This is a genomic window from Mycobacterium sp. (genome assembly GCF_019247635.1).
Lineage (GTDB): Bacteria > Actinomycetota > Actinomycetes > Mycobacteriales > Mycobacteriaceae > Mycobacterium.
This window is the reverse complement of the sequence record NZ_JAFBAR010000090.1, coordinates 1-57,671: the sequence shown is the minus strand read 5'-3', so window position 1 is coordinate 57,671 and position 57,671 is coordinate 1. Positions and strand designations below refer to the sequence as shown.

The window sequence follows — 57,671 nt, the reverse complement described above, 5'->3', positions numbered from 1 at the left end:
CGGCACCGGGCACCCCGTCGGGTACGCGGTGGCGATCGTCGGCGTCTACGCCGTCGTCGGGATCGGTTCGGGGCCCACGGCGTCGTTTATCCCGGAACTGTTCGCCACCCGATACCGCTACACCGGCTCGGCGCTGGCGGTCAACCTCGGCGGCATCGCCGGCGGCGCCGTGCCGCCGATGATCGCCGGCACCCTGCTGGCGACCTACGGCGTCTGGGCGGTCAGCCTGATGCTGGCGAGCCTGGTGGCGGTCAGCCTGGTGTGCACGTACCTGCTGCCCGAGACCTACGGCACTGCGATCGGCGCTCGCTAGTTGGCGTGCAGTTCCTCGTTAAGCACGATGCCCCGGCCGTCGCGGGATGCCACCTCGACCGCCCCGGTCAGCGAATTGCGCCGGAACAGAAGGTTGTTGGCGCCGGAGAGTTCGCGCGCCTTGACCGACCTGCCGTCGGGCATGCTGACCTTTGTGCCCGCGGTGACATACAGGCCGGCCTCGACCACACAGTCGTCGCCCAGCGAGATGCCCAACCCGGCGTTGGCCCCCAGCAGACACCGCTTGCCGATCGAAACGATCTCCGTCCCACCGCCGGACAGCGTTCCCATGATCGATGCCCCACCACCGACGTCGGAGCCGTCGCCGACCACCACGCCGGCGGAGATGCGGCCTTCGACCATCGACGCGCCCAGGGTGCCGGCGTTGTAGTTGACGAAACCCTCGTGCATGACGGTGGTGCCCGGCGCGAGGTGGGCACCCAGCCGCACCCGGTCGGCGTCGGCGATGCGGACCCCGGTCGGCAGGACGTAGTCGACCATTCGCGGGAACTTGTCGACGCCATATACGGTCACCGGGCCATGCCGGCGCAGACGGGCGCGGACCGCCTCGAAACCTTCGATGGCGCAGGGCCCGCGATTAGTCCAGATCACATTGGTCAATACCCCGAACAAGCCGCCGGCGTTCAGTCCGTGCGGCGCCACCAAGCGATGCGAGAGCAAATGCAAGCGTAGGTAGGCGTCGTGCGCGTCGGCGGCGACATCGTCCAGCGAGCCGATGACCGTGCGTACCGCGATGGTCTCGGTGCCGCGGTCGTCGTCGCGTCCGATCAGAGCCGACAGTTCGGGGGGGACGTCGGACATCGCCAGTCGCGATGTGAGGGTTTTGCCCGAGTCGGTCAGTTCCGGTGCGGGAAACCACGTGTCGAGGATCGATCCGTCGGAGGCGATAGTCGCCAACCCAACGCCTGCCGCGCCTGCTCCAGTCACGGCGGTCAGGTTACTTGTGCCGCCGAACAGACACAAAAGCCCCCGACGCGCCGACCAGAATGGTGCTTTTGCGTCTGCTGGGCACAATGGAGCGGTGCTGGACTTGCGTGCGGATCCGATCGAGCTGACCGCCGCGCTGGTCGACATCCCCAGCGAGTCGCGTGCCGAGGGCCGCATCGCGAGCGAGGTGGAGACCGCGCTGCGCGCCCAGACGTCGGGATTCGAGATCGTTCGCAACGGCAACGCCGTGTTGGCGCGCACTCAGTTGCGCCGGCCGACGCGGGTGCTGCTGGCCGGGCATTTGGACACCGTGCCGGCGGCCGGCAACCTGCCCAGCCGCCGTGCGGGCGACGAGTTGTACGGCTGCGGCACCTCGGACATGAAGGCCGGCGACGCCGTCTTCCTGCACCTGGCGGCGACGGTCGCCGAACCGGCACACGACCTGACGCTGGTCTTCTATGACTGCGAGGAAATCGATTCGGCGGCAAACGGTTTGGGGCGCATCGAGCGCGAGCTCCCAGACTGGCTGGTGGCCGATGTCGCCATTCTGGGCGAGCCGACCGCCGGCTTCATCGAGGCCGGCTGTCAGGGCACGTTGCGGGTGCTGGTCAGCGCTTCTGGAACACGGGCGCATTCGGCGCGATCCTGGTTGGGCGACAACGCAATTCACAAGCTGGGTGCCGTGCTGGACCGGCTCGCCCGATATCAGGCTCGCCGCGTCGACATCGACGGGTGTGAGTACCGCGAGGGTTTGTCGGCGGTGCGCGTGGATGGTGGCGTCGCTGGCAACGTGATTCCCGACGCGGCCTCGGTGACGGTGAATTACCGCTTTGCGCCGGACCGGTCGCCGGATGCGGCGCTGCAACACGTGCACGAGGTGTTCGACGGGCTGGACGTGTCGATTGAGCAGGCCGATGCCGCGGCGGGAGCGCTGCCCGGGCTGTCGGCCCCCGTCGCCAAGGCTCTGGTTGAGGCCGCCGGCGGGCAGGTCCGCGCCAAATACGGCTGGACGGACGTATCGCGCTTTGCCGCCCGCGGGATCCCGGCGGTCAACTATGGACCGGGCGATCCGAATTTGGCGCACCGCAGCGACGAGCGGGTGGCCGTCAAGCGGATTACCGAAGCGGTGGAGACGTTGCGGCGGTACCTGAGTACCTAGGGCGAGCCACCCTGGTGACCGCCGCGGCCGCCTGCGCCGTCAGCCTCCGAGCGTGCGCAGTTGTACATGTTTTGCGGCGCGCCACCGTACGTACACGCACGCTCGCCGGTGGCTAGCCTCGCCGGGCTAGCCCTGCGCTCGCCGGTGGCTAGCCCGGCGTCACCGTGACGTCGACGGTGTCGGAGCTGCCATCGCCCACGACGATCAGCTGAGGCGTTCCGGGCGCCGACGCGACCTGCCCGCCCCGGACGGTCACCTGGTAGCCGTTCGGGTACTCGATCGGCGGCACCGAGACCACCGTCTGGGTGCCGGGGCCGAATCGGCCCTGGTGATCAGGCCGCTCGGTCGAATAGCAGAGCCGAAACGTGCCCGACCAGAACGACCAGTACCTGGGCGTGCCGCCGACCACCTGCGGATACGGCGCGGCCAGTACAGCCAGTTTGGCCGTGTTGACGTTCCCGCCGACCGGCGGCTGGCTGGGGTCGTAGACGAGGGCTTGCTCCGTGGGTGACGAGCTCGTCTTGTCGTTGCCGGTGTAGGCCCACTCCAGCCACCCCATGCGATGCCGGTCGGCATGGCGCATGACCTCGGCCAGGTTTTTGCCGTCGTTGGTGGCGCCGAACTCCGTCAACAGCGCGGGGACGCGGTTTAAATCCGAATACAGGCTCGCGTTGGTCAGTGTGACCCCGTCTTCCAGACGGCACGTGATGTTGATGTGCAGCTCGGCCTCGGCGGCGCAGTAGTCGTGGAACGAGAAACCGGCATTGGGGTCGGCCACGTGGCCCAGGTCCGTGTGGATGCCCTCGTCGAACAGGGTGTTCGGCTCGACGAACGCCAGCGGGGTCGGGTCGGCGGCGTGCAGCGCCGGCACGACGCGGTTGTAGAAGGCCGTCATCCTCGCATCGAGAAGTGGGCAGCCCAAAACCACATCGGCACACGGTTCCCAGACGATGCCGGGCCACGGCTCGTTCAACACGTCGTAGCCAAACACGTTGGGGTTGCCACGAAAGTAGGCGGCGACATGTGCCAGGGCGCCGGCGTAGTGGTCCTGCAGTCCGGCCCCGTCCGGCGCGGGTGCGTTCTGCCACAAGGCATGCCAGGCATACTCTTCGGCCGGGTTGACGAAATAGTTTGCAGGAAAGCCTAATTGGGGATTGGGCAGCCCGTTGTTCGCCACGGCCCAGGCCGGTGCGCCCTCGCCCTGGAACGCCTCGTTGTACAGGTCCTGATGAAAGTCGAGCAGGCTGAGGACACCGTGCGCGCCCAGCGTCTGGACGGTCTGTGCGATTCCGGCCAGGTAGTTGTCGTCGTAGCTGCCCGGTTGCGGCTCCACGGCCGCCCAGATGACGCCCACCCGCATCGCGTTGAAACCATTGGCGGCAAGGAAAGTCGCGTCGTCGTCGCCGAACCCGTCGGCAGAGGGCAGGTACGGCGGCACCTTGTACACCTGGTTGAGTCCGTGCAGCACGACCGCGCGACCGGCGGCGTCCGTCATCCATCGACCGGCGTGGCCCAGCGGCAGCGTCGGCCCGGCCGTGGGCGCCGCGCGGGCGGTGGACGGCGCGTCGGTGCTCAGCGCGGCAACCATCAGGACGGCCGCAACCAGGCGGACCAATCCCGAGGGTCGGACACGCATGCTGCCTCCAACGCGGGGAAAATCACTTTGGGTAACAGTGATGTGTGCGAGTCACTGCGCCAACACAATTGGGTCACGGTTTACCCACGGTGCCCGGATAGCTCGCTCGGCCAGAGGTTATCGCTGCGCTTGTGCGGCGGCGTCGGCGGCAGCGGGGGCCATCCCGACGGCCGCCAGCTCGTCGGACACAGCCTTTAGGCCTGCGTGATCACCGTCGACCAACGCCCGGGCGTGGGCGGCCATGATATGGCCTATAGCACAGTCGATTTCGGCGGCGAGCCGGGTCACCGGCTCCACCGCGCGCAGATCACCCAGGCGAACGGCGTCGTGCCAGGCGCACAGGGCCACCGCGGACTGGTTGGCACGCTCTGCCGTCCGGGCCGCTTCCCGTGCCGCCGTCACGGCCCCCGTCGCGTCCCGGGCCGTTGCTCTGGTCCAGGCGCGCGCCAGGCCGAGCTCGGGGGCGAACAGTGCCGACTTCGTCCCGTGCCGGGTCTCCGCGCGCCGCAACGCTTTTGCCGACTCGGCGATTTCTCCCCGCTGCGCCAGTGCGGTCGCCAACAGCGTCAACGACAGCGGGCCCCAGGAGTATCCGGTGCGTTCCAAGGCGGCCGCCGCCGGCTCCAACATCGATGCCGCGGAGTCGAATTGGCCCTTGACGATCAACACCTTCGCCAGCAGGACTTCGCCGATGGCCCGGCCGGGCTGCTGCAGCTCGGCGAAGTCGGTGAACCGTTGGGCCATGGCCCGCGCCTGATCGACCTCGCCGGCCATCAGCAGCGACGTGATCTGACCCAGGCCGACCGTGAACCGCAGCAGCCCCGGATGCTCGGCGGTCGAGGCCCGCTCGGCAAACCGCTCGACATCGTCGAAGCGGCCCATCCGCGCCGAGCACAACGCGGCCGCGCTGGCCGCCCAGGCCACGGCCATGTCACCGGCGGGCGGCCCGGAAAGCACCTCGGTGGCCAAGGTGATTGCGCGCTGCAGGTTTCCGGCATTCATCGCGAACGTGGCGGTCAGCGCATCCAGCGTGATCCGTGCCGTCGGTTCGGTGACCCGGTTGCGGGTGGTCTGCAGGAACGCCGTGGCCCGCTCGGGCTCGCCGAGCATCCAGAACTGGTTTGCCGCGCGCGGCACCGCCCACGACATCAACTCGGTCTCCGACAAGTCGGCGGGATCGACCGCGGCCAACACTGCGCCGGCCTCGCGGCCGCGGCCCTGCCAGGCCAGCGCGTACCCCAGGGCCAGCCGCGCCTCCAGTCCGCCCGATCGATCCACGGCCGTGCGCGCCAACCGCTCGGCGAGCAACATGTCGCCCAGGCGCAGCGCCTGCTGCGCGGCATCGACGACCTCGTCCACCGGTTGCGGGGCCGCGCTGTCCAGCGCCAGCGAGGCCAGCCGCAATCGGTCGCTGAGGTGGTCCAACGGATGTTGCGACAGCAACCCGACCAGATCGGTCCGTCGTTGCCGCAGGCCCTCGGCACCCACGGCGGCAAGCGCTCGCTGCGCGAACAGCGGGTGCGCGGTGTACACCACCGGATCGTCCGGGCGCCCGCCCCGCACCCGCGTTTCCGCGGCACCCCACTCGACGGCCTCGTCGACCGCGCCGTCGCCGGCGAGCGTGGCGAGATCGGCCACCGACAGCGGCTCCAAGACGGTCAGATACTCCAGCACCGACCGCGCGGCCGCCGGCAACTCCGCGATGAACTCGTCGACGTCTGGCCCCGTTGCCCCGCCGGGGGCTTCGATGTCGATCCGCTGCAGCAGGTCGTCGGCCCACAGCGCGGCGATGGCCTCGGGGGCGGTGTCGGGACGGGCGGTGACGATCATCCGGACCGTGCCCGCCAGCGCGATCTGGTACACCAGCGTGGCCGACAGCAGGTCGAGGTCGTGCGCCTCGTCGACGACGAGCAACAGCTCCTCGCCCCCCAGCGATGACCTGGCCGCCCGCAACAGTGCGGCCGGCTTGCCGAGGTCGGCGATTTCCACCAGGTGACCGAACGCCCCGAACGGCACCACGCGTTCGGTCGGGGTGCCGATGACCCAGCGGGTGAGCGCATTCGGGTGCCGCCTGGCGAAGTGCTCGGCGGCCAACCGGGCCAACGTCGATTTGCCGCCGCCGTCGGACCCGAGTACGACGGCACCGCTGCGGGCCGGCTCATCCAGTGCCAGATCCACCTGCTCCAACGCGGCCGCGTGGTGCGGCACGTTCCATCGAATCGGCACCGCCGGATTTTATGGCGCGATAGGTCCCACGGGTCAACGGGCGGGCCCCACCGGGGTGGTCTACGTTTCGGGTATGCGGGGTTCATCCGGTGACTGGGCGGTCTGCGTGTACTGCGCGTCCGGGCCCACACACCCCGAATTGCTCGAGTTGGCCGCCGAACTCGGCGAAACGATCGCCGGCCGGGGCTGGACCCTGGTGTGGGGGGGCGGCCGTGTTTCGGCCATGGGTGCGGTGGCCGCGGCGGCGCGGGCGCGCGGTGGCCGGACCATCGGTGTCATCCCGCAGATGTTGATGCGCGCCGAGGTCGCCGACACCCACGCCGATGAGCTGATCGTCACGGACACGATGCACGAACGGAAGCGGGTCCTGGAAGACCGCGCCGACGCGTTCCTGGTGTTGCCGGGAGGTGTGGGGACCCTGGACGAGTTGTTCGACGCGTGGACCTCTGGGTATCTGGGCATGCACGACAAGCCGATCGTGCTGCTGGATCCGTTGGGACACTACGACGGCCTGTGGGCCTGGTTGCGCGACTTGGTTGACGGCGGCTACATCTCGCGGTCAGCGATGGATCGGCTGGTGGTGGTCGATAAGGTGGGCGACGCGGTTGAGGCGTGCGCGCCGGCCTAAGTGTCATCCGGTGCGGGTCTCCCGGGTGTCATCCGGCTCGGATGTCATCCGGCCCAAGTGTCATGAGGAATCGAGGAATCACGTGCCTAGCCAGGTCAGCCTGATCGATATCGCGTCTCGGGTGCCGGGCGTGGTGGCCGACATGCCGGTGATCGTGCGGGGGACGCTGACCGGGTTGCTGGCTCAGCCGAATTCCAAGAAGTCGATCGGCTCGGTGTTTCAGGGCAAGGCGGCCCGCTACGGCGACCGGGTCTTCATCAGGTTCGGCGATCTGGAACTGACTTACGGCGAGGCCAACGCCAAGGCCAACCAGTACGCGGCGGTGCTGGCGGAACGGGGCGTGGGCCACGGCGACGTCGTTGCGATCATGCTGCGTAATTCGCCCCACACGGTGTTGGCCATGCTGGCCGCGGTCAAGTGCGGCGCCGTCGCCGGCATGCTCAACTACCACCAACGCGGCGAGGTGCTGGCGCACAGCCTGGGCCTGCTGGAAGCCAAGGTGCTGGTCGCGGAGACGGATCTGGTCAGTGCCGTCACCGAGTGCGGCGGCACGGGTGCCGAGACGCTGACCATCGAGGACCTGGAGCGATTCGCCGCCACAGCCCCGGCCGCCAACCCGGCCTCGGCTTCGGCGGTGCAGGCCAAGGACACCGCGTTCTACATCTTCACGTCGGGCACCACCGGGTTCCCGAAGGCCAGCGTCATGACCCACCTGCGCTGGCTGAAGGCGCTGGCCGCGTTCGGCGGGCTGGGGTTGCGGCTCAAGGGCTCCGACACCTTGTACAGCTGCCTGCCGCTGTATCACAACAACGCGCTGACGGTCGCGCTCTCGTCGGTGATCAATTCGGGGGCGACGCTAGCGCTGGGCAAGTCGTTTTCGGCCTCGCGGTTCTGGGACGAGGTGATCGCCAGCCGGGCCACGGCGTTCATCTACATCGGCGAGCTGTGCCGGTATCTGCTCAACCAGCCGCCCAAGCCGACCGACCGCGCCCACCAGGTGCGCATGATGGCCGGCAACGGGCTGCGGCCGGAGATCTGGACGGAGTTCACGTCCCGATTCGGCATTGCGCGGGTGTGTGAGTTCTACGCCGCCAGCGAGGGAAACACCGCCTTCATCAACATCTTCAACGTGCCTCGGACCACCGGCGTCTCCCCGCTGCCACTGGCCTACGTCGAGTACGACCCGGATACCGGTGCCCCGTTGCGCGACGAACACGGACGGGTCCGGCGGGTGCCCGCCGGTGCACCCGGCCTGCTGCTCAGTCCCGTCAACAGGCTGTCACCGTTCGACGGCTACACCGACAAGGCGTCGAGCGAAAAGAAGTTGGTGCGCAACGCTTTTCGTGAGGGTGACGTGTGGTTCAACACCGGTGACGTGCTGAGTCCGCAGGGCATGGGTCACGCCTCGTTCGTCGACCGGCTGGGTGACACCTTCCGCTGGAAGGGCGAGAACGTCGCCACCACGCAGGTCGAGGCCGCACTGACGTCCGACCACGCCGTCGAGGAGTGTACGGTCTACGGCGTCGAGGTGCCCAACACCGGTGGACGTGCCGGGATGGCCGCGGTCAAACTGCGCGACGGCGCCGAGTTCGACGGTAAGACGCTGGCGCGCGTGGTGTATGAGCAGCTGCCCGCCTATGCGCTGCCGCTGTTCGTGCGGGTGGTGGAGTCGCTGGAACACACCTCGACGTTCAAGAGCCGCAAGGTGGAGCTGCGCGAGCAGGCCTACGGTTCGGAGGTTGAGGACCCGCTGTACGTGCTGGCCGGCCGCGACGAGGGCTACGTGTCGTTCTATGGCGAATACCCGGACGAGGTGGCGGGCGGAAAACGTCCCAAGGACTGAGCCAGTCACACGGCACACAATGGCCGCAACTGCCACATGAGTCCCTGACGCGGTGGGGAGCACGATTTGCCCGGCTCTCAGCGACTGCGCAGATCCCGTTTCTTCGGCACCAGGCACTATGGAGGCGTGCAGGCAACGCTGTGCGGCCGACCGGTCGCAGCTGATCGCGCGCTGATCATGGCGATCATCAACCGCACCCCGGACTCGTTCTACGACATGGGTGCGACGTTCAGCGACGAGGCCGCCCGTGACGCCGTGCACCGTGCCCTCGCCGAGGGCGCCGATGTCATCGATGTGGGCGGCGTCAAAGCTGGCCCGGGCGACAATGTCGACGCCGAGACAGAGATCGCCCGGCTGGTGCCGTTCATCGAGTGGCTCCGGGGTGCCTACCCGGACCAGCTGATCAGCGTCGACACCTGGCGTTCGGAGGTTGCCAGGGTGGCCTGCGCGGCGGGCGCCGACCTGATCAACGACAGCTGGGGTGGCGTCGACCCGGCCATGCCCGAGGTGGCCGCGGAGTTCGGCGCCGGCCTGGTGTGTTCGCACACCGGCGGTGCGATGCCGCGGACGCGTCCCTTCCGGGTGAGCTACGGTACGACGACCCGCGGTGTGGTGGACGACGTGATCAGCCAGGTAACCGATGCCGCCGAGCGGGCGGTCGCGGCCGGTGTGGCCCGCGACAGAGTGCTGATCGATCCCACTCACGATTTCAACAAGAACACCTTCCACGGGCTGCTCCTGTTGCGCCACGTAGTCGATCTTGTTATGACCGGGTGGCCTGTGCTCATGGCTTTGAGCAACAAGGACTTCGTCGGGGAGACTCTGGGCGTGGAATTGACCGAACGGCTCGAGGGAACACTGGCGGCCACGGCGCTGGCCGCGGCCGCGGGTGCCCGCATGTTTCGGGTGCACCAGGTCGCCGCTACCCGACGAGTGCTGGACATGGTGGCCTCGATCCAGGGAACGCGCCCGCCAACGCGCACGGTAAGGGGCCTCGCATGACCGCATCTGAGGTGGTCGGAGAGCTTGCTCCGCGGTGGAACCGGCCCAGTTGGACGATCGACGAACTGGAAGCCGTCAAGGCCGGACGGACGATCTCGGTGGTGCTGCCGGCCCTCGACGAGGAACAAACCATCGAATCGGTGATCGACAGCATCTCGCCGCTGGTCGACGGCTTGGTTGACGAGCTCATCGTGCTGGACTCCGGCTCAACCGACGACACCGAGATCCGCGCCATCGCCGCCGGTGCACGCGTCGTCAGCCGCGAACAGGCGTTGCCCGGCGTGGCAACCCGCCCCGGCAAAGGCGAGGCGTTGTGGCGTTCGTTGGCGGCGACCCGCGGCGACATCGTGGTGTTCGTCGACTCCGACTTGATCAACCCGCATCCGATGTTCGTGCCGTGGCTGATCGGCCCGCTACTCACCTGCGACGACATCCACCTGGTCAAAGGTTTCTACCGACGGCCGCTGCAGGGCGACGGTGCGACCACCGGGGGCGGGCGCGTCACCGAGTTGGTGGCCCGGCCATTGTTGGCGGCGCTCCGGCCGGAGCTGGGCTGCGTGCTGCAACCGCTCGGCGGCGAGTACGCGGCCACCCGTTCGCTGCTGACGTCGCTGCCGTTCGCCCCGGGCTACGGCGTGGAGATCGGGCTGCTGGTCGACACTTTCGACCGTCTGGGCCTGGACGCGATAGCGCAGGTCAACCTGGGTGTGCGGGCCCACCGCAACCGGCCGTTGGACGAGCTCGGCGCGATGAGCCGTCAGGTCATCGCGACCCTGCTGTCCAGGTGCGGGATTCCCGACTCCGGGATCGGCCTGACCCAGTTCTTCGCCGACGGTGAGGGCTATATCCCGCACACCTCGCCGGTATCGCTGGTGGACCGGCCGCCGATGGGATCTCTGTAGGGCAAGATCGACGGCGTGGCGTTGGTGTTGCTGTACCTGGTGGTGCTGGTCCTGGTGGCGATTGTGTTGTTCGCCGCGGCAAGCGTGCTGTTCGGCCGCGGTGAGCAGCTGCCGCCGCTGCCGCGGGCGACGACAGCGACGGTGCTCCCGGCGTTCGGTGTCACCGGCGCCGATGTCGATGCCGTCAAGTTCACCCAGGTGCTGCGCGGCTACAAGACCAGCGAGGTGGACTGGGTGCTGGACCGGCTGGGCCGCGAGCTCGAGACGCTGCGGGGTCAGTTGGCGGCGATCCACGCCACCGAAACCGAGCGCGCTGCCGCGGAACCTGACGAGGTTGAGGATCGTCAGGACAAGGTATGAGCGACGATGGGCTGGTCCGGTGCGGTTGGGCAGAGATGCGCCCCGGGCCAAGCGCCGAGCTGTACCGCAACTACCACGACCAGGAATGGGGTCGCCTGTTGTGCGACGGCGTGGCGCTCTTCGAGCGGATGAGCCTGGAAGCCTTTCAGAGCGGCCTGTCGTGGCTGATCATCCTGCGCAAGCGGGACAATTTCCGGCGCGCTTTCGACGGGTTCGACGTCGATACGGTCGCCCGCTACGGCGACGCCGACGTGCAACGGTTGCTGGCCGATGAGGGCATCGTCCGCAACCGGGCCAAGATCGAGGCGACCATCGCTAATGCGCGCGCGGCCGCTGAGCTGGGTACTCCCGAGGACTTCTCGAAGCTGCTGTGGTCGTTCGCCCCGCCACCGCGGTCCCGGCCGGCGAATGGCTCGGAAATCCCCTCCACCAGCGTGGAATCTCAAGCGATGGCGCGTGAGCTGAAGCGGCGTGGTTTCCGGTTCGTGGGTCCCACCACCGCCTATGCGCTGATGCAGGCGACCGGGATGGTTGACGACCATATCCGGGACTGCTGGGTGCCTGCAGCCCGGTGACCCAGCTTCTCCAGCGGCCCGACGAGGTCCGGTAATCGGGTCAGGCGGGGTAATGGTGCGGGTCGTCGGTGGGCCGGCATTCGGGTGCGCGGGACGGTGATGCCCCTAGAAGTGGGTCTTTGTGCATTGGTTGACCGGGATAAGGAACAATGGGGGGGTGACTTGGCAGTTCAAAGTCGGGTATGACTGGAAATCCACTGGCGGGGCATGCTCGGCGCCGACCAGGTCCGCGAGGGCGGGCCAGCTCGAACCTGGAGGGAGCACTCGATGGCGGCGATGAAGCCCCGGACCGGAGACGGTCCGCTCGAAGCAACCAAAGAGGGGCGCGGCATCGTGATGCGGGTACCACTGGAGGGCGGCGGTCGACTGGTTGTCGAGCTGACGCCCGACGAAGCCGCCGCGCTGGGTGATGAACTGAAGGGTGTTACCAGCTAACACCGGCTGCTTTAAGCACACACCTTGCGATAGATGTCCAGTGTCTGCTCGGCGACGTGTGCCCATGAGAATGCCTCCACGCAGCGCTGGCGTCCTGCCTGACCGAAACGCCGCGCCTTATCGGGGTCGGCGACCAATTCATTGACCGCCTGGGCCAATCCCGCCTGGTATCCGGCCGCGTCGTGCGGGTCGTAGTGCACCAGCGTCCCGGTGACTCCGTCGACCACCACCTCAGGTATCCCGCCGACGTCGGACGCCACCACCGGGGTCCCGCAGGCCATTGCTTCCAGGTTCACGATGCCCAACGGCTCGTACACCGATGGGCACACGAAAACTGTTGCCGCCGAAAGTATCTCACGCAGCTCCCCGACGGGAAGCATATTCCTGATCCAGAACACCCCGCTGCGATAGTGGGCCAGTTCCGCCACCGCGGAACCTACCGCGTCGGCTATCTCCGGAGTGTCGGGCGCGCCGGCGCACAGCACCACCTGAACATCTGGGCTGAATCGGTGCGCGGCCGCGACCAGGTGCTCGACGCCCTTCTGCCGGGTGATCCGCCCGACGAACGCCACGACCGGCCGACCCGGATCGACCTGCAGATCGGCCAGGACGGACCCGGTGCGTGGCGGGCCGCCGGGGTACCACACGTCGGTGTCGATCCCGTTGCGGACGACATGCACCACGCTTGGATCCAGCCTGGGGTAGACGCGCAGGATGTCTTCGGCCATGCCGTCGCTCACCGCGATGACGGCGTCGGCGGCCAGCACCGCGGTGTGTTCCACCCACGTCGAGACGTGGTACCCGCCGCCGAGTTGTTCGGCCTTCCAGGGCCGCAGGGGTTCCAGCGAATGCGCCGTCAGGACATGCGGGATGTCGAGGAGCAACTTGGCCAGGTGTCCGGCCAGGCCCGTGTACCAGGTGTGCGAATGCGCAACGGTGGCCCCCGCCGCGGCATTGGCCATCACCAGGTCGGACGACAAGGTCGACAGCGCCATGTTGGCGCCGCGCAATCGCGGGTCGGGCTGGTGCGCGATGGCGCCCGCCCGGGGTTCGCCCATGCAATGCACGTCCACCGTGCACAACCGGCGCAGTTGCGCGACCAGTTCGGTGACGTGGACGCCGGCCCCCCCGTAGACCTCTGGTGGGTACTCCCGCGTCATCATCGCCACCCGCATACCCGCACCGTAGTTCGGCTCGTCCCGCGCCCGCACCTCGGGCGGGGGAGGAGCCGACCGGTGGGGGCGAGTCGGCGCCGGTGCCACCCGCATTTCGGGCCGCGAACAGGCCAAATACCTTGACGGACAGCCCGTCAGAAACCGCCGTTTGCCGAGGATCCCCTGGCAGCGGTCCGCGGGTGCCGTTAGGTTTGAGCCATGAGGGAAGCGCCACACGTGCTCGGCATCGTTTTGGCCGGCGGTGAGGGCAAGCGGCTCTACCCACTGACGGCGGACCGGGCCAAACCCGCGGTTCCGTTCGGCGGCGCTTACCGGCTGATCGATTTCGTGCTCTCCAACCTCGTCAACGCCCGGTATCTGCGGATCTGCGTTCTAACCCAATACAAGTCGCATTCACTCGACCGCCACATCTCGCAGAACTGGCGGCTGTCCGGCCTGGCCGGCGAATACATCACCCCGGTGCCCGCGCAGCAGCGCCTGGGCCCGCGCTGGTATACCGGCTCGGCGGACGCCATTTACCAGTCGCTGAACCTGATCTACGACGAAGACCCCGACTACATAGTCGTTTTCGGCGCCGACCACGTGTATCGGATGGATCCCGAACAGATGGTCCGCTTCCACGTTGACACCGGGGCGGGTGCGACCGTCGCCGGCATTCGGGTTCCGCGTTCCGAGGCGCACGCCTTCGGGTGCATCGATTCCGACGATTCGGGCCGCATCCGCAGCTTCCTGGAGAAGCCGATGGACCCCCCGGGGACTCCGAACGACCCCAACGTGACCTTTGCCTCGATGGGCAACTACATCTTCACCACCAAGGTCCTGATCGACGCGATACGCGCCGACGCCGACGATGATCACTCGGATCACGACATGGGTGGTGACATCATTCCGCGGCTGGTGGACGACGGCATAGCGGCGGTCTACGACTTCAGCGACAACGAGGTGCCCGGTGCCACCGACCGCGACCGCGCCTACTGGCGTGACGTGGGAACGCTGGACGCCTTTTACGACGCGCACATGGATCTGGTGTCCGTCCATCCCGTGTTCAACCTGTACAACAAGCGCTGGCCGATCCTGGGCGCCTCGGAGAACCTGGCGCCGGCCAAGTTCGTCAACGGGGGCTCCGCTCAGGAGTCGGTGGTGGGGGCGGGCAGCATCATCTCTGCGGCGTCCGTGCGCAATTCGGTGTTGTCGTCCAATGTCGTGGTTGACGACGGCGCGATCGTGGAGGGCAGTGTGATCATGCCGGGCGCGCGGGTCGGCCGCGGCGCGGTGGTGCGCCACGCGATCCTGGACAAGAACGTCGTTATCGGTCCCGGTGAGATGGTCGGAGTGGATCTGGAGAAGGATCGCGAACGCTTCGCGATCAGCGCCGGCGGCGTGGTCGCGGTGGGCAAGGGCATTTGGGTGTAGCGCCCCCCGCGAGCAGACGCAAAAGCACCCATTTCGGCACGAAATGGGTGCTTTTGCGTCTGCTCGGCGGAAACGGCGGAAACCGCCGGCGCCTCAGCAGCGCACGTCTCGGCTTCGAAAAGCCATGGCTCCCAACAGGATAAGCACCGCATCGAGCCCGGTCAGCCAGAGCAGCGGCAGCGCGGTGAAGTCGCCTGCGCCGACCCGTGGAACGTGTGCGAACGGCTCCAAATCCAGGACCCACTGCGGGGATCCCGACAGCGAACCGAGCAGGTACACGGCAACGAATCCGACCAGCACGGCCCACGCCGCCGGCGTGAATCGCGGTGCTACACCGAACAATCCGAGCGTCACCGCGGCCATCAGCCAGACCGCGGGCAGTTGTGCCGCCGCCGTGCCGAGCACGGTGCTGAGCTTGCCGCCGACGTCACCGGCGGCCACACCATAGGTCAGTCCCGCCGTCGCGCCGGACAGTAGCAGCGCCAGCCCGGACCCGGCCAGCGCCATCACCAAATGGCTTGCCAGCCAACGGGTCCGCGGGAGCGCCCCGGCGAGCAGTGTCTCGGCCCGCTGCCCCGCCTCCTCCTGGTGCAGCCGCAGCGTCAGTGAGGTGGCGAAGGCCGCCGCGATCATGCCCAGCATGCCGAAGCCAACGGCGATAAAGGCTTGCTCGAGCGCGCCGGTGCCGCCGAGCCGTGCGACGATGTCACGCGCGGTGCCGCTGCTACCCAGCTCGTCGGCGATCCCGTGCGTAACGCTGCCGATCAGTAGCCCGTACAGGCACAGACCCACCGTCCACAACAGCACCGAGCCACGGTCAAGTCGCCACGCCAGCCCGACGGCGTTTCCCAGCGATGGCGACGCGCCACCGGGTCCGGCGCGTTCGGCGATCAGTCCGGCGCCGACGTCGCGGCCGGCAAGCAACCGGTAGGCCACCGCGGTGAGCGCCGCGGCGGTCGTCAGGTGCAGCAGCAACACCCACCAGTGATCGCCCGCATAGGGCCTGGCCTGCAGCGACCACCCCAGCGGGGAGAGCCAGGACAACGCGCCCGAGCCGGCATCCCCGATCGCGCGCAGCGTGAACGCCGCCCCCAGCACGCTGAAGGCGATGCCACGGGCGGTTCGCGCGCTCGGCGACAGTTGCGCGGCCACGGCGGCGACGGCCGTGAAGACCAGGCCCGAGGCGGCCAGCGCCGCGCCGAAGACCACCGACCCGGCCGCCGGGACGCTGGTGGTCAACAATCCCGCCGCGCCGATCACGCCGGTGAGGATTGACGCCGAGAATGACAACAGCAGCGCGGCAGTCAGACTGGCGTAGCGGCCGACGGCGGTCGAGTCGATCAGTTCGGCACGCCCGGTCTCCTCGTCGGCACGGGTGTGCCGGATCAACGTGAGGATGACCGCCACCGCGATGAGCACATGGAACATCCCGGCCTTCCAGATGCCGACCGCCCCGAGGCTGTCGTTGTAGACCTGGCCGTACAGGGCGCGCTGGGCCGGGCTTGCCAGGATCGAGGCGGCGAACGTCGCGCGCTCGGCCTGGGTGGGGTAGACCTTTTCGATGCTGCCGATGTACACGCTGGCCAGCGGTATCGACAGCAGCAACACCCAGAGTGGCAACACGACCCGGTCGCGGCGCAAGTACAACCGCAGCAACCCCAGCGTGCCCGCGAAATGCGGATTGTGGTGCGGTGCCGGCTGTGGTGCGGGGCGGTGCAGCGTCACGGCGGTCATATCGCTGCCTTTTCGCTGTAGTGGCGCAGGAAGAGCTCTTCCAGGGACGGCGGCTGGCTCACCAGGCTGCGGACACCGGCATCGCCGAGCACCCGGATCAGTTCGCCCAGACTCTCGCTGTCGACCTGTGCGCGCAACGTGCGGCCGTCGACGCTGACGTCCTCGACTCCCTTGATTCGAGTGATATCGCCTGGATCGCCGATCATTTCGGCCTTGATGGAAGTGCGGCTGAGGTGACGCATCGATTCCAGCGAACCGCTTTCGACCGTCTTACCCGCTTGGATGATGGTCACCCGCTCGCACAGCGCCTCGGTCTCGGCCAGGATGTGGCTGGACAACAGGACAGTGGTACCGCGATCACGCGCATCACTGACGCATTGCTGAAACACGTTTTCCATCAACGGGTCCAGCCCGCTGCTCGGTTCGTCCAGCAAGAGCAGGCTGGCCCGCGACGAGAACGCCGAAATCAGAGATACCTTCTGCCTGTTGCCTTTTGAGTAGGCACGCACCTTCTTGTGCGGGTCCAGTTCGAAGCGCTCGATCAGCTCCGTCCGCCGCGCCTGGTCGATGCCGCCGCGCATCCGGGCCAGTAGATCGATGGTCTCGCCACCGGTCAGCGACGGCCAGAGCGTGACATCGCCTGGCACGTAGGCGATTTGGCGGTGCAACTGGACGGCGTCGGCCCACGGGTCACCGCCCAGCAGTCGCGCGGTGCCGCCGTCCGCCTTTACCACACCCAGCAGGATGCGGATGGTCGTGGACTTACCGGCGCCATTCGGACCGAGGAAACCGTGCACTTCTCCTTCGCGCACGGTCAAGTCCAGACCGTCGAGCGCACGCACCGAGCCGAAGTTCTTGGTGAGCCCGCGGACATCGATCGGCGTTTGGTCAGTCGGCATGGGAATCTCCTTGATCATCGTCGGCCAGAAACGCGTCATACATAGTGCGGTCGGCCATCAGGCCCTCGGTGTACATCTCGAGGGCGGGCAGCACCATGTCGCGGGCGTAGTCGCGCAGGACCACCCGCAGATCGGTTGGGGTTTCGTGCATTTGGATGTAAAGCAGCAAGCCGCCGCCGCCGGTGATGCCCAAATACCTGGCTCTGGCGTGCGGGTCGCGGCTGGGTTTGATGGTGCCGGCTTGGACCCCCTCCTGGAGGTATTCTTCGGCGTTGTCGATCATCTTCTGCCACAACATCTTTGCCAGCTCGCCGCCGGACTGCATGCTGCGTACCAGGTAGGTCACCAGCGGCGCGTAGGCCTCGATTTCAGCCAGCTGCCCAAGCCAGGTGGCCGGATCGTTGGACTGCATCGCCTCGGACTTGCTGCTGCGGATCTCGTCGGCCACGTAGTCGTCGCACGCCTGGCGCAGACCGTCCTTGGAACCGAAGTGGTGGATGACCAACGCGGCGCTGACGCCGGCGGCCTCGGCGATGGTCCGCAGCCCAACACCGAAACCGTGCTCACCGAACTGCTCGATGGCCGCCTCGCGGATTCGGGCGGTGGCGGTCAGGTCTGCTGAACGCATGTTCAGAATACTAAACGCCCGTTCAGCCGGAGTCAAGGCGTCGATGCCGACCGGGGCCGATGACTCGACGCCAACCCCCTGGCCCACCTTGGCCGCGCGATCGACGATTAGGTGTGTCGAACGCGGTTAATCTCAACCAGATGACCAGCCCGCAGATCCCCGAGGAACTCCGCAACCGCGATCCGGAGTTCATCCGCGCGGTCCTGCCCACCCTGTGGCTGGCGTCGACGGTGTGGTTCCGCGCCGAAGTGCACGGCTTTGAAAACGTTCCGGACGAGCCGGTGCTGTTCGTGGGCAACCACAGCGGCGGGGGTGCCACCCCGGACACGTTCCTCTTCCTGCTGGCCTATAACACCTTTTTCACTGTCGAAGGCCGCCCGCTGTACGCGTTGGCGCACGACACCGTCACAAACGCACCGGTCATCGGCGGGCTGACCCGAAAGCTCGGCGTGGTTCCGGCGGACAACTCCTTTGCCGAGCACATCTTCACCAGCGGCGGCTCCGCGCTCGTCTACCCGGGCGGCGACGTCGAGGCGCTACGGCCCTGGCGTGACCGGAACAAAATCATCTTTTCGGGCCGCAAGGGCTTCCTGAAGTTGGCGCACCGCTGCAACGTCAACATCGTCCCCGTGGTTGCCACCGGCGGGCACGACACCTTCTTCGTGCTCAACGACGGCCGTCGCACCGCGCAACGGTTGCGCTTGGACAAGCTGGCCCGGGTCAAGAGCCTGCCGCTGACGCTCAGCGTCCCATGGGGTCTGCTGCCCTTCCCGCTTCCGCATTTCCCGCTACCGGCGAAGATCCGCGTGCAGGTGCTCGAGCCGGTCGATCTGCGCGCCCGGTTCGGCGATGAACCGGATTGGGACCAGGCGTACGACTACGTCAACAGCGTCATGCAGGTCGGACTGTCAAAACTGGCCAGCAGGACCGTCGTCCCGATGGTGCGGTGAGATGACCCAGAAGGTTACCGTGGCGCGGACGATCCGCTGCCCCGTCGACGACACCGCCGCCTTCATCACCGACCCGCATCGGTTGTTTCCCAAGGTGACCACGTTCAGCCGATGCCGCTTCGTCGAGGCCTGTGCGGACGGCGAACTGTGGGATGTCTACCTGGACAGCGGCACTATCCACCTCGGCGGACGGGTGCTGATCACCTCTTCCGACGGCAGGCGCGTGACGTGGGAATCGGTGCGGGGAACCCGGCACTCCTTCGAGGCCCTCGTCGAGCCCGACGGCGAAGGCAGCAGTCTCACAATGACTTTGACGTTTTCGGCCAGCGGATTGGGCTTCGCCCGGCTCAGCGAGATCGTCGGGCGCGGCTTGGTCAGCCGCAACCTGCACGCCGCGGCCGAGGAGATCCGCCATTACCTCGAGTTTGAGAGAGAGCCGCGAACTAATCCCGGACGGCGGCGAGGAGGCCGTCGCCGAGCGGGACCAAAGCCGGGGTGAGCCGCTCGTCCTCGGCGATGAGCCGGGCCGCTTCGCGGACGGCGGTCACCTCGGTGTCGCGCGCCGACGGATCGCCGGCGCGTCCGCCCAGCGCCGCCCGATGCACCACGATGACACCGCCGGAACGCAGCAGCCGCACGCCTTCCACGACGTAATCCGGCTGGTCGATGGGGTCGGCGTCGATGAACACCAGGTCATAGGAATCATCGGCGAGCCGGGTCAGCACCTCCTGGGCGCGGCCGCTGATCAGCCGGGTCCGCGACTGTCCGATGCCCGCCTCGGTGAAGGCCTCCTTGGCCAGCCGCAGATATTCGGGCTCGATGTCGATCGTGGTCAAGACGCCGTCGTCGCTCATGCCGGACAGCAACCAGAGCCCACTGACCCCCACGCCGGTGCCCACCTCGGCGACGGCCTTACCACCGCTGAGCTTGGCCAGCAGACTCAGCAGCGCACCGACCGCCGGCGTCACCGCGCCGGCGCCGATGTCGGTGGCCCGCTCGCGGGCGCCAGCCAGGACCGCGTCCTCTGATATCGATCCCTCGGCGTGCGCGGAAAGGGACTCGGCTCGACTGGGCGCCGCCTGGCCGGAACTGTTGTCGGTGCCGTCGTCCATGTCCGCAGCGTATTTCATTTATGGGTGGCGCTCGGCAGGCGCGCCTGAGACCGGCCGTTGCGACACGCCCAAAGCCTGTAGAGCGACGAAGGTCACCGCGCGAGTCATATCCGCTGGAAAACGCAGGTAACGAAATGGTTTCTCAGGCAAACCTCAGTATGTTCCTATATCGCACATACGCGGGTACGCGACGGTAACCGTATGGAACGCGGAGGGCAGTGGGCGGGGAATACAAGTTGGCGACTTCGTGTTGCGGCTGACGAATTGCGCGAACTGCCCAAGCTTGACGGCAGGTCATATCCGGAGGAACCAATAATCACCACGTTGAGCCCGACCACCATGTCGCATCCCAAGGAGTGGAACGACGACGAGTGGGTGGAACCGTCCGAAACGTTGTCTGGCACGGCGGTGTTCGACGCGACCGGAGACAAGGCGGCCATGCCGTCCTGGGATGAGTTGGTGCGGCAGCACGCCGACCGGGTGTATCGGCTGGCCTATCGGTTGTCGGGCAACCAGCAGGACGCCGAGGACCTGACCCAGGAGACCTTCATCAGGGTGTTCCGGTCCGTCCAGAACTACCAGCCCGGAACTTTCGAGGGCTGGCTGCACCGCATCACCACCAACCTGTTCCTGGACATGGTCCGCCGGCGGGCGCGCATCCGGATGGAGGCACTCCCCGAGGATTACGACCGGGTGCCGGCCGACGAGCCCGACCCCGAGCAGATCTACCACGACTCGCGGCTGGGTCCCGACCTGCAGGCGGCCCTGGATTCGCTGCCGCCGGAATTCCGCGCGGCGGTGGTGCTCTGCGACATCGAGGGCCTGTCCTACGAGGAGATCGGCGCCACGCTGGGCGTGAAGCTGGGCACCGTGCGCAGCCGGATCCACCGGGGGCGTCAGGCGCTCCGCGATTACCTGGCCGCGCACCCCGAGGCAGGCATCCACGCCAAGTCGGCCTAGCGATCCGGCAGACTAACCGTCCCGATCTGGGTTACCGGGCAGGTGGGTTCGCCCCGCGCGCGCCGCGGCCTGGGTGCGGTTGTCGACGCCAAGCTTGGCCAGGACCGCCTCGACGTGGTGGCCGACGGTCTTGGGGCTGATGGACAGTTCGGTGGCGATGTCGGCGTCGCTGTGGCCGGCGGCGATCAGGGTGAGGACTTCGCGTTCGCGGCGGCTCAGTCCGTCGGGGTCGGCGTGGATGTCGGCGCGGCGGGTGCGCGGGGTGGGGCCGCGCATCCCGGTGAGACGTTGTTTGGCCCGGCGGGCCGCGGCGGTGGCGCCGAGGTCGCGGAACGTGGCCAGCGCCGACTCCACCGCGGCGGCGTCGCCGCCGAGTCGGGCGATGGCCGCCTCGTAGGGGCAGCCGCGGCGCAGCCATTCGGCCGCGGCGCCCGCCCAGTCGCCGCTCGCCTCCAGCTGGAACGGGTTGGTCGGGTCGTCGACGGCGAGGGGCTCTTCCGTGCCTCCGGGCAAGCGCGCCCAGCGCTGCAGCGAGCCAGTCAGCCAGGGATTCCTGTCGGTGCCGATGGTGGCCAGCGCGTCGCGTGCCTCGGTGCGGGCGGTGTGGTCGTCGCCGGCCAGCCAGGCGGCCTCGGCGCGCGCGGCCCAGACCGGGAAAAGCCGCGACTGATCCAACTCCGAGCTGCCCGAGACCTGATCAGCCAGCGCGGAGATCGGTGGCTCGCCGCGGCGCGCGCGGATCAGGGTCAGCGCGCGTCTGGGCGCGATCCGATGCAGCGCCGGCAGGCCGGGGCGGGTGAGCACGTCCTCGGCACACGCGCGGGCATTTTCCCAGTTGCCTCGATGCAGGCCGACCACGGCGGTGATGCCGACGACGAAGGCCTCGAACATGAACAGGTTATGGTCGCGGCAGTAGGCGAGGGTGTCCGCGATGAAGTGATCGGCCCGATCGAGGTCGTAGTGCAGCGCCGCGGCGGCGCATATGTCGGCCCCTAGTTTGCCGGCGTCTTCGCCGCGGCTGTCGGTGGCCATCGCCTGCCGCCACGCCGCTTCCAGCTCGTCCCACCCGCTGTTGGTGCGCAGCACGCGGGCCAACGCGGCTGCCCCGCGCGCCCGGATGACGACCGCGTCATCACCCAGCTGTGCGCCCACGGTGATCGCGCGGGCCGCGTAGTCGGGGACGGCCGGATCCCAACCGAGAACGCTGAAGTCGGCCATGTGCATCAGCGAGCGGGCCAGCTGCGGACATGGACCGGCGTCTTCTACCAGCCGCAGCGACGCCAGCCCCGCGTCGGCGGCCTCACTGACGCGGTTCAGCAAGATCAGCTCATGCGAGAGCCAGCGCAAGTCGTCGCTTTCCGTGAGTCGGTCGCCCAAAGCGCGGCGCAGCGTGATCGCCTCACGCCACGAGGACACGCCACCGAGGCCGCTGAGGTATCCGGCCAACGCGTGTTGTTCGAGCCAGACCACCTTCTGTTCGGTGGGGGCGGTGCCGGCGTGGCGCAGCACCAGCGCGTAGAGGTCGGCGGCTTGGCGGTGCGCCCCCAAGGCGGCCGCCCGCCGGGCCGCGGCGATCCCGTACCGCACCGCGGCCTGCCGCTCTCCGGCCAGGTCGGCGTGAAACGCCAACGCCGCCAACGTGTTCGGATCGACCGGCGATTCGGCCAGCGCCTCCAGCGCGCGGGTATGTAAGACCTTGCGCTGGTAGTCGTCGATGCGGTCCAGCGTCGCGCGCCGGGCCAGCTCGTGGCGGAACCCGATCGCCTCGCGGTCGGCGACCAGCACCCCGGCATCCAGGCATTCGGCCAGCCCCGCACCCGCCGCCGGACATACCTGTCCCACCAGCGCGGGGTCGGCGTGCGGTCCGCAGACCGCCGCCGCCTGCGCGGTCTGCCGCCCGACTGCCGACAGTCGAGCCAGCCGTCCCCATACCGCCTCGGAAACACTGCGGGGCAACGCGTTCCGGTCCAGGTCAGCCGCCCCGGCGGCCAGCACCTCGGTGACAAAAAACGGGTTTCCGCCGGTAAGCTCGTGCAACCGGTCGGCGTTGAGGCCGCTGCCGGCTGCCAGCGCCGCCACCGCGTCGCGGGTGAGCGGCGCCAACCCGATGCGGCACACCGCCGCACACGTCGCCACGTCGCCCAGCACCACCGAGAGTGGGTGCTGGGCGTCGAGCTCGTCGTCGCGATACGAGACCACCAGCAGCAGCGGCAGCGACGCGATGCGCCGTGCCAAAAAGCGCACCAGATCCAGGGTGGCCCCGTCGGCCCAATGGGCGTCTTCGATCACCCACACCCAGCGGTGCCCGTCACGCAGCACCGCCAACAGCCGCCGATACAGCGCCGCGGTGTCACCGGCGTCGATCGCCGCTCCCAGCGCGCGGGCCGCCTCGGGGCCGAACCCGGCCAGCGCGTCGAGCAGCGGGCCCAATGGCTGCGGCGCCGCCAGCGGGTCACACCCGCCGGCCAGCATCCGCACCGCCGGATCCAGGCCCCGGCAAAAACCGGTGATCACCGCGGTCTTGCCCACCCCGGCCTCCCCGCGCAGCAACACCACCTGGCCGGCACCGCGGCGCAGCGCGCGCGCGAGCGCACCCAGCTGGGCCAGCACGGCCTCGCGCTCGAGCAAACGCTGCGCCGGACGGCCGGTTTTCACGGCGCGGTCCCGCCGGCGCACGCCAGCCAGCGAGCGCCCCGACCAGGCCGCTGGGGAGAATCCTGGGCCGCAGCAACCACACATCCGGACATGATGCGGATTCACTGTAGCTGCGCCGCGGCGGCTGAGCACGCCCATCGGGCGCACCACCCGCCCCGTGCCACGGCGCACCCCGTGCAACAGTCCACGCAACTCGGCCAGCACCGCCTCGCGCTCCAGCCAAGCGCTCCGCTGGAGTCGGACCCAATGAAGTGGTCGTCATCTCGGATGCTTCAGAAAATAGGGAAAATTCCCCATCAACCCCGCCCGGCCGCCGGCGCACACTTCATAGCGAGCGCCCCGGGAGGCCACCCGAACAAAGCCGGGGCCACAGTAACCGCACATCCGGACATGATGCGGATTCACTGGAGCGCCGACGGCCCCCCGGGCGCGCCCAATACGGACCGTCGCCGCTGAGTCGCGAAAGGGGGCGGAGGCGATGCATCGAAAGGACCCGACCATGAACACGGGGCGCATTTTGAAGCGGATCGCTGTCGGGGCAGTGCTGTCGGCCGGCATCGCGGGGGCCGGTATGGGGCTGTCCGCGGGCACCGCCCAAGCCGTCGGCGGTCCGCTGCAGTGGTGTCCAGGACAACCGTTGCCAGGAGGCGGCGTGACATGGGATATGACGGTCTGCCACACCTACTACTACGTGATGACCGGGCAGGGGAATTCTGGTTCCCCGTATATCTGGGACGGGCCGAATCCCCCGGGATATCAACCGCCACCGAACATGCCGCCGTTATGGGTTCCGTGAGCCGCGCGATATTTTCAGAGGGAATCTTCGATGACGGACTGGGGTGACCCCGAGCGACGCATCGCCGAACTCGAACGTCGGCGGCCCGGCGGGAAGCCAGTCGACGGCGCTGACCCGGCGTTCACATTCGACGCCTCGCGAGGACACGGCCGTACTCATGCCCCGGACGAGACGGAGCGCGGTGACAACCGCGTGTGGATCTTCTTTGGACTGGTGTTTGTCCTACCCATCGCTGCCGTCGTCTGCCTATGTGTCACAACAGGATTGGTCACCCTGAATCCGTCGAGCGCGTTGTGGATGAGCGGGATCGTGTGCGGCGGCGGGTATCACCTTGCCAACGACAACAAGCACTACGACACGCCTTCGGGCGGCTCGGGGATCACGATGAGCTTCCGATGTGTCAGCGGGAACAACTCGTATCACGCCAACGATTTTGCGATCTTCGGGCTGCAGTTCTTGCTCGTCGGGCTAGTGTTGTGCGCCGCCGTGGCGGTCGGTGTCCTGATGTGGCGGCTGTTGCCCAAGCGCGCGACCGAGCGCCGCCGACGCCGCCCGGCGAGGGCGGCGCTGATCGCCGCTATCGTCACGATGCTGCCTGCCATCGGGATCATCGGCTACGTCCTATCCCGCGCGTCGCCGCCCACCACCGGGGTGCCATTATCCCCGTCGGCGACCACGACTGCGCTGGTCGCATCCCAGCCGGCGCCGCCAGTGGCGGCACCGGTCATGCCAACCACAACGCCCGCCGGTCCCGTTCAAATCACGTATTCAGTGACCGGTATCAAGGCGCCTGCCGACAGCATCATGGTCACGTACGTGGACGCGTCGGGCCGACTGCGTACCCAGCCCGACGCCGACATCCCGTGGACGCTGACCCTGGCCCCCACCTCGCCGAGCGCCGTCCGGTCGGTGCAAGCTTCCAGCTTGCTTGGGGATAGCCAGTTGAACTGCACGATCACCACAAGCGACGGCCGGGTGGTTAGTTCCAGTAATCGCAACGACCCGCGGGTGAGCTGCTGGGGCTGATCCCCCCGGGGGTCGTGCCGCACAGGGATGTTCTCAGCCAAGCGAGGCGCCGATCTGGCGTTGCCGGCTAGCGGCGGCCGCTTGGGTGCGGTTGTCGACCCCGAGTTTCGTCAGGATCGATTCCACGTGGTGACCAACGGTTTTCGGGCTGATGGAGAGCTTTGTGGCGATGTCGGCGTCGCTGTGGCCGGCCGCGATCAGGATGAGCACTTCGCGTTCGCGGCGGCTCAGCCCGTCGGGGTCGGCGTGGATGTCGGTGCGGCGGGTGCGGGGGGTACGCCCGCGCAGCGCGGTGAGGCGTTGCCGGGCACGGCGGCCCGCGGCCGTGGCACCGAGGCGGCGGAACGTGGCCAGCGCGGATTCCACCGCGGCAACGTCGCCGTCGAGCTGCGCGATGGCCGCGTCGTAGGGACAGCCGCGGCGCGTCCATTCGGCGGCGGCGCCTTGCCAGTCGCCGCTGACCTCCAACTCGAAGGGCGTGCTCAGCTTTCGATCGTCGGCGGCTTCACCGCCCGCCAACCGCAGCCAGCGACAAAGGGATCCGACCAGCCAGGGGTTGGCGTGCTCGGGAGCCGTCGCCAGACCCGCCTGCGCCTCCGCGCGGGCCGCATGGTCATCGCCGCCCAGCCAGGCCGCCTCGGCGCGTGCGGGCCACACCGGTCCCAGGCGGAAAAAGTCGTCGCGTTCGGCGGTGCCCAGGGCTTCATCCAGGAGCGCGGACGCCGGGCCCCGGCCGCGCCGGGCGTGGATCAATCCCAGGGTGGTCAACGGCAAAAGTCGATGCAGCGCAACCATCGCGGGTCGGGAGAGGACGTCCTCGGCGCAGGTTGCGGCGCGGGCCCAATCACCCCGGTGCAACGCGACAAACGTTGCCGCGGACACCGCGAGCGGCTCGAACGTTGCCAAATCGTGTTCGGCGCAAAACGCCGTCGTTTCAGCGATGTAGCGTTCGGCGCGATCAACCTCGTAGTGCAGCGCCGCCTGCCAGCACAAGCCCATACCTATCAGCCCCGCGAGTTCGGCAAGCTCCGCGCCGCCCATCGCCCGCCGCCACGCCGCTTCGAGCTCTTCCCACCCCGCGCCCGTGCGCAGCAGACTGAACAGGGCTGCATAGAAGTTGGCCTTGATCACGACGCCCCGCAAATCCAGTTGTTCGCCCAGGGTGATCGCGCGGGTCGCGTACTCAACGCAGGTCGGGTCGTCTTTCATCATGGAAAGCTCGGCCATGTGTGCCAGCGACGCGGCGAGCTGCGGGGTGGGCCCGCATTGCTCCAGCAGCCGCAGCGAGGCCTGACCTGCCTTCCTGGCTTCGGAAGCGCGGCTCAACACGTGCGACAGGCGGCGCAGATCGTCGCCCTCGCCCAGCTGATCCCCGAGCTGGTGGCGAAGCGCGATCGCGTCCCGATACGAGCGCACGCACGCCTGCACGCGACCGCCCAGGTAACTGGCCTGCGCATGCTGTTCGATCCAGACGACCTTCTGTTCGGCGGGGGCGGTGGCGGCGTGGCGCAGCACCAGCGCGTAGAGGTCGGCGGCCTGGCGGTGTGCACCCAGTCCGGCGGCGCGCTGCGCGGCGCCGGTCCCGTAGCGAACCGCGGCGTCATCGTCACCGGCTTGGTCAGCATGAAAGGCCAACGGCGCCAGCGTGTTCGGGTCGATCGGTGGTTGGGCAAGCGCGCACAGCGCGCGAGAATGCAACGTCTTGCGCTGGTAGTCATCGATGCGGTCCAGCGTGGCGCGCCGGGCCAGCTCGTGACGAAACCGAACCGCTTCCCCCTCGGCAAGCAGCATTCCCGCGTCCAGGCATTCGGACAGGCTCGCGCCGGCCGCCGGACACAGCCGACGCACCAGGGCCACGTCGGCCCGCGGTCCGCAGACCGCCACCGCCTGGGCGGTCTCCCGCGCGCCCGCGGACAGGCGGGCCAGCCGGCCCCACACCGCCTCGGAAACGCTGCGCGGCAACGCATTCCGATCCAGCGCAGCAGCGCCAGCGGCCAGCACTTCGGTGACGAAGAACGGGTTTCCACCGGTGAGCTCGTGTAGCTGGTCGGCGTTGAGCCCGCTGCCCGCGGCCAACACCGCCACTGCGGCACGGGTGAGCGGCTCCAACCCGATGCGGCTCACCGCCGTGCAGGTCGCCACGTCGCCGAGCGCGATCGCGAGCGGATGCGCCGCGTCCAGCTCGTCGTCGCGATAGGACACCGCCAGCAGCAGCGGAAGCGACGCGATGCGCCGGGCCAGGAAGCGCACGAGATCCAGGGTCGCCCCGTCGGCCCAGTGGGCGTCCTCGATCACCCACACCCAACGGTGCCCGTCGCGCAGCGTTGCCAGCAGCCTCCGGTACAGAGCGGTGGTGTCACCGGCATCGATCGCCTCACCCAGCGCCCCGGCCGCCGCGGGGCCCAACCCGGCCAGCGCGTCGAGCAGCGGACCCAGCGGCCGCGGCGCCGCCAGTGGGTCGCACCCGCCCCACAACACCGACACCGTGTGATCGAGCCCGGCGGTGAACCCGGTGATCGCAGCGGTCTTGCCGATCCCGGCCTCGCCCCGCAGCAACACCACCCGGCCGGCGCCGCGGCGCACCCCCCGCGCCAGCGCGGCCAGCTCGGCCAGCACGGCCTCGCGCTCGAGCAAGCGCTCCGCCGGACGCCCAACAGCGTTCACGGCGCCGTCCAAGATCGGCGCCGTGAAAAATGGGGAAAATTCCCCATCAACCGGACCGACCTGCCGGCGCACGCTACATAGCGAGCGGCCTGGGAGGCCGACCGGTACAACTGACGGGCCACGGCAACCGCACCTCCGGACATGATGCGGATTAACTGTAGCTCCGATGGCCCCCGGGCGCGCCCGACGCGTAGTGCCGAGCTGCCGTCCGTGGAGGTGCGAAATGTCGTTTGTCGTTGCAGCACCGGAGCTATTGGCGGCCGCGTCGCAGGAGCTGACCGGAATCGGGTCGACGCTGCGGCAGGCCAACGCGGCGGCGTCCGGGCGGACGACCCAGGTGGCGGCCGCCGCCGAAGATGAGGTGTCGGTTGCCGTTTCGGACCTGTTCGGGGGTTATGCGTGGGAATTTCAGGCGTTGAGTGCGCAGGCAATGGCGTTTCACGACGATTTCGTGCAGGCGTTAGCGGGGGCAGCAGGCGCATATGGGGTGACCGAGGCCGCGAATGCCAATCCCCTGCAGACCCTCCAGGACGACGTCTTGGCGGTGATCAACGCGCCCACCGAGACATTGTTCAACCGCGCCCTGATCGGTGACGGAGCCAACGGCGCGCCGGGAACCGGGCAGGCCGGCGGGCCGGGCGGGTTTCTGTGGGGTGATGGCGGCGACGGTGGGTCGGGGGCGCCCGGACAGGCCGGCGGCGCCGGTGGGCCGGCAGGCCTGTTCGGCACCGGCGGGACGGGAGGTGCCGGCGGGAACGCGATGGTAGCCGGGGGGACCGGTGGCACCGGCGGGCCGGGCGGTGCCGGTGGGCTGCTGGCCGGCTTCGGCGGCGGTGGCGGTGCTGGCGGCAGCGGCGGTTCGGGTGTCAGCGTCGGCACGGTCGGCGGTAACGGCGGGGCCGGCGGTGCCGGCGGGCCGGGCCTGGCACCGCTGGGGTGGGGCGGCGGTCAGGGCGGAGCCGGCGGTGTGGGCGGTACCGGCAGTGTCGGCGCGTCGGGCAACGCCTTCCTGGGTGGACCCGGGCATACCGGTAGTGGCGGCGGGGTGGGCGGCCCTGGCGGGGCGGGCGGGGCAAGTACGGGGATTTTGGGTCACGGCGGGGCCGGCGGGATCGGCGGCGCCGGCGGGATGGGCGGCAAGGGCGGCGACGGTGCCACCTCGATCATCGGCGGCGACGGCAGCGTCGGAGGCACCGGGGGTACGGGCGGTGACGCGGGCCCGGGTGGCCCGGGTGGTTCCGGCGGATTATTCGGGTCGCCGGGTGCCAACGCCCCGTTTGGGATCGGAGGTACCGGTGGGACCGGCGGGATGGGCAGCGATGGCACCGCCGGTTCGACTCAAGGCGCTCCCGGCCACACCGGCGGCGCGGGGGGCGCCGGCGGCCAGGGTGGAAATGCGGGTGCCGGTGGAACCAACGGGACCGGTGGAAACGGCGAGGCAGGCGGCAAAGGCGGCGACGGCTACAGCTACACCACCAGCTTTTTCAGCGGCCTGAACGGCGGCTTCGGCGGGCAGGGCGGCGCCGGCGGGGACGCCGGCGCGGCGGGAATCGGCAGCGGCAATGCCGGTCTCGGGGGAACGGGGGGCACCGGCGGCCAGGGCGGCGCGGGCGGCCGAGGTGACGTCGGCGCCTTCGGCGCCGGCACGAACCAGAGCGTCGGCGGTTTCGGCGGCGACGGCGGCACGGGCGGCCAGGGCGGGGCTGGTGGCGGCACGCCGCACGGCGGCACCAACGGCGACGGCGGCCAGGGCGGCGCCGGCGGCTTCGGCGGGTGGGGCGGTGGAAATTCCACGTCAGCGTCTTCGCTCAACGCCGTAGCCGGCGGCGGCGGGGGCGGCGGCGGAGCCGGGGGCACCGGCGGCAACAGCGGCACCGGGGTCGGCACCGGTGGCACCGGCGGTCGGGGCGGTGCCGGCGGTATCGGCGGGAACGGCGGGAACGGCACCACCACGGGCCTCGGAGCTGCCACCGGCGACGGAGGCTTCGGCGGCGGTGGCGGCGGCGGCGCGGGCGGTGCCGGTAATGCCGGCGGGAGTGGCGGCGCGGGCGGAGGCGGCGGCGCCGGCGGCTTCGCCTCGGCGTCGGCGGCTATCGGCGGCGGCGGTGGCGGCGGCGGTGGTGGCGGCGACACCACCACCATCAGCGGCGACGGCGGCGACGGCGGGGGCGCCCAGAGTCCGACCGCCACGCATGGGGGCGGCTTCGGCGGCAGTGCCAGCGCCGTCGGTGTGGGCGGCGGCGGCGGGGGTGGCGCGATCGCCGGCACCGTTTCCGCCGACGGCGACGGCGTTTCCGGCGGCGACGGGTTCTCCGGCGGGGCGGGCGGCGCGGGCGCCAGCGGCAATGTCGCTCATAACCGGGGCGGTTCCGGCGGCCCGGCCAATGGTGGCGGCGGCGGGGGCCTGGGCAACAACGGCACCCTCGGCAACGGCCTCACCGGCCAGAGTTCCTAGCGCGGTCATCCGGCGGCAACCGCCGCCGACACGTCTGCGTCTAATTCATTGGTTTGCGCCCGCAGACGGCCTATCGGGCGCCGCATCGCGCTACATTCGAAACATAAGCGTGCAATGAGAGGATCGGGTGATGGGCGACCGAGGCGAGGTGTTTCGTCGCGCGTTCTCCTGGCTGCCCGCACAGTTTGCCTCTCAGAGCGACGAGCCGGTCGGCGCGCCGCGCCGGTTTGGTTCCACCGAGCACCTGTCCATCGAGGCCATCGCGGCGTTCGTCGACGGCGAGTTGCGGATGAACGCCCATTTGCGCGCCGCCCACCACCTTTCGCTGTGCCCGCAATGCGCGGCGGAAGTCGAGGACCACAGCCGCGCCCGTGCCGCGCTGCGCGACTCCCACCCGATCCGGATCCCCAGCACGCTGTTGGGAATGCTTTCCGAGATTCCGCACTATCCACCGGAGGACAAGGAGCCTTACGCCGACCGCGACGGGCGTGACCAGCCTAAGCGCCGTTAGTTGGGGCCCAGGACCGCGTCGGCGCGTCGGCCTCATGCCGACCCGCCAGCGACCATGGATACTAGGGTGGACGCGGACAACCTGGACAAACCCGTCGGTCGCACGTCGCCCGGTGCCGGGCCAGCAGAACTGGAAGCAGAAGGGGACCCGTGACCTCCGACCAAGGCAATAACAGCGGCCAGGATCCGGGCTCCAGAGGTCCCCGGCTGGCGCCGCGCCCCATCTCCCGGCCACCGGTCGACGCCGCATCGCGTCAGGCGTTCGGGCGTCCCGCCGGGGTCCGGGGATCGTTCTTGGCCGAGCGCGTGCGCCCGCGAAGGTTCCGGGACGAGTCCGAGTTCCGGCCGCACGAGCAACCGGCCGACCCGGTACTGGAGGAGGCCTTCGGCCGTCCTGTCGGCGGCACCGAGTCGCTGCAGCGCCACCCGATCGATGCCAGCGCGCTGGCTGCGGAGAAAGAGGGGGTCCAGCCCGACGAGCCGGACGATCCCTGGCGCGACCCCGCGGCCGCGGCCGCCCTGGGCACCCCGGCCGTAGCGGCCCCGGTGCCGCACACCGCGCTGGGCCGCAGCGGCAAGCTCGGCGTGCGTGACGTGCTCTTCGGCGGCAAGGTGTCCTACTTCGCCCTGGTCGTACTGCTGCTGATCGCGCTGGCGATCGGCGCGCTCGGCGGCGTGATCGGCCGCAAGACCGCCGAAGTCGTCGAAGCGTTCACCACCTCAAAGGTGACGTTGTCGACCAACAACAACACCGAGGGGCCCGCGGGCCGGTTCGCGAAGGTGGCGGCGGCGACGGCCGACTCCGTGGTCACTATCGAGACCAAGAGTGACCAGGAGGGTATGCAGGGTTCCGGCGTCATCATCGACCCGCGCGGCTACATCGTCACCAACAACCACGTGATCTCCGAGGCGGCCAACAACCCCAGCCAGTTCAAGACGACGGTGGTGTTCAACGACGGCAAGGAAGTGCCCGCCAGCCTGGTGGGTCGCGACCCAAAGACCGACCTGGCCGTGCTCAAGGTCGACAACGTCGACAACCTGACCGTGGCCAAGCTGGGAGATTCGGACAAGATCCGGGTGGGCGACGAGGTCTTGGCGGCCGGCGCGCCGCTGGGCCTGCGCAGCACCGTGACGCACGGCATCGTCAGCGCGCTGCACCGGCCGGTCCCGCTGTCCGGAGAGGGTTCCGACACCGACACCGTCATCGACGCCATCCAGACCGACGCCTCGATCAACCACGGCAACTCCGGCGGCCCGCTGATCGACATGGATTCCCAGGTGATCGGCATCAACACGGCCGGAAAGTCGTTGTCGGACAGTGCAAGTGGGTTGGGCTTCGCGATACCGGTCAACGAGATGAAGCTGGTCGCGCAGATTTTGATCAGGGACGGAAAGATCACGCACCCGACCCTGGGCATCAGCACCCGGTCCGTGAGCAACGCGATCGCGGCCGGTGCCCAGGTGGCCAACGTGAAGGCGGGAAGTCCCGCGCAGAAGGGTGGAATCCTGGAAAACGACGTGATCGTCAAGGTCGGCAGCCGCAAGGTGGCCGACTCCGACGAGTTCGTCGTGGCCGTGCGGCAGCTGACCGTCGGTCAGGACGCCCCGATAGAAGTGGTCCGCGACGGTCGGCACGTCACGCTGACGGTGAGACCGGACGCAGATACCAGCTAGATGTTTACCAACCTGAGCTGGGAACACATCCTGGTCCTCGTGGTAGTCGGCCTGGTGATCCTTGGCCCGGAGCGGCTTCCCGGTGCCATTCGGTGGTCGTCGAACGCGCTGCGGCAAGCGCGCGACTACCTCAGCGGCGTGACCAGCCAGCTGCGCGAGGACATGGGACCCGAATTCGACGACCTGCGCGGGCAATTGAGCGAGCTACAGAAGCTACGCGGGATAACACCGCGGGCGGCGCTCACCAAACATCTGCTCGACGGCGACGACTCGTTCCTCACCGGGAACTTCGACAAGCCGGCCAACGGGGCGACCGCGACGCCTACGCCTGCGCCGCGGGCCGCTCAGGTTGAGCGGCCCGCCGAAGGCCCGGTGCCCTTCGACACCGACGCGACGTAGGGCCGACTCTGTCGAGAGCTGGGCCCAGCCCTCCTCGGGCGTCGTGGGTGATGACGAAGCCCTTCGGCGAGCGTGAACTGGGGGCGAAAATCTGGCCGGATTTTCGCCCCCAGTTCACGCTCGGCGCGCCCACGCCGCGGCCGATCAAATCGCGTGCCTGCTGCCGTCGCGCGCAATTCCGCGTCCCGCAATTCCGCGTCGCGCAATTCCGCGTCGCGCGAAATTCCGCGTCCCAACCCGCGACGCACCGTCAGCCGCGAGCGTGCGCAACTGTACGTATTTTGCGGCGTGTCGCTGTGCAGACGCGCACGCTCGCCAGAGGCTGGCTCAGCGCCGGGTCGGGTCCAGCCCCAGCGACACCCCGGCCAGCCCGCGCCGCCGTGACGCCAAACCGTCGGCAATGCTCAGCAGTTCCTTGCCCACCTCGGAATCGGGGGCACTCAGCACGATTGGCACGCCCGCATCGCCGGCGGCCACCAGCGCCGGGTCCAGCGAAATTCGCCCCAGCAGTGGTACTTCCGCGCCGACCGCGCGGGACAGCCGCTCGGCGACCTGCTGGCCGCCGCCCTCGCCGAAGACCTGCAGTCGCGAACCGTCCGGCAGTACCAGCCCGGACATGTTCTCCACCACGCCGACGACGCGCTGACGGGTTTGGATTGCGATGCTGCCGGCTCTTTCGGCGACCTCAGCGGCAGCCAGCTGTGGAGTGGTCACTACCAAGATCTCCGCGTTCGGGATCAGCTGAGCCACCGAGATGGCGACATCGCCGGTTCCTGGCGGCAGGTCGAGCAGCAACACGTCCAGATCGCCCCAATACACGTCGGCCAGGAACTGCTGCAACGCCCGGTGCAACATCGGCCCGCGCCACACCACCGGCGTGTTGTCCTGGGTGAACTGGGCGATCGAGATGACCTTCACGTCGTAGGCGATGGGCGGCAGGATCATGGACTCCACCTGCGTGGGCCGGTCGGTGGTGCCCATCATGCGCGGGATCGAGTGGCCGTGGATGTCGGCGTCGAGCACCCCGACAGACAGACCGCGTGCCGTCATCGCCGCGGCCAAATTGACTGTGACACTGGACTTTCCGACGCCACCCTTACCGGAGGCGACGGCATAGACCCGGGTCAGGGAGTTGGGCTGGGCGAACGGGATGACGGGTTCACGCGAATCCCCGCGCAGCTGCTTGCGCAACTCCGTCCGCTGCTCGTCACTCATCACGTCGAGGCTGACCTTGACCGACCCGGTGCCGGGAACGTCGGCGACGGCCTGGGTGACGCGCTCGCTGATTTCGGACTTTTTCGGGCAGCTGGCGGTGGTCAGGTATATCTCGACGTGGACGGCGCCATCGGGCCTGGCGTCGACGCTCTTGACCATTCCGAGTTCGGTGATGGGGCGTCGTAGCTCGGGATCGATCACCTTGGTCAGCGCCGCGCGGATGGCTGCGTTCAGATCTGCGGTATCGGACATCACCGCCGAGTGTAGGCGGCTGGGGGATGTCAGCCGGCTGGGGCGGCGGCGGGAGCGGCCGATGCCGGCGCGGCCGGCGTGACTTTGGGCGCGGCCGGTGCGGCCGGCGACGGAGCGGCCGGTGCGGCCGGCGCGAACGGAGCGGCCGGTGCGGCCGGCGCGAACGGGAGCGGTGGGGCGAACGGATCCGGTGACGGAGCCTGCGGGGCGATCACGATGCCGCCGACCGGAAGCTGGCCGGCCGCGGGGGGAGCCGCGTCGGGCGCGGTTTGCGAGGTAATGCAGATCAGCGTGCAACCCGGCATCCGCGTCGGCTGCGACGGGGTGGGTGCCGTCGGGGTCATCCAGGGGAACGGCTGCAGCGGACTGGCCGGCGGGATCGCGTTCAGGTCGATCATCGGAACGTGCGCCATCGGGTCGTCCCCAGGCAGGCCGTTGACGTTCATCGGCAGGTTGGGCCCAAGGCCCTCCGGGTGCTCCAGGAACGCGTCGCCGATCGGCGGCGGCGGCCCGGTGATCGGCGGGAGATCGACCGGGACCACGCCGGTGGCGTAGGCGGCGGCCCAGCCCAGCACGTTCTGCGCATAGGGCATCGAGTTGTTGTAGCGCAAGATCGCCGCCATGACCTGGCCTGGATCGCGGAGGTTGAGCCCGCCGCTGCACAGGTAGCGGGCCGCGGCCAGGGTGGAGTCGTAGATGTTCTGCGGGTCGGCCACGCCGTCGCCTTTACCGTCGGAGGCGTAGCGGGCCCAGGTGCCCGGCAGGAACTGCATGGGCCCCATCGCGCGGGCGTAGGTGGGCCGGTTGCCGACGCTGCTCTGCAGGATCACCTCGTTACCGGGCAGGGTGCCGTCCAGCGCGGGACCGTAAATCGGGACGACCGCTGTTCCGCGCGCGTCAACCGCTCCGCCGTTGGCGTGCCCTGACTCGATGCGCCCGATGCCGGCCAGCAGGTTCCAGCTGACGCCGCAGCCCGGAACGGCGGCAGCCATCTTCATTTCGGCATTGCGGTAGGCGGCCAGCGCAACCGTCGGAATGCCCAGCGCGCCAGGCGTATTCACGATCATGGGCGGGGGCGGGGCGGAGATTGTGGCGGCGGCTACGTGGAAGCTGGTGGGCGGCTGGGCGACCGCGACGACCACCGGACCGGACAGGTCGGGGTTGGTCGGGGAAACCGCGGCCACCGGGGTAACGGCGGCGTGGTGCAGCGGCAGCGACCTGCCGTGAAATGCGGGAGGCGCACCGCCGACCGCGCCGGCGAACACCAAAGGCGCGATCGCAGCGACGCCGAGCATCGGCGATCGCGCTACGTGAAGCGCCCGCCGTTGCGCTTTCGCGCCGGCCGGGTGGGCACCCCAGCGTCCCCCTATGCGCACCTCGGCCGTCCTCAATATGTGAGCCGTCGGGAAATTACGTTACTTCTGTGTTTCTTAGCTGCGTGAACTAGATCACCATACATAACTCTTGTGACGGGAGTGGCGCAATGGCGGAGTTGGTTCTTCAGCCGGATTTCTTGGCGCGGCGCTCGGCCCCGTCGTCGTTGCGTGCCGGGGCTTTGCCCGCGCCGGACGGGGCCGTCTTCGGCAGGCCGCTGAGGAGTTCGCGCAGGTCCTCGAGCTCGTGACGCAGGTATTCGCGCGTCACCACCTCGCCGACCGCCAGCCGCAGCGCGGCCAGTTCACGGGCCAGATACTCGGTGTCGGCCTTGGTCTGGGCGGCCCGTCGGCGATCCTCGTCAAGCGCCACCCGGTCCCGGTTTTCCTGACGGTTCTGGGCCAGCAGAATCAGCGGCGCCGCGTAGGCGGCCTGCGTGGAAAACGCCAGGTTGAGCAGGATGAACGGGTATGGGTCCCAGCGCAGCGTCACCGCCCAGATGTTCACCACGATCCAGATCACCACCGCCAGCGTCTGCAAGAGCAGATAGCGGCCGGTGCCGAAGAAGCGTGCGATCGATTCGGTGAAATTGCCCACCGTCTCGGGGTCGAACTGCGGCGAGAACCGGCGCGATGTCCGCGGGGTGTACAGCCGCCGCGGCGTCGTCGATTTGCTCACAGCGCTCCTCCGGGCATGACGGCTGGGACTTCCTGGACTTCCAGGGCCTGCTGGGCATCCACGCGCCAGTCGTGCGGAAGCAGGTGATCCAGCAGGTCGTCCACCGTGACCGCGCCCAACAGGTGGTTCTGATCGTCGAGCACCGGGCCGCACACCAGGTTGTAGGCGGCGAAGTAGCGGGTTACGGCGCCCAGCGGGGTCTCCGGGCTCAACGTCAGCAGATCGGTGTCGACGATCCCGCTGACCAGCCCGGCGGGCGGTTCGCGCAGCAGCCGCTGCAGGTGCACACAGCCCACGTAGCGGCCGGTGGGGGTGGCGGTCGGCGGGCGCGCCACGAACACCATCGACGACAGCGCAGTCGTGAGGTCGGGATCGCGGACCCGCGCCAGCGCCTCCGCGACGGTCGTGTCGGGGGTCAGCACCACCGGGTCGGAGGTCATCAAGCCGCCCGCGGTGTCGGGGGAGTGCGTCAACAGCCGTCGGACCGGGTCGGAGTCGTCGGGATCCATCCGGGTCAGCAGCATCTCGGCATCGGTCGGATTCAGCACACCCAGCAGATCGGCGGCGTCGTCGGGATCCATCTCTTCAAGCACGTCGGCGGCGCGCTCGGTGCCCAGTTGCGACAACACTTCGGCCTGATCGAGCTCCGGCAGCTCCTGCAGAACGTCGGCCAGCCGCTCGTCGCTGAGTGCCTTGAGAACCTCGTAGCGCCGCTTGGGCGGCAGTCCGCGAATCGCGTCCGCAACGTCGACCGCCCGTCGTCCCTCGAACTGGTCGAGCAGCTGCGCCACCCCCTGACCCGGCATCGACAACGCCGACGGCGTTAAGCCCTGCACGTTCTGCCAGTCCACGATGTGCACCGGCCCGCGTCGGCCCAGCCGCCGGTGGCCGCGGACGGCGATCCTGGTCACCATCCAGTCGCGCGTTCGCGTCGGCTCGATGGCCAGGTCCGTGACCACTACCTCGGCGCCGGCCAGCTCCGGCAGTTCCGGATCGCTGACCTTCACCGGTGTATCGAGCACCTGGCCTATCGCGAGCACTTCGCCCGGCCGCTTCTCGAAGTGCCGCAGGGACACGCTCCCGGTGTTCAGCGTGACCGCGTTGGGCTCGATCGACGCCACCCGCAGTATCGGGATGAAAATGCTGCGGCGAGTCGCCAGATCGACGACCAGCCCCAAGACGCGGGGCTGTTGGCGCACGATGCTGATGCTGATCACGACGTCGCGCACCCGGCCGACAGACTCCCCGAGCGGGCCCAGCACCAACATCCGCGCGAGGCGCGCCACGTACACCCTGTTGACCGATCCCATGGTTCTAGAGCCTAGGCAGCGGCGCGGTTGATGTGCGCGTTGGGCGTGGCGGCGTGGGGGTTTGATGGGCCGAGCGTGACGCTACGATCACCCGCGGCGGCGAGGGTGACAGCAGCGTCACCACAGGCCGAGCGGATGACTGTTAGGTCGAATTCGGGGTCGCTGCCAATACGGAGACGACGAACCAGATCAACCACAGTGCTGTGGAGAGAGAGCCGATCACGATGCCGGCGATGGCCAGGCCCCGGCCCTCCTGGCCGCTCCGCTTGATCTGGTTAAGCGCGACGATGCCCAGCACCAGGCCGATGACCGACCCGATGGTGCAGCACACACCCAACAGCGAGGAGACCAGGGAGCCGATGGCCAACCCGTTGGTCCCGGGCTGCGGTGGCCCATAGCCGCCATAGCCGCCATAGCCGCCGTAGCCTCCATAGCCTCCGTAGCCTCCGTAGCCGTAGCCGGGGTTACCGGGCGTCGGGTAGGAGGCGCCCGGATACCCGTGATTCGGAGGCGGGCCGTAGCCGCCCGGTGGGGCACCGTACTGCGGGTAGGGCGATGCGCCGAACCCCGGCCCGGGTTGGGGATAGCTGGTCGGAGGGTAGCTGAGCGGTGGGTACTCGGCTGCCGGCGAATCCCACGGGCTCTCCCAGGCCGGTTCGGGTGGGCGCGGGTTGCCGGCGTCGTCGCTACTGCTCTCGCCGAAGCCGGCGCCGGGACCTGTCATGCCGTTCAACCTAACCTACGGGTTTGCCTCGATACTGTGGTGAAGCGGCGGACATGAAAGAATGAGCACCGATGACTAGCCCCTTCCAGCCGGGACAGGTTCCCGGCGCAGCGCCCACCGGCACCGGCCGGCCTGGCGCGCCAGGACTGCCGACGCCACCCAAGGGTTGGCCGGTCGGGTCCTATCCCGCGTATGCCGAGGCCCAGCGGGCCGTCGACTTCCTGTCCGACCAGGATTTTCCGGTGCAGCAGGTCACCATCGTCGGCGTCGACCTGATGCAGGTGGAGCGGGTCACCGGCCGGCTGACGTGGCCCAAGGTGCTGGGCGGCGGCGTGCTCAGTGGCGCGTGGCTGGGCCTGTTCATCGGGCTGGTCCTCAGTGTCTTCAGCAAATCATGGGCCGTGTTGCCCACAGGTGTGGTCGCCGGGGTTTTCTTCGGGCTGATCACTTCGGCGGTTCCGTACGCGATGGCTCGCGGCACCAGGGATTTCAGCTCCACGATGCAATTGGTGGCCGGCCGCTACGACGTGCTCTGCGAACCGCAGAATGCCGAGAAGGCGCGGGATCTGTTGGCGCGCCTCGCGATCTGAGGTGAGCGTCCGGCGGCTGGTCGCGGCCGTCCTGGCTGCGTTGAGCGTCACTTCGGTGTCGGGCTGCGGGTCGGAAAGTTCGGGGCTGGTGCTCAGCTTCTACACGCCGGCCTCCGACAGCGCGACGTTTACCGCTATCGCCCAGCGCTGCAGCCAACAAGCCGGTGGCCGCTACGCCGTCGAGCAAATCAGCCTGCCCAGGGGGACGGATCAGCAGCGTTTGCAGCTGGCCCGGCGGCTGACCGCCAATGACCACACTCTAGATCTGATGGGCCTCGACGTGGTGTGGACCGCCGAGTTCGCCGAGGCGGGGTGGGTGCTGCCGCTCGCCGACGACCCGGCGGGACAGGCCGAGTCCGACGCGGCCGACGACACGCTGGCGGGCCCGCTGCAGACGGCCATCTGGAAGCACCGGCTCTATGCCGCGCCGGTCACCACCAACACCCAATTGCTTTGGTACCGAGTCGATTTGGTGGATCGGCCCCCGACGGAATGGAATGGCATGGTGGCCGAGGCCGCCCGGCTGTACGCCGCGGGTGAGCCCAGCTGGCTCGGCGTGCAGGCGAACCAGGGCGAAGGCCTGGTGGTGTGGTTCAACACCCTGCTGGTCAGCGCGGGCGGTCGGGTGCTCTCCGACGACGGGCGCCGCGTGACCCTGACCGACACGGCTGAGCACCGGGCGGCCACGGTCAGCGCGCTGCGGGTCTTGAAGTCGGTGGCCACCGCGCCCGGCGCCAACCCGTCGATCGCCCGGTCCGAGGCGGACAGCGCGCGCCTCGGACTCGAACAGGGCAGGGCCGCGCTGGAGGTCAATTGGCCGTACGTGTTGGCGTCCATGCTGGAGAACGCGGTCAAGGGCGGCGTGCCGTTCTTGCCGCTCAACCGCGATCCGGAGCTGGCCGGCAGCATCAACGACGTCGGGTCGTTCGTGCCCAGCGACGAACAGTTCCGCATCGCGTATGAGGCCAGTCAGAAGGTGTTCGGTTTCGCGCCCTATCCGGGGGTCGCCGCCGGCCAGCCGGCCAGGGTGACGATCGGCGGGTTGAACCTGGCCGTCGCCAGCACGACCCGCCATCGCGCCGAGGCGTTCGACGCCGTCCGCTGCCTGCGCGGCCTGGCCAGCCAGAAGTACGTCTCGATCCAAGGGGGTCTACCGCCGGTGCGGGCGTCGTTGTACTCCGACCCGCAGTTCCAGGCGAAGTACCCGATGTACGCGATCATTCGTCAGCAACTCACCGATGCCGCGGTGCGACCGGCGACGCCGGCGTATCAGGCTGTGTCGTTGCGGCTTTCGGCGGCGCTGAGCCCCATCACGCAGATCGACCCGGAGTCCATGGCCGACGAGTTGGCCAGGCAGGTGCAGAAAGCCGTGGACGGGAAGGGGTTGCTGCCGTGACCCGCACGGGCGACCGGCGGCTGCCCCGCACGGGCGACCGGCGGCTGGCGTTCGTCCTGGTCGCGCCCGCGGCGACATTGATGCTTGCGGTGACGGGCTACCCGATCGGCTACGCGATGTGGCTGAGCCTGCAGCGCAACAACCTGGCGACCCCCAACGACACCGCGTTCGTCGGCCTGGGCAACTACCAGACGATCCTGACCGACCGGTACTGGTGGACGGCGCTGGCAGTGACGCTGGCGATCACGGTGGTTTCGGTGACGTTCGAGTTCGTGCTGGGCCTGGCACTGGCCCTGGTGATGCATCGCACGCTGGTCGGCAGGGGCGTGGTGCGCACCGCGGTGCTCATCCCGTACGGCATCGTCACCGCGGTCGCCTCGTACAGCTGGTATTACGCCTGGACGCCGGGCACCGGGTATCTGGCTAACCTGCTGCCGCAGGGCTCACCTATCACCCAAGCGCCGCTGACCCACCAGATCCCGTCGCTGGGCATCGTCGTGCTCGCCGAGGTCTGGAAAACCACGCCGTTCATGTCTCTGCTGCTGCTGGCCGGGCTGGCGCTGGTTCCGCAGGACTTGCTCAGCGCAGCGCAGGTCGACGGCGCCGGCGCCTGGCGGCGGCTGACCAGGATCACCCTGCCGATCATCAAGCCCGCCATAGTGGTTGCGCTGCTGTTTCGGACCATGGACGCATTCCGGATCTTCGACAACATCTACGTGCTGACCGCGGGCGAAAACGACACCGGATCGGTGTCGATCCTGGGCTACGACAACCTGTTCAAGGGTTTCAACGTGGGTTTGGGTTCGGCGATCAGCGTGCTGATTTTCCTTTGCGTGGGAGCCATAGCGCTGGTTTTCATCAAGGTGTTTGGCGCCGCGGCGCCCGGAGGTGCCGTCGATGGCCGGTGATTCGGTGGGCTTGCGGCGCGGCGCGTTCTGGGTGGTCGTCGACTTCTTGGTCCTGACCTATGCACTGCTTCCGGTGTTGTGGATCCTGTCGCTGTCGCTCAAACCGACGTCAACGGTCAAGGACGGGAGGCTGATTCCGTCGTCGGTGACTCTGGACAACTACCGCGGCATCTTCCGTGGCGACGTGTTCAACTCGGCGTTGGTCAACTCCGTCGGAATCGGGTTGATTACCACCGTGATTGCCGTCGTCCTCGGCGCGATGGCGGCCTACGCGATCGCCCGGTTGGACTTCCCCGGTAAGCGACTGCTCATCGGTACCGCGCTGTTGATCACCATGTTCCCGGCCATCTCGCTGGTCACCCCGTTGTTCAACATCGAGCGCGTCGTCGGGCTTTTCGATACCTGGCCGGGACTGATCCTGCCGTACATCACATTCGCGCTCCCGCTTGCCATCTACACGCTGTCGGCGTTCTTCCGGGAGATCCCATGGGATCTGGAAAGGGCGGCGAAGATGGACGGCGCCACGCCGGCTCAGGCTTTCCGTAAAGTGATCGTCCCGCTGGCGGCTCCGGGGCTGGTGACCGCCGCGATCCTGGTGTTCATCTTCGCCTGGAACGACCTGCTGCTCGCGCTGTCACTGACCGCCACCAAGGTGGCGATCACCGCGCCGGTGGCGATCGTCAACTTCAGCGGTAGTTCGCAATTCGAGGAACCCACCGGATCGATCGCTGCGGGTGCGGTTGTGATCACGGTCCCGATCATCATCTTTGTCCTAATCTTCCAACGACGGATCGTCGCCGGATTGACCTCTGGCGCTGTGAAGGGATAGCCCGATGGCCGAGATAGTGCTGGAGCGCATCAGCAAGAACTACTCCGACGGGGCGATGGCGGTGCGCGACCTCAACATCACCATCGCCGACGGGGAGTTCGTGATCCTGGTCGGACCCTCCGGCTGCGGCAAGACCACGACGCTGAATATGATTGCCGGACTTGAGGACATCTCGTCGGGAGAGCTGCGCATCGGCGGCGAGCGGGTGAACGAGAAGGCACCCAAGGACCGCGACATCGCCATGGTGTTCCAGTCGTACGCGCTCTACCCGCATATGACTGTGCGGCAGAACATCGCGTTTCCGTTGACGCTGGCCAAGATGAAGAAGGACGAGATCGCAAAGAAGGTCACGGATACCGCGAAAGTCCTTGACCTGACCGAACTTCTGGACCGTAAACCGTCGCAGTTATCGGGCGGGCAGCGACAGCGGGTAGCGATGGGCAGGGCAATTGTGCGGCAGCCCAAGGCGTTCCTGATGGACGAGCCGCTGTCGAATCTGGACGCCAAGTTGCGGGTGCAGATGCGCGGCGAGATCGCCCGTCTGCAACGCAGATTGGGTACCACCACCGTGTACGTCACGCACGATCAGACCGAGGCGATGACGCTCGGGGACCGCGTCGTGGTCATGCACGGGGGGGTCGCGCAACAGATCGGCCCGCCGGATGAGTTGTACGAACGGCCCGCCAACCTGTTCGTCGCGGGCTTCATCGGTTCGCCGGCGATGAACTTCCTTCCGGCGACCCTGACGTCGATCGGCCTGGCCTTGCCGTTCGGCGAGGTGACCCTGGCGCCGCAGGTCCAGGCTGTCATCGCGCAGCATTATCCGGGGACGGGACCGGGACCGGGCGGGGTCATCGTCGGGGTGCGGCCCGAGCACGTTGCCGACGCCGCGCTGATCGACGGCTACCAGCGGATCAGGGCGCTGACCTTCGAGGTGAAGGTCGATCTGGTCGAAACCCTGGGCGCCGACAAGTATGTGTATTTCCGTATCGCGGGCCCCGAGGTGCATGCGGCCCAGCTCGACGAGCTGGCCGCCGAGGGCGAGGTGAATGAAAACCACTTTGTGGCAAGGGTTCCCGCCGAATCGAAGGCGGTCACGGGTGGGACGATCGAGTTGGCCTTCGACACCACAAAGGTCGCCGTTTTCGACGTGGAGTCGGGCGTCAACCTGACGCTGCCGGTTGCGGAGTGACACTAGACCGGGTGCGCGCGCACCTGCGTGATTACTTTGGCGTGCAGCCGGATTCGGCGAGCGTGACGTTTCTGGGGACCGAACCTATCGAGGTGTTGCGGTTCACCCTTGGGGATCAGGTGCACTACGTGTCGCTGGGGTGCTCGCGACATCCGATGGTCGACCCAGCACAGTTTGCGGTGGATCAGTTGCGTGGTCCGCGTGCCGAAGTGGTGCTGCGCCTGCGCAATCCGGGACCGATCACCGGCCTGACCCGCAGCCTGGCGATATTGGCCGCGACGCCCGCCGTGGAGGGTATAGTGCTGGCGGCCGACGCGCTGATCGACCTCGGTTCGCCGCTGTGGGAGGGCGTGTCGTTCACCGCAATGTTGTTGGGCCGCAGCGATATTCCCGATGTTGGGTTGCCGGCGCCCCGCGACCCCGTGCGCTTCCTGTCCGCCACGCCCGTCACCGCGACCGAGGCGGCCTGGGTGCGGCTCAAGGGTGCCGAGTCCATGCGTGAGGCGTGGCGGGAGGACGGCTTGGAGCGGTGATTGGGGTGCCAGCGTCGGTCGCTGCCGGTCGGTCGCTGCCAGCGTCGGTCGCTGCCGCTCGGTCGCTGCCGGTCGGTCGCTGCGGGCGGCGGCCCCAGCTGTCACGTCGGTACCCCGCCGGGGGGCAGTCGGCTATTTGCCCGGCTCTCAGCGACAACGACCGTTGCGCGTTCGTTGTCGCTGAGAGCCGGGCAAAAAGAGCGGTGCCCGCAGAACTGGGGCGGGTGCGGCACATGTGACTGCCACCCGATGACGAAGGTGAGCAGCGCCGGATGACGACGCGAATCGGGCGACGGCTCGAGCCCCTGGCGCTCTGCGCGTTAAAGCCAGCCCTGCCTGCGGAAGCTGACGTACAACAGGACACAGACGGCGAGCATGCCGCCGATCACCGCCGGGTAACCCCAGTGCTCGTCGAGCTCGGGCATGAATTTGAAGTTCATCCCGTAGATCCCGGCGACCAGGGTGGGCACCGCGACGATTCCGGCCCAGGCCGAGATCTTGCGCATGTCGCTGTTCTGCTGCATGCCCACCCGCGCCAACGCGGCCTGCACCAGCGAGTTGAGCATGTCGTCGTAGGAAGCGACCTGGTCGGCGGCCTCGGTGTGGTGATCGGCGACGTCACGCAGATAACGCCGCACCTCCTTGCAGATCAGGTCCTTGTTCTCGTTCTGCATGCGCCCGAACGCCGCCGACAGCGGGCTGACGCTCCGCCGCAATTCGACGACTTCGCGCTTGAGCAGGTAGATCGGTTCGACGTCGAGGGTGCGGCCCGGCGAAAAGGCCACCTCCTCGATGGCATCGATGTCGGACTCGATCAGCCTGGTTACGGCGAGGTAGTGGTCCACCACATAATCGGCGATGGCGTGCATCACGGCGTACGGGCCCAGGCGTAGCTGCTCGGGATTGGCGTCCATCCGTTTGCGCACGTCGGCCAACCCGCCGTGTTCACCGTGGCGGACCGTCACCACGAAGTCGTTGCCGACGAAGATCATGATCTCGCCGGTCTCGACGATCTCGCGGGCCAGCACCACAGAATCGTGCGGGACGTAGTTGACGGTCTTCAGCACGAGAAACAAGGTGTCGTCGTACCGCTCCAGCTTGGGTCGCTGCTGGGCCTGCACGGCGTCCTCCACCGCCAACGGGTGCAATCCGAAGACGTCCGCCACTTCCTGCATGTGGCGCTCGTCGGGCTCGTGCAATCCGACCCAGACGAACGCGTCCCGGCCGAGCCCTTCGATCTCGCGCACCTTGCCCAGGGCGTCGGCGTAGCCGTACTTGCCGGGCAGTCGCTCGCCTTCGACGTAGACGCCGCAATCGACCAATGGCTGGGCAGGGGCGGGGACGGGGTGCACATGCGGCTCGTAGACGCGGGCCCGCGCGACGGGTCGGAGCACTTCGGGCAACGCATCGAATCCCCGGGGCATGACTTCATCCTCCCATCAACCGTCGGGTGCGGCAGGGGCTGATCGGGCGGTGGTTCATGGTACGCGCGGGGGCTCAACGATGGGTGAAAAGTTGCGGACCGGCGAATTCGGCACGGCGCGGGTGCGCTAGTTTCGGACCCGAAACCAATCTCTCCATAAGGAGCCATCCGACGTGAGCGCAAGTCCTCTGAAGGTCGCCGTCACCGGTGCCGCCGGCCAGATCGGCTACAGCCTGTTGTTCCGCCTGGCCAGCGGTTCGCTGCTGGGCCCCGACCGTCCGATCGAGCTGCGTCTGCTCGAGATCGAGCCGGCCTTGAAGGCGCTCGAGGGTGTCGTGATGGAGCTCGACGACTGCGCGTTCCCGCTGCTGGCCGGCGTCGAAATCGGCGCCGACGCCAACACGATCTTCGACGGCGTGAACCTGGCGCTGCTGGTCGGGGCGCGCCCGCGCGGCCCGGGCATGGAGCGCGGCGACCTGCTGGAAGCCAACGGCGCGATCTTCACCGCGCAGGGCAAGGCGCTCAACGAGGTGGCCGCCGACGACATCCGCATCGGCGTGACCGGCAACCCGGCCAACACCAACGCCCTGATCGCGCTGAGCAACGCCCCCGACATTCCCAAGGAGCGGTTCTCGGCGCTGACCCGGCTGGATCACAACCGGGCGATCTCGCAGCTGGCCGCCAAGACCGGCGCCAAGGTCACCGACGTCAAGAAGATGACGATCTGGGGCAACCACTCGGCGACCCAGTACCCCGACATCTTCCACGCCGAGGTCGGCGGCCGCAACGCCGCCGAGGTGGTCGACGACCAGGCCTGGATCGAGAACGACTTCATCCCCACCGTCGCCAAGCGTGGCGCGGCGATCATCGACGCGCGCGGGGCCTCGTCGGCGGCGTCGGCCGCGTCGGCGACCGTCGACGCCGCCCGGGACTGGCTGTTGGGCTCTCCCGAAGGCAACTGGGTCTCGATGGCCGTCGTCTCCGACGGCTCGTACGGCGTTCCCGAGGGCCTGATCTCGTCGTTCCCGGTGACCACCAAGGACGGCGACTGGTCCATCGTGCAGGGGTTGGAGATCGACGACTTCTCCCGCGCCCGCATCGACAAGTCGACCGCCGAGCTGGCCGACGAGCGCAGCGCCGTCACGGAGCTCAAGCTGATCTGAATAACGCGTGTGTGGGGCGGTCAGTACCAACAACGCGCTCGCGTTCCCCGGGATTTTCCGCGGGGCGCTGGACGCGGGGGCGCGCCAGATCACCGAAAAGATGGTGGCGGCCCCCGTGGTCAGCGACGATCTCGCGCTCTACGGGGAAGCAGTGGCTTTCGCGGCAGACACCTTCGTGTGAGGAGGCTGGTCGCGCTGCTGGTGGCCGTGCTGGTTGCAGCCGCGGGCTGCGCCTCGGGCGACCGCATCCCGGAATTGGTGGTCGGGTCCTGGCCGGATTCGGAGTCGGTGTTGCTCGCCGACGTCTACGTGGCGGCGTTGCGGTCATATGGGTTCGGGGCGCGCGTCGAAACCGCGCCGGACCCGCTGGCGAAACTGGACTCCGGTGCGTTTACCGTCGTCCCCGCGTTCACCGGCACGGTGCTGCGGACGTTCCAGCCCGGCGTCGCGGTGCTGTCGGACAGCCAGGTCTACCGCGCGATGGTCGCGGCGCTGCCCGAGGGGATCGTCGCCGGCGACTACACCACCGCCGCCGAAGACAAGCCGGCGATGGCGGTGACCGGGGCCACCGCGGCCGCGTGGGGCGGTAGCGACCTGAGCGAACTGCCCGGTCACTGCGATGGGCTGGTGCTCGGGATGGTCGCCGGTGCCCGGGTGCCGGCGTCTGTGGGTTCCTGCCGGCTGCCTGCTGCGCGTGAATTCCCTTCTGGCGCAGCGATGATGACGGCGTTACGTTCCGGCGAGCTGAGCGCGGCGTGGACCACGACCGCCGCGTTCGACACACCCGGGGACCTGGTGGTGCTGGCCGACGGCAAACCCGCGCTGATCCAGGCCGAGAATGTGGTGCCGCTGTATCGGCGCAACGCGTTGTCGGATCGGCAACTGTTGGCGATCAACGAGGTGGCCGGGGTGCTGGACACCGCGGCCCTGGTCGACATGCGTCGTCAGGTGGCGGGCGGCGCCGACCCGCAGGCGGTCGCGGGCGCGTGGTTGGCGGAACACCCGCTGGGGCGGTGAGCTTGAGGCGTCGAGATTGCCGCCATGGTCGCGATACCGCCGGAATCACAGCCCTCACGGCAATCTCGGCGCCTTGTGGCTCATCATGCGGCCCGTGGTCAAGGCGACGAGCCGCTGGTACCCGGAACCCGTCAGCCGCACCATCAGGTCCAGGGCCTTGGCGTCGGTGCCGACGAGTACCCGCGCCCTGTCCTTGCGCACCGCGTCCAAGATGACGCGGGCGGCCCGTTGGGGGCTGGTGCTGGCCAGCCGCTTGTCGAACAGCTTCGCCAGTTCGTCGTGGTCGAGGCCCTCGGCCACCGTCTGGTTGCGAGCGATCGCCGTCTTGATGCCGCCGGGGTGCACCGTGGTCACCTTCACCGGGTGGCCCGCCAACTTCATCTCCTGCCGCAGCGCCTCGGTGAAACCGCGGACAGCGAACTTGGCCGCGTTGTAGGCCCCCTGCCCGGGTACCGCCAACAGCCCGAACACGCTGGAGATGTTGACGACGTGGCCGTCGCCGGAAGCGATGAGGTGCGGCAGGAACGCTTTGGTGCCGTTGACGACGCCCCAGAAGTCAACGTCCATTACCCGTTCGATGTCCTTGAACTGGCTGACCTCGATGTCACCGGTGAAGGCGATGCCGGCGTTGTTGTAGATCTGGTTCACCTTGCCGAAGTGCTCGGCGACCGCGTCGGCGTAGAGCAGGAAGGCCTCGCGCTCGGTCACGTCGAGGCGGTCGGCCTTGACCGGCACGCCGATGGCCGTGAGCTGCTCCTCGGTCTGCGCCAGCCCTTCGGTGTTGACATCGCTGATCGCCACGCTGGCGCCCGAGCGGCCCAGCTCGAGGGCCAGCGCCTGCCCGATCCCCGAACCCGCGCCGGTGACTACGGCCACCTTGCCTGCGAACCCCTCCATGAGTGTCCTTCCGTCGTATCGGCTCAGCGTCGAGGTTAGCCAGTACCCCGGGTACCGAATGCGGAGGGCCTCGCCGCTGTGCAAACTCAGGCGAACGCGGTGTCGATGATCTCCTGCTGCTCGACGGCGTGCACCTTCGACGAGCCCGACGACGGCGCCGACATCGCCCGACGCGAAATCCGCTTGATCCCACTGAGCCGCGGCAGCAGCTCGGGCAGCTCCAGGCCGAACCGCGGCCACGCGCCCTGGTTGGCCGGCTCCTCCTGCACCCAGAAGAACTCCTCGGCGTTCTCGTAGCGGTTCAGCGTCTCGTCGAGCCGACGCTTCGGCAGCGGGGCCAGCTGTTCGATACGCACGATCGCGACGTCGTCGCGGTTGTCCTTGGCCTTACGCGCGACCAGCTCGTAGTAGATCTTGCCGCTGGTCAGCAGGATCCGGTTGACCTTGCCGCGCTCGCCGATGCCGTCCTCGTACGTCGGCTCCTCGAGCACCGAGCGGAACTTGGTCTCGGTGAAGTCCTTGATGTCGCTCACCGCGGCCTTGTTGCGCAGCATCGACTTCGGCGTGAACACGATCAGCGGACGCATCACCCCGTCGAGTGCGTGGCGGCGCAACAGGTGGAAGTAGTTCGACGGCGTCGACGGTATCGCGATCGTCATCGAACCCTCGGCCCACAGCTGCAGGAAGCGCTCGATGCGCCCGGACGTGTGGTCGGGCCCCTGCCCCTCGTGGCCGTGCGGCAGCAGTAACACCACCGTGGACAGCTGGCCCCACTTGGCTTCGCCGGAGCTGATGAACTCGTCGATGATCGACTGCGCGCCGTTGACGAAGTCCCCGAACTGGGCCTCCCACAGCACGACGGCGTCGGGGTTGCCCACGGTGTAGCCATACTCGAAGCCGACGGCGGCGTATTCGGACAGCGGTGAGTCGTAGACCAGGAACTTGCCGCCGGTGGGCGTGCCGTCCTTGGTGGTCGCCAGCAGTTGTAGCGGGGTGAACTCCTCGCCGGTGTTGCGGTCGATGATCACCGAATGCCGCTGCGAGAACGTGCCGCGCCGGGTGTCCTGCCCCGACAGCCGCACCAGCTTGCCCTCGGCCACCAGCGAACCCAGCGCCAGCAACTCGCCGAAGGCCCAGTCGATCTTGCCCTCGTAGGCCATCTCCCGGCGCTTTTCCAACACCGGCTGCACCCTCTGGTGCGCGGTGAACCCGTCGGGCAGGGCCAGGAAAGCGTCGCCGATCCGGGCCAGCAGCGACTTGTCCACCGAGGTGTCCAGCCCGGCGGGGATCATCTGGTCGGACTCGACCGACAGGCTGGGCTGGACGCCGTGCTTTTCCAGGTCGCGGACCTCGTTGAACACCCGCTCCAGCTGGCCCTGGTAGTCGCGCAGCGCGTCCTCGGCCTCCTTCAGCGAGATGTCGCCGCGACCGATCAGGGCTTCGGTGTAGCTCTTGCGCGCCCCGCGCTTGGTGTCCACCACGTCGTACATGTAGGGGTTGGTCATCGACGGGTCGTCACCCTCGTTGTGCCCGCGCCGGCGGTAGCACAGCATGTCGATGACGACGTCCTTCTGGAATCGTTGCCGGAAGTCCACGGCCAGCTTGGCGACCCACACGCAGGCCTCAGGGTCGTCGCCGTTGACGTGAAAGATGGGCGCGCCGATCATCTTTGCGACATCGGTGCAGTACTCGCTGGACCTGGAGAACTCCGGCGCGGTGGTGAACCCGATCTGGTTGTTAGCGATGATGTGGATGGTGCCCCCGACGCGGTAACCGGGCAGGTTCGCCAGGTTCAGCGTCTCCGCGACCACTCCCTGGCCGGCGAAGGCGGCGTCGCCGTGCAGCATCATCGGCATCACCGAGAAGGAGTCCGCGCGGTCGGCCCCCTTGTCGAGCAGGTCCTGCTTGGCCCGCACGAGGCCCTCGAGCACTGGGTCGACGGCCTCCAGGTGCGACGGGTTGGCGGTCAGCGACACCTGAATGTCGTTGTCGCCGAACATCTGTAGGTAAACACCGGTGGCGCCGAGGTGGTATTTGACGTCGCCGGAGCCGTGCGCCTGCGACGGGTTCAGGTTGCCCTCGAACTCGCTGAAGATCTGCGAATACGGCTTGCCGACGATGTTGGCCAGCACATTGAGCCGGCCGCGGTGCGGCATCCCGATGACCACTTCATCCAGGCCGTGCTCGGCGCACTGGTCGATCGCGGCGTCCATCATGGGGATAACGCTCTCGGCGCCTTCCAGTGAAAAGCGCTTCTGCCCAACGTATTTGGTCTGCAAGAAGGTCTCGAACGCCTCGGCGGCGTTGAGCTTACTCAGGATGTACTTCTGTTGGGCCACAGTCGGTTTGACGTGCTTGGTCTCGACCCGCTCTTCCAGCCACGCCTTTTGCTCGGGGTCGAGGATGTGGGTGTACTCCACGCCGATGTGCCGGCAGTAGGCGTCGCGCAGCAGGCCCAGCACGTCGCGCAGCTTCTTGAACTCGCAACCGGCAAAGCCGTTGACTTTGAACACCCGGTCGAGGTCCCACAGCGTCAGATCGTGGGTCAGCACTTCGAGGTCGGGGTGGCTGCGGAAGCGGGACTTGTCCAACCGCAGCGGGTCCGTGTCGGCCATCAGATGACCGCGATTGCGGTAGGCCGCAATCAAATCCATCACCCGGGCGTTCTTGTCGGCAATGGAGTCCGGGTTGTCCGTGCTCCAGCGCACCGGCAGGTACGGGTTGCCCAGCTCGCGGAAGATCTCGTCCCAGAAGGCGTCCGAGAGCAGCATCTGGTGGATAGTGCGCAGGAAGTCACCCGATTCCGCACCCTGGATGATGCGGTGGTCGTAGGTCGAGGTCAGGGTGATCAGCTTGCCGATACCGAGTTCGGCGATGCGTTCCTCGCTGGCGCCCTGGAACTCGGCGGGGTATTCCATGGCGCCGACCCCGATGATGGCGCCCTGGCCCGCCATCAGCCGCGGCACCGAGTGCACGGTGCCGATGGTGCCGGGGTTTGTCAGCGAAATCGTCACGCCGCCAAAGTCTTCCGCCGTCAGCTTGCCGTCGCGGGCGCGGCGCACGATGTCCTCGTAGGCGGAGACGAATTCCGCGAAGCGCAACTCCTCGCAGCGCTTGATGCCGGCCACCACCAGCGAGCGCTTGCCGTCCTTGCCCTGCAGGTCGATGGCCAGGCCCAGATTGGTGTGCGCCGGCGTGACGGCGGTGGGCTTGCCGTCCACCTCGGCGTAGTGCCGGTTCATGTTCGGGAACTGCTTGACCGCCTGCACCAGCGCATAGCCCAGCAGGTGGGTGAACGAGATCTTGCCGCCGCGCGTGCGCTTGAGCTGATTGTTGATGACGATCCGGTTGTCGATCAACAGCTTGGCCGGAATGGCGCGGACGCTGGTCGCCGTCGGCACGTCCAGCGACGCGGACATGTTCTTGACGACGGCCGCGGCGGCTCCGCGCAGCACCTGCACCTCGTCGTCCTCGTGCGGTGGGGGAGTGGCGGCCTTGGGCGCCGGGGCGGGCGGGGCCGGCGCCGGGGCCGCCGGTGCCGTGGCCGCCGGCGGGGCCGGGGCGGGCGGGGAAGGTTCCGCGGGTACGCCGTTGCCCGCGGCGGTGACGGACTTGGGGGGCGTTACCGCGGGCCTGACCTGCGGCGCGGGCGAGACGGGTCGGCTGTCGGCGGCGGCTTCCTGATTCGCCTCGTCATCGGGGTTGTAGTCGACCAGGAACTCGTGCCAGCTCGGGTCCACCGAGGACGGGTCGTCGCGGAATTTGCGATACATCTCCTCGACCAGCCACTCGTTTTGCCCGAACGGTGAACTTGTGTTGCCCACGGCCGCTGTTCGCCTCAATTCTTTTGTCCTGCAAGGGTGTACAAGCGCTCTCAAATGACGCGTGCACGTTCCTGATTCCCGGTTACCTGGTAATTCACAGTTACGGCAGTCCCGGCGGGGCCCGCCCCAATAAAGGCTAACCCTTTGCTGTCAATTCGCCAGGGAGACGGCGGAAGCGCCGGCTAACCGGCGTCATCGGCCGCCGGCAACAGGTGCAGCGTCACCGGCCAGCGCGGTGGCGGCGGACCGAACGCCTGCCGCGCGTTGCGCACAATCTTCTTGGCGAAAATCCGGTTGCCGGCGCCCCCGACCGCCGCGCCGACGCCGACCGGCAGCATCTTGCCCATCAACAGCGCACCGCGTTTGACCGTGTAGCGCCTGACCGCGTACTTGAGCAACCGCGTGTTCAGCCGCGCCAGAGTCGGCATCGGCAGCGCGGCCATGCCCTCGGTGAGCCATCCGCCGTGGGTGCGGCCCGGACCGATCAGTTCGCCGATGGCCCGCCTGCTGTCGTCACCGACCAGCACGGCCAGCACCAAGGCGCGGCGCCGTTCCCGGTGGTCGGCCGGGATGCCGTACACCTCGGCCGTCGCCAACACGAATACGGCGGTGGCCTCGAGGAAGAAGACGGTCTCCCCGGCGCCCGCGGAAAGCGCCGTCAGGGTCCCGACGCCCGGGAACGTCGCTGCCGAACCCACCGCCGCACCGCTGGCCGTCAGCGCGGCCAGGTAGCGCTTTTCCAGCTTGGCGACGATTTCGGCGGGGCCGGCACCCGGGTGGGCGCGGCGCAGTCGGGCCACGTAGGCCTGCGCCGCCGGGCCCTGAACCCGTGAGCTGCGCTCGATGACCTGCGCCAATGCACGTGCGGACGCCTTGGGCCGACCACCGTCGGTGGTTGACAGCGGGTCCGGTACAGACCTGTTCCGTCGGGCGTTCATGTTGCCTCTCTTGCGCTACGCGTCTAACCAGGTTAAGCGTGCCAGTTCAACGAGTGCGGGCCCGCAGAAGTTTCTGCCCGCCCCCATTTGCCCGACCGGAATAATGCAGGCTTGGGTATCGATCGCGTCGGAACCCGAAGTGAGGTGTCCAGTCATGTCGTTTCACGCGGCGACGAGCCGGGGCCCCGGGGCCAGCCACTCCGGGAACCCATGGAGCGCGCTGTGGGCGATGTTGATCGGGTTCTTCATGATCATGCTGGACGCGACGATCGTCGCCATCGCCAACCCGACCATCATGGCCGAGTTGGGTGTCGGCTACGCCACCGTCATCTGGGTGACCAGCGCCTACCTGCTCGGGTATGCGGTCGTGCTGCTGGTGGCCGGGCGGCTGGGGGACCGGTACGGCCCGAAGAACCTCTACCTGATCGGTCTGGTCGTGTTCACGCTGGCGTCGGTGTGGTGCGGGCTGTCGGGCAGCGCCGCCATGCTGATCGCCGCGCGCGTCGTGCAGGGCGTCGGCGCCGGGGTGCTGACCCCGCAAACCTTGTCGACGATCACTCGGATCTTCCCCGCGCAGCGCCGCGGCGCGGCGATGAGCATGTGGGGTGCCACCGCCGGCGTTGCCAGCCTGGTCGGGCCGCTGGCCGGCGGCGTGCTGGTCGACGGGCTGGGCTGGGAGTGGATTTTCTTCGTCAACGTGCCCATAGGTGTCGCCGGGTTGGCGTTGGCGGTGTGGTTGGTGCCGGCGCTGCCCACCCAATCGCACCGCTTCGATCTGGTTGGGGTGGGGTTATCCGGACTGGGCATGTTCGCCATCGTCTTCGGACTGCAGCAGGGCCAGTCCGCTGGTTGGGCGCCCTGGATCTGGGCGGTGATCGTGGCCGGCCTGGGCCTGATGGCGGCGTTCGGCTACTGGCAGCTGATCAACGCCAGCGAGCCGCTGATCCCGCTGCGCATCTTCGCCGACCGGGACTTCAGTCTGTGCAACGTCGGGGTGGCCCTTACCGCCTTCGCGACGACGGCGATGATGCTGCCGCTGACGTTCTACACCCAAGGCGTGTGCGGATTGTCACCGACCCTCTCGGCATTGTTGATCGCGCCGATGGCTGTGACCAGCGGGGCGTTGGCACCGGTTGTCGGCATGATCGTCGACAGATACCCGCCACAGCCGGTGCTCGGCTTCGGTTTCTCGATGCTGGCGATCGGGGCTACCTGGCTTTCCATCGAGATGGCACCCGACACGCCGATCTGGCGGCTGGTGTTGCCGATGTGTGCGCTCGGCGTCGGGATGGCGTTCGTCTGGTCGCCGCTGGCCGCCACCGCGACCCGGCACCTGCCGTCGGAGTTGGCCGGCGCGAGCTCGGGTGTCTACAACGCGACGCGCCAGCTGGGGGCGGTGCTGGGCAGTGCGGGCATGGCCGCGTTCATGGCGTCGCGGATCTCCGCCGAGATGCCGCGCGGCGACGGGCACGTGCCGGCCGGCTCGTTGCAGCTGCCCACGTTCGTCCGCGAACCGTTCGCGGCCGCGCTGTCCCAGTCGATGCTGCTGCCCGCCTTCGTCGTCTTGTTCGGGATCATCGCCGCGCTGTTGCTGGCCGGTTTTGCCACGTCGGCGTTTGCCCGCGATAACGCCCGTCGAGCGGGTGGGGCGTCCGGGGCGTTCGGGGGGTCCGGGGCGTTCGGGGCGTCCGGAGCGCGCGGGGCGTCCGGGGCTTGCGACGCTTCCGACGACGAGTGGTTTGACGACGACGATTACGTGGAGTACGTCCTGGTGCGCGAACCCATCCCGGCGCCTCCGGTCCCGCGGCGCCCGGCCCCGCCGGGGCGCCCAGTCCCGTCGGGGCGTCCGGTCCCGCCGCGGCGCCCGGTCCCGTCGGGGCGCCCGGTCCCGCCGGTTCGCCGGGGCCAGCCGCCCCGGGGCCAGCCGGTGCGCCCGCCGTCCGGCGTGCGTGTCCGCCCGCAGCCGCGTGCTGATCCGATTGGGTTCGCGCACAACGGCTCGCACATAGATCCCGGGGAGCGATTGCGTAGGGTCGGCGATCCCGCACAGACCAGCGATCCCGACGATCCGGCGACCTCCGGTCGGCACTCGTCCGGAGCGTAAGGCTTCAAAGGGCCTGCGTCAGCGCGAGGAACGCGCCCAGATCCACCAGGCCATCCGGCGTGGCGGGCAGATACTCGGTGAGCAGCGGCGAACGCACGATCACCGCCGCGTACTGCGCCCTGCTGATCGCGACATTGAGCCGATTCCTGTTGAGCAGAAACGAGATTCCCCGGGGCACGTCGTCGATCGATGACGCCGTCATCGAGAGGAAGACCAGGGGTGCCTGCCCACCCTGGAACTTGTCGACCGTCCCAACCCCGACTCCCTGCAACCCGGCTTGCGCGAGTCGCTGCCGCACGAGCGCCACCTGGGCGTTGTAGGGCGCCAGCACCATCACGTCGGCGGCGGTCAAGGACCGGGTGCCGTGTTCGTCGGTCCACGGTGTGCCGAGCAGGCGCCCGATCTCGGCGGCGATGGCGTCGGCCTCGTCCGGGCTTTCGATCGAATTACCCTGGTGGGCAACCGAAAGCACGCGCACGCCCGGCGGGTATCCGTCGAGGCGACGCCCGGCGGTCGTTTGGGCGTGGGAATGCAGCCTGCCCTCGTAGGACAGCATCGAGACGGCCTCGCAGATCGCCGGGTGCATCCGGTAGGAGCGGTCCAGGAAGTAACCGCGCTCGTCGGGCAGCGTCCGCTGGCCGTCGACCAGCCATTCCAGCGCGGAGATGTCCACCGGTTCGGGATGAGTACCCTGGCTGACCTGCGGCAGTTGTTGCGGATCACCAAGCAACAGCAGGTTTTTCGCCGCCGGGGCTACCGCGATCGTGTTGGCCAGGCAGAACTGGCCGGCCTCATCGATAACCAGCAGATCCAGGCTGCCTGCCGGTACCCGGTTGCCGTTGGCGAAATCCCAGGCCGTGCCACCGATCACGCATCCCTCGGTGTCGGCAACGAACGCGGCGTAGTCACCTTCGCCGATCTCTTGCCAGGGCGCAGCGGTGTGATCATGCCGCTTCTTGGCGACCCGCTGCGCGTCCAGGCCGTTTTGGATGACGCAGGCCAGCACGTTCTCCACCGCGGCATGGGACTGCGCGACGACACCGACGCGCCAGGCATGCTCGGTGACCAATTCCCGAACTACCTGCGCGGCGGTGTAGGTTTTGCCCGTTCCCGGTGGTCCGTGCACCGCCAGGTAAGACGAGTCCAGGTCCAGCACGGCCGCGGTGATGCCGGCGACGACGTCGCTGCCCCGCGGGAGCGGTGCGCCGCTGCGGGTCCGCGGCGGCCGGCGCAACAGGATGTCCACCAGCGCGATGCGGGGTAATGCAGGCAACCCGGCCGCCACGGCTGTGGCCGTCGCTTCGATCGACTCGCGCAGGGCGGTCGTTGGCACCGGTGGTCCGGGCGTAAGCGCGAACGGTCGCTGACTAAAAATGTTGCCGTCCTTGCCTGTTCGCTCGAGGATGACCACTTCCCTCGGCAGGCTGGGGTCGTCGATATCGACGACCTTCGCGCGCCCGGCGCCCCGACGGTCGGGATCATCCGTCATGCAGGGCGGCGCCGGAGGTTCGTAAAGCGCGAACACCTCCCCAGCGAGGTCACCGCGCGCCAATTCGCCGGTGAGCCGCATCCGGCGTTGCGGCTTTCGTGCGCGAGGGGGCAGGTGCCAATCGACGGCAACCTGGGCGTCGGCGACCACGAAAACGTCTGTATTGTCCGCCCATTCGTCGACGGGGTAGTTGAGCCGGTCGAAGTGCGCCCACCAGAACGGCTTGTCCTCACGACGGTGGTAGCCGCGCGCCGCCGCGATCAGTGCCACGGCAGCCTGCTCAGGGCTGCGCTCGCCGGCCGCGGCGTCGCCGGTGCAGGCCGCCAGGGTCGCGGCCAGCCGGTCGTGGTCTTCGACCTTGCCGACGTCGGGAACCGGTTGGACGCCGATCGGGGTGACCCCGGCCTCAAAGGCGCGCATCACGAGCCAGTTGCGCAGTTCCCGGGTCGACCGGCAGTCATAACGGTTGTAGTCCTCGATCTCCTTCAGGACGTTGGCGGCGTCGTCGAGGCGTCCGGCGTCGCGCAGTTCGCAGTACCGTGCGTAGGAGGTGATGGAGTCTGCGGCGGTGGTCACATCGCCGGAGCGCAGTTCGGCGCCCATGTAGAGTGGCTCGAGCGCCTTCAGACTGAAGGACTCGGCACCCACGCGAATGCTCTTGCGCACCAACGGATACAGGTCCACCAGCACGCCGTTGCGGAGCAGGTCGTCGACGTCATCCTCGCCGACACCGTAGCGT

The 57,671-nt window shown here is 68.5% G+C and carries 48 protein-coding genes and 1 pseudogene (1 of these 49 running past the window's edge); 29 read left to right on the top strand and 20 right to left on the bottom strand.

Annotation, left to right across the window (positions count from 1 at the left end; genetic code table 11):
• Positions 1-313, top strand: the 3' portion of a protein-coding gene (locus JO236_RS14345) for an MFS transporter (RefSeq protein WP_293331677.1). The gene continues 953 nt to the left of window position 1, outside the view; only the last 313 of its 1,266 coding nucleotides appear in the window; the start codon falls outside the window, past its left edge; it ends in the stop codon at positions 311-313.
• On the opposite strand, the gene dapD is transcribed toward JO236_RS14345, so the two are convergent.
• Positions 310-1,260, bottom strand: a complete 951-nt coding sequence (gene dapD, locus JO236_RS14340) for a 2,3,4,5-tetrahydropyridine-2,6-dicarboxylate N-succinyltransferase (protein WP_416362242.1) — start codon at positions 1,258-1,260, stop codon at positions 310-312. The genes JO236_RS14345 and dapD overlap by 4 nt on opposite strands.
• Before the next feature lie 94 nt (positions 1,261-1,354).
• Between dapD and dapE the strand changes: the two genes are divergently transcribed.
• Entirely contained in the window at positions 1,355-2,419 is a 1,065-nt protein-coding gene (gene dapE, locus JO236_RS14335; protein WP_293331244.1) for a succinyl-diaminopimelate desuccinylase, read from the top strand.
• 148 nt (positions 2,420-2,567) lie between these two features.
• Here the strand turns inward: dapE and JO236_RS14330 are convergent, their stop codons facing one another.
• Together JO236_RS14330 and JO236_RS14325 are read right to left on the bottom strand one after the other, a co-directional pair.
• A complete protein-coding gene (locus JO236_RS14330; protein WP_293331241.1) occupies positions 2,568-4,055 on the bottom strand; it encodes a cellulase family glycosylhydrolase in 1,488 nt (495 codons plus the stop codon).
• 117 nt (positions 4,056-4,172) lie between these two features.
• Complete coding sequence (locus tag JO236_RS14325) at positions 4,173-6,281, bottom strand: AAA family ATPase (RefSeq protein ID WP_293331238.1); 2,109 nt, start codon at positions 6,279-6,281, stop codon at positions 4,173-4,175.
• Between the two features lie 73 nt (positions 6,282-6,354).
• Between JO236_RS14325 and JO236_RS14320 the strand changes: the two genes are divergently transcribed.
• The 7 genes from JO236_RS14320 (at position 6,355) to JO236_RS14290 (ending at position 12,026) form a co-directional block, all read left to right on the top strand.
• On the top strand, positions 6,355-6,909 hold the full coding sequence (locus JO236_RS14320; RefSeq protein ID WP_293331235.1) for a TIGR00730 family Rossman fold protein: 555 nt from the start codon (positions 6,355-6,357) through the stop codon (positions 6,907-6,909).
• Between the two features lie 82 nt (positions 6,910-6,991).
• The gene (fadD6, locus tag JO236_RS14315; RefSeq protein WP_293331232.1) at positions 6,992-8,752 is read left to right on the top strand and encodes a long-chain-acyl-CoA synthetase FadD6; all 1,761 of its coding nucleotides are present in this window, start codon (positions 6,992-6,994) and stop codon (positions 8,750-8,752) included.
• A 177-nt stretch (positions 8,753-8,929) separates the two neighbouring features.
• Positions 8,930-9,754, top strand: coding sequence for a dihydropteroate synthase (folP, locus tag JO236_RS14310; RefSeq protein WP_293331673.1), 825 nt, complete (start codon positions 8,930-8,932; stop codon positions 9,752-9,754).
• Positions 9,751-10,656, top strand: a complete 906-nt coding sequence (locus JO236_RS14305) for a glucosyl-3-phosphoglycerate synthase (protein WP_293331229.1) — start codon at positions 9,751-9,753, stop codon at positions 10,654-10,656. The genes folP and JO236_RS14305 overlap by 4 nt, the downstream gene beginning before the upstream one ends.
• Before the next feature lie 15 nt (positions 10,657-10,671).
• On the top strand, positions 10,672-11,016 hold the full coding sequence (locus tag JO236_RS14300; protein WP_293331226.1) for a DivIVA domain-containing protein: 345 nt from the start codon (positions 10,672-10,674) through the stop codon (positions 11,014-11,016).
• Complete coding sequence (locus JO236_RS14295) at positions 11,013-11,591, top strand: DNA-3-methyladenine glycosylase I (RefSeq protein WP_293331223.1); 579 nt, start codon at positions 11,013-11,015, stop codon at positions 11,589-11,591. Before JO236_RS14300 ends, JO236_RS14295 begins: the two co-directional genes overlap by 4 nt.
• A gap of 267 nt (positions 11,592-11,858) precedes the next feature.
• Complete coding sequence (locus tag JO236_RS14290) at positions 11,859-12,026, top strand: DUF3117 domain-containing protein (protein WP_003406247.1); 168 nt, start codon at positions 11,859-11,861, stop codon at positions 12,024-12,026.
• Positions 12,027-12,037: 11 nt separating this feature from the next.
• On the opposite strand, the gene glgA is transcribed toward JO236_RS14290, so the two are convergent.
• Positions 12,038-13,201: a glycogen synthase gene (glgA, locus tag JO236_RS14285; RefSeq protein ID WP_293331220.1), complete on the bottom strand. Its 1,164-nt coding sequence runs from the start codon at positions 13,199-13,201 to the stop codon at positions 12,038-12,040.
• A gap of 198 nt (positions 13,202-13,399) precedes the next feature.
• Between glgA and glgC the strand changes: the two genes are divergently transcribed.
• Entirely contained in the window at positions 13,400-14,614 is a 1,215-nt protein-coding gene (gene glgC / locus JO236_RS14280; RefSeq protein WP_293331217.1) for a glucose-1-phosphate adenylyltransferase, read from the top strand.
• 93 nt (positions 14,615-14,707) lie between these two features.
• On the opposite strand, the gene JO236_RS14275 is transcribed toward glgC, so the two are convergent.
• The 3 genes from JO236_RS14275 to JO236_RS14265 are packed head-to-tail and all read right to left on the bottom strand — an operon-like array spanning position 14,708 to position 17,875.
• The gene (locus JO236_RS14275) at positions 14,708-16,348 is read right to left on the bottom strand and encodes an ABC transporter permease (RefSeq protein WP_293331214.1); all 1,641 of its coding nucleotides are present in this window, start codon (positions 16,346-16,348) and stop codon (positions 14,708-14,710) included.
• Positions 16,345-17,247: an ABC transporter ATP-binding protein gene (locus tag JO236_RS14270; RefSeq protein WP_293331211.1), complete on the bottom strand. Its 903-nt coding sequence runs from the start codon at positions 17,245-17,247 to the stop codon at positions 16,345-16,347. Before JO236_RS14270 ends, JO236_RS14275 begins: the two co-directional genes overlap by 4 nt.
• Positions 17,237-17,875: a TetR/AcrR family transcriptional regulator gene (locus JO236_RS14265; RefSeq protein ID WP_293331208.1), complete on the bottom strand. Its 639-nt coding sequence runs from the start codon at positions 17,873-17,875 to the stop codon at positions 17,237-17,239. Before JO236_RS14265 ends, JO236_RS14270 begins: the two co-directional genes overlap by 11 nt.
• A gap of 140 nt (positions 17,876-18,015) precedes the next feature.
• Here JO236_RS14265 and JO236_RS14260 point away from each other — a divergent pair, with 140 nt between their 5' ends.
• Both JO236_RS14260 and JO236_RS14255 read left to right on the top strand, forming a co-directional pair.
• The gene (locus JO236_RS14260; RefSeq protein ID WP_293331205.1) at positions 18,016-18,825 is read left to right on the top strand and encodes a lysophospholipid acyltransferase family protein; all 810 of its coding nucleotides are present in this window, start codon (positions 18,016-18,018) and stop codon (positions 18,823-18,825) included.
• Between the two features lies 1 nt (position 18,826).
• Positions 18,827-19,324, top strand: a complete 498-nt coding sequence (locus tag JO236_RS14255) for an SRPBCC family protein (protein WP_293331202.1) — start codon at positions 18,827-18,829, stop codon at positions 19,322-19,324.
• Here the strand turns inward: JO236_RS14255 and JO236_RS14250 are convergent.
• A complete protein-coding gene (locus tag JO236_RS14250; RefSeq protein ID WP_293331199.1) occupies positions 19,269-19,937 on the bottom strand; it encodes an O-methyltransferase in 669 nt (222 codons plus the stop codon). The genes JO236_RS14255 and JO236_RS14250 overlap by 56 nt on opposite strands.
• 201 nt (positions 19,938-20,138) lie before the next feature.
• On the opposite strand from JO236_RS14250, the gene sigE reads away from it, so the two are divergent.
• Positions 20,139-20,897 (top strand): RNA polymerase sigma factor SigE, encoded by a 759-nt coding sequence (gene sigE / locus JO236_RS14245; RefSeq protein WP_293331196.1) that lies wholly within the window; start codon positions 20,139-20,141, stop codon positions 20,895-20,897.
• Between the two features lie 12 nt (positions 20,898-20,909).
• On the opposite strand, the gene JO236_RS14240 is transcribed toward sigE, so the two are convergent.
• A complete protein-coding gene (locus JO236_RS14240; protein ID WP_293331192.1) occupies positions 20,910-23,552 on the bottom strand; it encodes an ATP-binding protein in 2,643 nt (880 codons plus the stop codon).
• Between the two features lie 499 nt (positions 23,553-24,051).
• Between JO236_RS14240 and JO236_RS14235 the strand changes: the two genes are divergently transcribed.
• Both JO236_RS14235 and JO236_RS14230 read left to right on the top strand, forming a co-directional pair.
• The gene (locus tag JO236_RS14235) at positions 24,052-24,348 is read left to right on the top strand and encodes a hypothetical protein (protein WP_293331189.1); all 297 of its coding nucleotides are present in this window, start codon (positions 24,052-24,054) and stop codon (positions 24,346-24,348) included.
• Positions 24,349-24,378: 30 nt separating this feature from the next.
• A complete protein-coding gene (locus tag JO236_RS14230) occupies positions 24,379-25,374 on the top strand; it encodes an MmpS family transport accessory protein (protein WP_293331186.1) in 996 nt (331 codons plus the stop codon).
• A gap of 33 nt (positions 25,375-25,407) precedes the next feature.
• Here JO236_RS14230 and JO236_RS14225 read toward each other — a convergent pair whose 3' ends face one another.
• Positions 25,408-28,038 carry a helix-turn-helix transcriptional regulator gene (locus JO236_RS14225; protein WP_293331183.1) on the bottom strand — a complete coding sequence of 877 codons (2,631 nt, stop codon included), beginning with the start codon at positions 28,036-28,038 and terminating at the stop codon, positions 25,408-25,410.
• Positions 28,039-28,261: 223 nt separating this feature from the next.
• Here JO236_RS14225 and JO236_RS14220 point away from each other — a divergent pair, with 223 nt between their 5' ends.
• The 4 genes from JO236_RS14220 to tatB all read left to right on the top strand — a co-directional run bounded on the left by JO236_RS14220 (position 28,262) and on the right by tatB (position 33,076).
• Entirely contained in the window at positions 28,262-30,493 is a 2,232-nt protein-coding gene (locus tag JO236_RS14220) for a PE family protein (protein WP_293331180.1), read from the top strand.
• A gap of 130 nt (positions 30,494-30,623) precedes the next feature.
• Positions 30,624-31,004, top strand: a complete 381-nt coding sequence (gene rseA / locus JO236_RS14215) for an anti-sigma E factor RseA (protein ID WP_293331177.1) — start codon at positions 30,624-30,626, stop codon at positions 31,002-31,004.
• Between the two features lie 149 nt (positions 31,005-31,153).
• On the top strand, positions 31,154-32,677 hold the full coding sequence (locus JO236_RS14210) for a S1C family serine protease (RefSeq protein ID WP_293331174.1): 1,524 nt from the start codon (positions 31,154-31,156) through the stop codon (positions 32,675-32,677).
• Positions 32,678-33,076 carry a Sec-independent protein translocase protein TatB gene (tatB, locus tag JO236_RS14205; RefSeq protein WP_293331171.1) on the top strand — a complete coding sequence of 133 codons (399 nt, stop codon included), beginning with the start codon at positions 32,678-32,680 and terminating at the stop codon, positions 33,074-33,076.
• A 327-nt stretch (positions 33,077-33,403) separates the two neighbouring features.
• Here tatB and JO236_RS14200 read toward each other — a convergent pair whose 3' ends face one another.
• The 5 genes from JO236_RS14200 to JO236_RS14180 form a co-directional block, all read right to left on the bottom strand.
• Positions 33,404-34,543 carry an Mrp/NBP35 family ATP-binding protein gene (locus tag JO236_RS14200; RefSeq protein WP_293331168.1) on the bottom strand — a complete coding sequence of 380 codons (1,140 nt, stop codon included), beginning with the start codon at positions 34,541-34,543 and terminating at the stop codon, positions 33,404-33,406.
• 29 nt (positions 34,544-34,572) lie between these two features.
• Positions 34,573-35,919, bottom strand: a complete 1,347-nt coding sequence (locus tag JO236_RS14195) for a lytic murein transglycosylase (RefSeq protein WP_293331165.1) — start codon at positions 35,917-35,919, stop codon at positions 34,573-34,575.
• Between the two features lie 124 nt (positions 35,920-36,043).
• Positions 36,044-36,595, bottom strand: coding sequence for a DUF1003 domain-containing protein (locus JO236_RS14190; RefSeq protein WP_293331162.1), 552 nt, complete (start codon positions 36,593-36,595; stop codon positions 36,044-36,046).
• On the bottom strand, positions 36,592-37,905 hold the full coding sequence (locus JO236_RS14185) for a magnesium transporter MgtE N-terminal domain-containing protein (protein ID WP_293331158.1): 1,314 nt from the start codon (positions 37,903-37,905) through the stop codon (positions 36,592-36,594). The genes JO236_RS14190 and JO236_RS14185 overlap by 4 nt, the downstream gene beginning before the upstream one ends.
• Positions 37,906-38,047: 142 nt before the next feature.
• Positions 38,048-38,629: a DUF4190 domain-containing protein gene (locus JO236_RS14180; RefSeq protein WP_293331155.1), complete on the bottom strand. Its 582-nt coding sequence runs from the start codon at positions 38,627-38,629 to the stop codon at positions 38,048-38,050.
• A 71-nt stretch (positions 38,630-38,700) separates the two neighbouring features.
• On the opposite strand from JO236_RS14180, the gene JO236_RS14175 reads away from it, so the two are divergent.
• The 6 genes from JO236_RS14175 to JO236_RS14150 are packed head-to-tail and all read left to right on the top strand — an operon-like array spanning position 38,701 to position 44,077.
• The gene (locus JO236_RS14175; RefSeq protein ID WP_293331152.1) at positions 38,701-39,219 is read left to right on the top strand and encodes a general stress protein; all 519 of its coding nucleotides are present in this window, start codon (positions 38,701-38,703) and stop codon (positions 39,217-39,219) included.
• Positions 39,176-40,615, top strand: a complete 1,440-nt coding sequence (locus JO236_RS14170; protein WP_293331149.1) for an extracellular solute-binding protein — start codon at positions 39,176-39,178, stop codon at positions 40,613-40,615. The genes JO236_RS14175 and JO236_RS14170 overlap by 44 nt, the downstream gene beginning before the upstream one ends.
• Positions 40,612-41,523: a carbohydrate ABC transporter permease gene (locus tag JO236_RS14165; protein ID WP_293331146.1), complete on the top strand. Its 912-nt coding sequence runs from the start codon at positions 40,612-40,614 to the stop codon at positions 41,521-41,523. Before JO236_RS14170 ends, JO236_RS14165 begins: the two co-directional genes overlap by 4 nt.
• Positions 41,524-41,527: 4 nt before the next feature.
• Positions 41,528-42,352: a carbohydrate ABC transporter permease gene (locus tag JO236_RS14160; protein WP_293331671.1), complete on the top strand. Its 825-nt coding sequence runs from the start codon at positions 41,528-41,530 to the stop codon at positions 42,350-42,352.
• 4 nt (positions 42,353-42,356) lie between these two features.
• Positions 42,357-43,544 (top strand): ABC transporter ATP-binding protein, encoded by a 1,188-nt coding sequence (locus JO236_RS14155; RefSeq protein WP_293331143.1) that lies wholly within the window; start codon positions 42,357-42,359, stop codon positions 43,542-43,544.
• The gene (locus JO236_RS14150; RefSeq protein WP_293331139.1) at positions 43,541-44,077 is read left to right on the top strand and encodes a suppressor of fused domain protein; all 537 of its coding nucleotides are present in this window, start codon (positions 43,541-43,543) and stop codon (positions 44,075-44,077) included. Before JO236_RS14155 ends, JO236_RS14150 begins: the two co-directional genes overlap by 4 nt.
• Positions 44,078-44,397: 320 nt before the next feature.
• On the opposite strand, the gene corA is transcribed toward JO236_RS14150, so the two are convergent.
• On the bottom strand, positions 44,398-45,501 hold the full coding sequence (gene corA / locus JO236_RS14145) for a magnesium/cobalt transporter CorA (protein WP_293331136.1): 1,104 nt from the start codon (positions 45,499-45,501) through the stop codon (positions 44,398-44,400).
• Positions 45,502-45,673: 172 nt separating this feature from the next.
• Here corA and JO236_RS14140 point away from each other — a divergent pair, with 172 nt between their 5' ends.
• From JO236_RS14140 to JO236_RS14130, 3 genes and pseudogenes are all read left to right on the top strand, one after another.
• Positions 45,674-46,663: a malate dehydrogenase gene (locus JO236_RS14140; protein ID WP_293331133.1), complete on the top strand. Its 990-nt coding sequence runs from the start codon at positions 45,674-45,676 to the stop codon at positions 46,661-46,663.
• Positions 46,664-46,691: 28 nt separating this feature from the next.
• Positions 46,692-46,844 (top strand): annotated as a pseudogene (locus JO236_RS14135) (NAD-dependent malic enzyme); the annotation flags it as partial.
• Positions 46,841-47,680: a glycine betaine ABC transporter substrate-binding protein gene (locus JO236_RS14130; protein ID WP_293331130.1), complete on the top strand. Its 840-nt coding sequence runs from the start codon at positions 46,841-46,843 to the stop codon at positions 47,678-47,680. The pseudogene JO236_RS14135 and the gene JO236_RS14130, both read left to right, overlap by 4 nt.
• A gap of 54 nt (positions 47,681-47,734) precedes the next feature.
• On the opposite strand, the gene JO236_RS14125 is transcribed toward JO236_RS14130, so the two are convergent.
• From JO236_RS14125 to JO236_RS14115, 3 genes are all read right to left on the bottom strand, one after another.
• Positions 47,735-48,577 carry an SDR family NAD(P)-dependent oxidoreductase gene (locus JO236_RS14125; protein ID WP_293331127.1) on the bottom strand — a complete coding sequence of 281 codons (843 nt, stop codon included), beginning with the start codon at positions 48,575-48,577 and terminating at the stop codon, positions 47,735-47,737.
• 86 nt (positions 48,578-48,663) lie between these two features.
• Positions 48,664-52,401: a multifunctional oxoglutarate decarboxylase/oxoglutarate dehydrogenase thiamine pyrophosphate-binding subunit/dihydrolipoyllysine-residue succinyltransferase subunit gene (locus tag JO236_RS14120; protein ID WP_293331124.1), complete on the bottom strand. Its 3,738-nt coding sequence runs from the start codon at positions 52,399-52,401 to the stop codon at positions 48,664-48,666.
• Positions 52,402-52,583: 182 nt separating this feature from the next.
• Entirely contained in the window at positions 52,584-53,339 is a 756-nt protein-coding gene (locus tag JO236_RS14115; RefSeq protein ID WP_293331121.1) for a hypothetical protein, read from the bottom strand.
• 154 nt (positions 53,340-53,493) lie between these two features.
• Between JO236_RS14115 and JO236_RS14110 the strand changes: the two genes are divergently transcribed.
• The gene (locus JO236_RS14110; RefSeq protein WP_293331118.1) at positions 53,494-55,443 is read left to right on the top strand and encodes an MFS transporter; all 1,950 of its coding nucleotides are present in this window, start codon (positions 53,494-53,496) and stop codon (positions 55,441-55,443) included.
• A 4-nt stretch (positions 55,444-55,447) separates the two neighbouring features.
• Here the strand turns inward: JO236_RS14110 and JO236_RS14105 are convergent.
• A partial coding sequence (locus tag JO236_RS14105; RefSeq protein ID WP_293331115.1) for a DEAD/DEAH box helicase occupies positions 55,448-57,671 on the bottom strand: 2,224 nt, incomplete at its 5' end.

Coding starts and splice junctions, on each gene's coding strand:
- JO236_RS14275 (WP_293331214.1), bottom strand. CDS start 16,348: ATGACCGCCGTGACGCTGCACCGCCCCGCACCACAGCCGGCACCGCAC.
- JO236_RS14265 (WP_293331208.1), bottom strand. CDS start 17,875: ATGCGTTCAGCAGACCTGACCGCCACCGCCCGAATCCGCGAGGCGGCC.
- glgC (WP_293331217.1), top strand. CDS start 13,400: ATGAGGGAAGCGCCACACGTGCTCGGCATCGTTTTGGCCGGCGGTGAG.
- JO236_RS14115 (WP_293331121.1), bottom strand. CDS start 53,339: ATGAACGCCCGACGGAACAGGTCTGTACCGGACCCGCTGTCAACCACC.
- folP (WP_293331673.1), top strand. CDS start 8,930: ATGGCGATCATCAACCGCACCCCGGACTCGTTCTACGACATGGGTGCG.
- JO236_RS14180 (WP_293331155.1), bottom strand. CDS start 38,629: ATGACAGGTCCCGGCGCCGGCTTCGGCGAGAGCAGTAGCGACGACGCC.
- JO236_RS14235 (WP_293331189.1), top strand. CDS start 24,052: ATGAACACGGGGCGCATTTTGAAGCGGATCGCTGTCGGGGCAGTGCTG.
- JO236_RS14200 (WP_293331168.1), bottom strand. CDS start 34,543: ATGTCCGATACCGCAGATCTGAACGCAGCCATCCGCGCGGCGCTGACC.
- JO236_RS14260 (WP_293331205.1), top strand. CDS start 18,016: ATGACCAGCCCGCAGATCCCCGAGGAACTCCGCAACCGCGATCCGGAG.
- tatB (WP_293331171.1), top strand. CDS start 32,678: ATGTTTACCAACCTGAGCTGGGAACACATCCTGGTCCTCGTGGTAGTC.
- glgA (WP_293331220.1), bottom strand. CDS start 13,201: ATGCGGGTGGCGATGATGACGCGGGAGTACCCACCAGAGGTCTACGGG.
- sigE (WP_293331196.1), top strand. CDS start 20,139: ATGGAACGCGGAGGGCAGTGGGCGGGGAATACAAGTTGGCGACTTCGT.
- JO236_RS14330 (WP_293331241.1), bottom strand. CDS start 4,055: ATGCGTGTCCGACCCTCGGGATTGGTCCGCCTGGTTGCGGCCGTCCTG.
- JO236_RS14155 (WP_293331143.1), top strand. CDS start 42,357: ATGGCCGAGATAGTGCTGGAGCGCATCAGCAAGAACTACTCCGACGGG.
- JO236_RS14320 (WP_293331235.1), top strand. CDS start 6,355: ATGCGGGGTTCATCCGGTGACTGGGCGGTCTGCGTGTACTGCGCGTCC.
- JO236_RS14220 (WP_293331180.1), top strand. CDS start 28,262: ATGTCGTTTGTCGTTGCAGCACCGGAGCTATTGGCGGCCGCGTCGCAG.
- JO236_RS14270 (WP_293331211.1), bottom strand. CDS start 17,247: ATGCCGACTGACCAAACGCCGATCGATGTCCGCGGGCTCACCAAGAAC.
- JO236_RS14125 (WP_293331127.1), bottom strand. CDS start 48,577: ATGGAGGGGTTCGCAGGCAAGGTGGCCGTAGTCACCGGCGCGGGTTCG.
- JO236_RS14175 (WP_293331152.1), top strand. CDS start 38,701: ATGACTAGCCCCTTCCAGCCGGGACAGGTTCCCGGCGCAGCGCCCACC.
- rseA (WP_293331177.1), top strand. CDS start 30,624: ATGGGCGACCGAGGCGAGGTGTTTCGTCGCGCGTTCTCCTGGCTGCCC.
- JO236_RS14170 (WP_293331149.1), top strand. CDS start 39,176: ATGCCGAGAAGGCGCGGGATCTGTTGGCGCGCCTCGCGATCTGAGGTG.
- JO236_RS14250 (WP_293331199.1), bottom strand. CDS start 19,937: ATGGACGACGGCACCGACAACAGTTCCGGCCAGGCGGCGCCCAGTCGA.
- JO236_RS14290 (WP_003406247.1), top strand. CDS start 11,859: ATGGCGGCGATGAAGCCCCGGACCGGAGACGGTCCGCTCGAAGCAACC.
- JO236_RS14230 (WP_293331186.1), top strand. CDS start 24,379: ATGACGGACTGGGGTGACCCCGAGCGACGCATCGCCGAACTCGAACGT.
- corA (WP_293331136.1), bottom strand. CDS start 45,501: ATGCCCCGGGGATTCGATGCGTTGCCCGAAGTGCTCCGACCCGTCGCG.
- JO236_RS14305 (WP_293331229.1), top strand. CDS start 9,751: ATGACCGCATCTGAGGTGGTCGGAGAGCTTGCTCCGCGGTGGAACCGG.
- JO236_RS14295 (WP_293331223.1), top strand. CDS start 11,013: ATGAGCGACGATGGGCTGGTCCGGTGCGGTTGGGCAGAGATGCGCCCC.
- JO236_RS14255 (WP_293331202.1), top strand. CDS start 18,827: ATGACCCAGAAGGTTACCGTGGCGCGGACGATCCGCTGCCCCGTCGAC.
- JO236_RS14185 (WP_293331158.1), bottom strand. CDS start 37,905: ATGGGATCGGTCAACAGGGTGTACGTGGCGCGCCTCGCGCGGATGTTG.
- JO236_RS14110 (WP_293331118.1), top strand. CDS start 53,494: ATGTCGTTTCACGCGGCGACGAGCCGGGGCCCCGGGGCCAGCCACTCC.